Origin of the sequence: Mangrovitalea sediminis, assembly GCF_002514725.1 — a bacterium.
In the GTDB taxonomy this organism is placed as follows: Bacteria; Pseudomonadota; Gammaproteobacteria; order Pseudomonadales; family Oleiphilaceae; genus Mangrovitalea; species Mangrovitalea sediminis.
The window spans coordinates 230,687-288,357 of the sequence record NZ_NTLB01000004.1; the positions used below are offsets into that span (position 1 = coordinate 230,687).

Annotated in this window: 51 protein-coding genes and 1 tRNA gene (2 of these 52 running past the window's edge); 24 read left to right on the forward strand and 28 right to left on the reverse strand. The window is 58.3% G+C overall.

Annotated elements, in window-relative coordinates; all coding sequences use genetic code 11:
* On the forward strand, nucleotides 1-837 hold the 3' portion of the coding sequence (locus CLR77_RS10965) for an AraC family transcriptional regulator (RefSeq protein ID WP_097460696.1). It extends 240 nt beyond the left edge of the window; 837 of the gene's 1,077 nt are visible here — the last part of the coding sequence; its start codon lies beyond the left edge, outside the window; its stop codon occupies nucleotides 835-837.
* Between the two features lie 350 nt (nucleotides 838-1,187).
* Here the strand turns inward: CLR77_RS10965 and CLR77_RS10970 are convergent.
* Nucleotides 1,188-1,264, reverse strand: a tRNA-Asp gene (locus CLR77_RS10970).
* 95 nt (nucleotides 1,265-1,359) lie between these two features.
* A complete protein-coding gene (locus tag CLR77_RS10975; RefSeq protein WP_097460697.1) occupies nucleotides 1,360-2,397 on the reverse strand; it encodes an AraC family transcriptional regulator in 1,038 nt (345 codons plus the stop codon).
* Nucleotides 2,398-2,701: 304 nt separating this feature from the next.
* Here CLR77_RS10975 and CLR77_RS10980 point away from each other — a divergent pair, with 304 nt between their 5' ends.
* Nucleotides 2,702-3,586, forward strand: a complete 885-nt coding sequence (locus CLR77_RS10980; protein ID WP_097460698.1) for a MaoC/PaaZ C-terminal domain-containing protein — start codon at nucleotides 2,702-2,704, stop codon at nucleotides 3,584-3,586.
* 268 nt (nucleotides 3,587-3,854) lie between these two features.
* Here CLR77_RS10980 and CLR77_RS10985 read toward each other — a convergent pair whose 3' ends face one another.
* Together CLR77_RS10985 and fixJ are read right to left on the reverse strand one after the other, a co-directional pair.
* On the reverse strand, nucleotides 3,855-5,408 hold the full coding sequence (locus CLR77_RS10985) for an ATP-binding response regulator (RefSeq protein ID WP_097460994.1): 1,554 nt from the start codon (nucleotides 5,406-5,408) through the stop codon (nucleotides 3,855-3,857).
* A 47-nt stretch (nucleotides 5,409-5,455) separates the two neighbouring features.
* Complete coding sequence (gene fixJ / locus CLR77_RS10990) at nucleotides 5,456-6,079, reverse strand: response regulator FixJ (RefSeq protein WP_097460699.1); 624 nt, start codon at nucleotides 6,077-6,079, stop codon at nucleotides 5,456-5,458.
* Between the two features lie 239 nt (nucleotides 6,080-6,318).
* Here fixJ and amrS point away from each other — a divergent pair, with 239 nt between their 5' ends.
* Both amrS and CLR77_RS11000 read left to right on the forward strand, forming a co-directional pair.
* The gene (amrS, locus tag CLR77_RS10995) at nucleotides 6,319-7,413 is read left to right on the forward strand and encodes an AmmeMemoRadiSam system radical SAM enzyme (RefSeq protein ID WP_097460700.1); all 1,095 of its coding nucleotides are present in this window, start codon (nucleotides 6,319-6,321) and stop codon (nucleotides 7,411-7,413) included.
* Nucleotides 7,413-8,018 carry an alpha-ketoglutarate-dependent dioxygenase AlkB family protein gene (locus CLR77_RS11000; protein WP_198962740.1) on the forward strand — a complete coding sequence of 202 codons (606 nt, stop codon included), beginning with the start codon at nucleotides 7,413-7,415 and terminating at the stop codon, nucleotides 8,016-8,018. Before amrS ends, CLR77_RS11000 begins: the two co-directional genes overlap by 1 nt.
* Before the next feature lie 12 nt (nucleotides 8,019-8,030).
* Here the strand turns inward: CLR77_RS11000 and CLR77_RS11005 are convergent, their stop codons facing one another.
* A complete protein-coding gene (locus tag CLR77_RS11005; RefSeq protein ID WP_097460701.1) occupies nucleotides 8,031-10,433 on the reverse strand; it encodes a Lon protease family protein in 2,403 nt (800 codons plus the stop codon).
* A 251-nt stretch (nucleotides 10,434-10,684) separates the two neighbouring features.
* On the opposite strand from CLR77_RS11005, the gene CLR77_RS20015 reads away from it, so the two are divergent.
* On the forward strand, nucleotides 10,685-10,966 hold the full coding sequence (locus tag CLR77_RS20015) for a hypothetical protein (RefSeq protein WP_143269405.1): 282 nt from the start codon (nucleotides 10,685-10,687) through the stop codon (nucleotides 10,964-10,966).
* Between the two features lie 304 nt (nucleotides 10,967-11,270).
* Nucleotides 11,271-11,672, forward strand: a complete 402-nt coding sequence (locus tag CLR77_RS11010; RefSeq protein ID WP_097460702.1) for a PilZ domain-containing protein — start codon at nucleotides 11,271-11,273, stop codon at nucleotides 11,670-11,672.
* 73 nt (nucleotides 11,673-11,745) lie between these two features.
* Here the strand turns inward: CLR77_RS11010 and CLR77_RS11015 are convergent, their stop codons facing one another.
* From CLR77_RS11015 to CLR77_RS11030, 4 genes are all read right to left on the reverse strand, one after another.
* Nucleotides 11,746-11,925 carry a hypothetical protein gene (locus CLR77_RS11015; protein ID WP_097460703.1) on the reverse strand — a complete coding sequence of 60 codons (180 nt, stop codon included), beginning with the start codon at nucleotides 11,923-11,925 and terminating at the stop codon, nucleotides 11,746-11,748.
* A 136-nt stretch (nucleotides 11,926-12,061) separates the two neighbouring features.
* Nucleotides 12,062-13,297: a GGDEF domain-containing protein gene (locus tag CLR77_RS11020; protein ID WP_097460704.1), complete on the reverse strand. Its 1,236-nt coding sequence runs from the start codon at nucleotides 13,295-13,297 to the stop codon at nucleotides 12,062-12,064.
* Between the two features lie 182 nt (nucleotides 13,298-13,479).
* Nucleotides 13,480-14,523, reverse strand: a complete 1,044-nt coding sequence (gene recA / locus CLR77_RS11025) for a recombinase RecA (RefSeq protein WP_097460705.1) — start codon at nucleotides 14,521-14,523, stop codon at nucleotides 13,480-13,482.
* Nucleotides 14,524-14,713: 190 nt separating this feature from the next.
* Nucleotides 14,714-15,214, reverse strand: a complete 501-nt coding sequence (locus CLR77_RS11030) for a CinA family protein (protein ID WP_097460706.1) — start codon at nucleotides 15,212-15,214, stop codon at nucleotides 14,714-14,716.
* Between the two features lie 259 nt (nucleotides 15,215-15,473).
* Here CLR77_RS11030 and mutS point away from each other — a divergent pair, with 259 nt between their 5' ends.
* A complete protein-coding gene (gene mutS / locus CLR77_RS11035; protein ID WP_198962741.1) occupies nucleotides 15,474-18,065 on the forward strand; it encodes a DNA mismatch repair protein MutS in 2,592 nt (863 codons plus the stop codon).
* A gap of 145 nt (nucleotides 18,066-18,210) precedes the next feature.
* Nucleotides 18,211-18,534, forward strand: a complete 324-nt coding sequence (fdxA, locus tag CLR77_RS11040; protein WP_097460708.1) for a ferredoxin FdxA — start codon at nucleotides 18,211-18,213, stop codon at nucleotides 18,532-18,534.
* A 36-nt stretch (nucleotides 18,535-18,570) separates the two neighbouring features.
* On the opposite strand, the gene CLR77_RS11045 is transcribed toward fdxA, so the two are convergent.
* A complete protein-coding gene (locus CLR77_RS11045; protein WP_097460709.1) occupies nucleotides 18,571-19,986 on the reverse strand; it encodes an aminotransferase-like domain-containing protein in 1,416 nt (471 codons plus the stop codon).
* 181 nt (nucleotides 19,987-20,167) lie between these two features.
* On the opposite strand from CLR77_RS11045, the gene CLR77_RS11050 reads away from it, so the two are divergent.
* The 4 genes from CLR77_RS11050 to CLR77_RS11065 all read left to right on the forward strand — a co-directional run bounded on the left by CLR77_RS11050 (nucleotide 20,168) and on the right by CLR77_RS11065 (nucleotide 22,987).
* Entirely contained in the window at nucleotides 20,168-20,488 is a 321-nt protein-coding gene (locus CLR77_RS11050) for a class III extradiol ring-cleavage dioxygenase family protein (protein ID WP_097460710.1), read from the forward strand.
* The gene (locus tag CLR77_RS11055; RefSeq protein WP_097460711.1) at nucleotides 20,485-21,363 is read left to right on the forward strand and encodes an aminotransferase class IV; all 879 of its coding nucleotides are present in this window, start codon (nucleotides 20,485-20,487) and stop codon (nucleotides 21,361-21,363) included. The genes CLR77_RS11050 and CLR77_RS11055 overlap by 4 nt, the downstream gene beginning before the upstream one ends.
* Before the next feature lie 9 nt (nucleotides 21,364-21,372).
* Entirely contained in the window at nucleotides 21,373-22,182 is an 810-nt protein-coding gene (locus CLR77_RS11060; RefSeq protein ID WP_097460712.1) for a PhzF family phenazine biosynthesis protein, read from the forward strand.
* A 316-nt stretch (nucleotides 22,183-22,498) separates the two neighbouring features.
* Nucleotides 22,499-22,987 carry a TIGR00645 family protein gene (locus CLR77_RS11065; protein WP_097460996.1) on the forward strand — a complete coding sequence of 163 codons (489 nt, stop codon included), beginning with the start codon at nucleotides 22,499-22,501 and terminating at the stop codon, nucleotides 22,985-22,987.
* A 6-nt stretch (nucleotides 22,988-22,993) separates the two neighbouring features.
* On the opposite strand, the gene CLR77_RS11070 is transcribed toward CLR77_RS11065, so the two are convergent.
* Nucleotides 22,994-23,644: a class I SAM-dependent methyltransferase gene (locus CLR77_RS11070; RefSeq protein ID WP_097460713.1), complete on the reverse strand. Its 651-nt coding sequence runs from the start codon at nucleotides 23,642-23,644 to the stop codon at nucleotides 22,994-22,996.
* A gap of 123 nt (nucleotides 23,645-23,767) precedes the next feature.
* Between CLR77_RS11070 and CLR77_RS11075 the strand changes: the two genes are divergently transcribed.
* Complete coding sequence (locus CLR77_RS11075) at nucleotides 23,768-24,622, forward strand: DHHA1 domain-containing protein (protein WP_097460714.1); 855 nt, start codon at nucleotides 23,768-23,770, stop codon at nucleotides 24,620-24,622.
* Nucleotides 24,623-24,629: 7 nt separating this feature from the next.
* Here the strand turns inward: CLR77_RS11075 and CLR77_RS11080 are convergent, their stop codons facing one another.
* The gene (locus CLR77_RS11080) at nucleotides 24,630-26,834 is read right to left on the reverse strand and encodes a YgiQ family radical SAM protein (protein WP_097460715.1); all 2,205 of its coding nucleotides are present in this window, start codon (nucleotides 26,832-26,834) and stop codon (nucleotides 24,630-24,632) included.
* 352 nt (nucleotides 26,835-27,186) lie between these two features.
* Here CLR77_RS11080 and CLR77_RS20130 point away from each other — a divergent pair, with 352 nt between their 5' ends.
* Entirely contained in the window at nucleotides 27,187-27,678 is a 492-nt protein-coding gene (locus CLR77_RS20130; protein WP_097460716.1) for a hypothetical protein, read from the forward strand.
* A 450-nt stretch (nucleotides 27,679-28,128) separates the two neighbouring features.
* Nucleotides 28,129-28,797 carry a PAQR family membrane homeostasis protein TrhA gene (gene trhA / locus CLR77_RS11090; RefSeq protein WP_097460717.1) on the forward strand — a complete coding sequence of 223 codons (669 nt, stop codon included), beginning with the start codon at nucleotides 28,129-28,131 and terminating at the stop codon, nucleotides 28,795-28,797.
* Nucleotide 28,798: 1 nt separating this feature from the next.
* On the opposite strand, the gene CLR77_RS11095 is transcribed toward trhA, so the two are convergent.
* The 9 genes from CLR77_RS11095 to CLR77_RS11135 all read right to left on the reverse strand — a co-directional run bounded on the left by CLR77_RS11095 (nucleotide 28,799) and on the right by CLR77_RS11135 (nucleotide 37,832).
* Nucleotides 28,799-29,251 carry an acyl-CoA thioesterase gene (locus tag CLR77_RS11095; RefSeq protein WP_097460718.1) on the reverse strand — a complete coding sequence of 151 codons (453 nt, stop codon included), beginning with the start codon at nucleotides 29,249-29,251 and terminating at the stop codon, nucleotides 28,799-28,801.
* Nucleotides 29,252-29,316: 65 nt separating this feature from the next.
* Nucleotides 29,317-30,480, reverse strand: coding sequence for an iron-containing alcohol dehydrogenase (locus tag CLR77_RS11100; RefSeq protein WP_097460719.1), 1,164 nt, complete (start codon nucleotides 30,478-30,480; stop codon nucleotides 29,317-29,319).
* Between the two features lie 99 nt (nucleotides 30,481-30,579).
* A complete protein-coding gene (locus CLR77_RS11105; protein WP_097460720.1) occupies nucleotides 30,580-31,026 on the reverse strand; it encodes a YaiI/YqxD family protein in 447 nt (148 codons plus the stop codon).
* A 66-nt stretch (nucleotides 31,027-31,092) separates the two neighbouring features.
* Nucleotides 31,093-32,748, reverse strand: a complete 1,656-nt coding sequence (locus CLR77_RS11110) for a methyl-accepting chemotaxis protein (protein WP_143269406.1) — start codon at nucleotides 32,746-32,748, stop codon at nucleotides 31,093-31,095.
* Nucleotides 32,749-33,079: 331 nt separating this feature from the next.
* Nucleotides 33,080-33,850 carry an SDR family oxidoreductase gene (locus tag CLR77_RS11115; RefSeq protein WP_227519906.1) on the reverse strand — a complete coding sequence of 257 codons (771 nt, stop codon included), beginning with the start codon at nucleotides 33,848-33,850 and terminating at the stop codon, nucleotides 33,080-33,082.
* A gap of 30 nt (nucleotides 33,851-33,880) precedes the next feature.
* On the reverse strand, nucleotides 33,881-34,573 hold the full coding sequence (locus CLR77_RS11120; protein ID WP_097460723.1) for a histidine phosphatase family protein: 693 nt from the start codon (nucleotides 34,571-34,573) through the stop codon (nucleotides 33,881-33,883).
* Between the two features lie 21 nt (nucleotides 34,574-34,594).
* Nucleotides 34,595-35,659 (reverse strand): phosphotransferase family protein, encoded by a 1,065-nt coding sequence (locus CLR77_RS11125; RefSeq protein ID WP_097460724.1) that lies wholly within the window; start codon nucleotides 35,657-35,659, stop codon nucleotides 34,595-34,597.
* Between the two features lie 43 nt (nucleotides 35,660-35,702).
* Entirely contained in the window at nucleotides 35,703-36,524 is an 822-nt protein-coding gene (locus tag CLR77_RS11130; protein WP_097460725.1) for an SDR family oxidoreductase, read from the reverse strand.
* 99 nt (nucleotides 36,525-36,623) lie between these two features.
* Nucleotides 36,624-37,832: an acyl-CoA dehydrogenase family protein gene (locus CLR77_RS11135; RefSeq protein WP_097460726.1), complete on the reverse strand. Its 1,209-nt coding sequence runs from the start codon at nucleotides 37,830-37,832 to the stop codon at nucleotides 36,624-36,626.
* Nucleotides 37,833-37,989: 157 nt separating this feature from the next.
* On the opposite strand from CLR77_RS11135, the gene CLR77_RS11140 reads away from it, so the two are divergent.
* The 3 genes from CLR77_RS11140 (at nucleotide 37,990) to CLR77_RS11150 (ending at nucleotide 41,221) form a co-directional block, all read left to right on the forward strand.
* A complete protein-coding gene (locus tag CLR77_RS11140) occupies nucleotides 37,990-38,916 on the forward strand; it encodes a LysR family transcriptional regulator (RefSeq protein WP_097460727.1) in 927 nt (308 codons plus the stop codon).
* A gap of 118 nt (nucleotides 38,917-39,034) precedes the next feature.
* Complete coding sequence (locus CLR77_RS11145) at nucleotides 39,035-40,195, forward strand: isocitrate/isopropylmalate dehydrogenase family protein (protein WP_097460728.1); 1,161 nt, start codon at nucleotides 39,035-39,037, stop codon at nucleotides 40,193-40,195.
* Between the two features lie 264 nt (nucleotides 40,196-40,459).
* Entirely contained in the window at nucleotides 40,460-41,221 is a 762-nt protein-coding gene (locus CLR77_RS11150) for an SDR family oxidoreductase (protein WP_097460997.1), read from the forward strand.
* Nucleotides 41,222-41,250: 29 nt separating this feature from the next.
* Here CLR77_RS11150 and CLR77_RS11155 read toward each other — a convergent pair whose 3' ends face one another.
* Nucleotides 41,251-42,090 (reverse strand): metal-dependent hydrolase, encoded by an 840-nt coding sequence (locus tag CLR77_RS11155; protein WP_097460729.1) that lies wholly within the window; start codon nucleotides 42,088-42,090, stop codon nucleotides 41,251-41,253.
* Between the two features lie 120 nt (nucleotides 42,091-42,210).
* Between CLR77_RS11155 and CLR77_RS11160 the strand changes: the two genes are divergently transcribed.
* The 5 genes from CLR77_RS11160 to CLR77_RS11180 all read left to right on the forward strand — a co-directional run bounded on the left by CLR77_RS11160 (nucleotide 42,211) and on the right by CLR77_RS11180 (nucleotide 47,604).
* Nucleotides 42,211-43,218, forward strand: a complete 1,008-nt coding sequence (locus tag CLR77_RS11160) for an AraC family transcriptional regulator (protein ID WP_097460730.1) — start codon at nucleotides 42,211-42,213, stop codon at nucleotides 43,216-43,218.
* A 110-nt stretch (nucleotides 43,219-43,328) separates the two neighbouring features.
* Complete coding sequence (locus CLR77_RS11165) at nucleotides 43,329-44,186, forward strand: class I SAM-dependent methyltransferase (protein WP_097460731.1); 858 nt, start codon at nucleotides 43,329-43,331, stop codon at nucleotides 44,184-44,186.
* 121 nt (nucleotides 44,187-44,307) lie between these two features.
* A complete protein-coding gene (locus CLR77_RS11170) occupies nucleotides 44,308-45,579 on the forward strand; it encodes an aspartate aminotransferase family protein (protein ID WP_097460732.1) in 1,272 nt (423 codons plus the stop codon).
* Between the two features lie 90 nt (nucleotides 45,580-45,669).
* On the forward strand, nucleotides 45,670-46,923 hold the full coding sequence (locus CLR77_RS11175; RefSeq protein WP_097460733.1) for a pyridoxal phosphate-dependent aminotransferase: 1,254 nt from the start codon (nucleotides 45,670-45,672) through the stop codon (nucleotides 46,921-46,923).
* 120 nt (nucleotides 46,924-47,043) lie between these two features.
* Nucleotides 47,044-47,604, forward strand: coding sequence for a DUF1439 domain-containing protein (locus CLR77_RS11180; protein ID WP_227519881.1), 561 nt, complete (start codon nucleotides 47,044-47,046; stop codon nucleotides 47,602-47,604).
* An 86-nt stretch (nucleotides 47,605-47,690) separates the two neighbouring features.
* On the opposite strand, the gene CLR77_RS11185 is transcribed toward CLR77_RS11180, so the two are convergent.
* The 6 genes from CLR77_RS11185 to CLR77_RS11210 all read right to left on the reverse strand — a co-directional run bounded on the left by CLR77_RS11185 (nucleotide 47,691) and on the right by CLR77_RS11210 (nucleotide 56,577).
* Nucleotides 47,691-48,764, reverse strand: a complete 1,074-nt coding sequence (locus CLR77_RS11185; protein ID WP_097460734.1) for a fatty acid desaturase family protein — start codon at nucleotides 48,762-48,764, stop codon at nucleotides 47,691-47,693.
* A 333-nt stretch (nucleotides 48,765-49,097) separates the two neighbouring features.
* Nucleotides 49,098-49,763, reverse strand: a complete 666-nt coding sequence (locus tag CLR77_RS11190; RefSeq protein ID WP_097460735.1) for a response regulator — start codon at nucleotides 49,761-49,763, stop codon at nucleotides 49,098-49,100.
* A gap of 57 nt (nucleotides 49,764-49,820) precedes the next feature.
* Nucleotides 49,821-51,767 carry an acetate--CoA ligase gene (acs, locus tag CLR77_RS11195; protein WP_097460736.1) on the reverse strand — a complete coding sequence of 649 codons (1,947 nt, stop codon included), beginning with the start codon at nucleotides 51,765-51,767 and terminating at the stop codon, nucleotides 49,821-49,823.
* 291 nt (nucleotides 51,768-52,058) lie between these two features.
* Nucleotides 52,059-53,600: a fatty acyl-CoA reductase gene (locus CLR77_RS11200; protein ID WP_227519882.1), complete on the reverse strand. Its 1,542-nt coding sequence runs from the start codon at nucleotides 53,598-53,600 to the stop codon at nucleotides 52,059-52,061.
* 521 nt (nucleotides 53,601-54,121) lie between these two features.
* On the reverse strand, nucleotides 54,122-55,027 hold the full coding sequence (locus tag CLR77_RS11205) for an alpha/beta hydrolase (RefSeq protein WP_097460737.1): 906 nt from the start codon (nucleotides 55,025-55,027) through the stop codon (nucleotides 54,122-54,124).
* Nucleotides 55,027-56,577: a MinD/ParA family ATP-binding protein gene (locus CLR77_RS11210; protein ID WP_227519883.1), complete on the reverse strand. Its 1,551-nt coding sequence runs from the start codon at nucleotides 56,575-56,577 to the stop codon at nucleotides 55,027-55,029. Before CLR77_RS11210 ends, CLR77_RS11205 begins: the two co-directional genes overlap by 1 nt.
* Nucleotides 56,578-56,814: 237 nt before the next feature.
* On the opposite strand from CLR77_RS11210, the gene CLR77_RS11215 reads away from it, so the two are divergent.
* Nucleotides 56,815-57,671, forward strand: partial view of an HDOD domain-containing protein gene (locus CLR77_RS11215; RefSeq protein WP_158227182.1) — the beginning only. 1,141 nt of this gene lie beyond the right edge of the window; 857 of the gene's 1,998 nt are visible here — the first part of the coding sequence; the start codon lies at nucleotides 56,815-56,817; its stop codon lies off the right edge, out of view.

Consider the following 57,671-nt stretch of genomic DNA (forward strand, 5'->3'; position numbering starts at 1 on the left):
CCCACCCTGGGGTTGGATATGGGCGCAGAGACACGCATCAGCGACCTCGGTTTGGCCGGATTGGCCGCCATGAGCGCGCCGACCCTGGGTGATGCGCTCTCGACGCTAATCCGCTACACCACGCTCACCAGCCGCAACAGCCGGGGCCATCCATCCTATGTGGCGGGGAACCAGGCGGTACGGGCCGAGTTCTACTCCATCCGTCCCTACAATGATTTCAATTATTTTGTCGTGGATTCCATACTCGCCGGCTGGACCCAGTTCCTGCGCGAGCTGGGAGGCTCCTCGGACCTGCTACGGGAAGTACTGATCGAATATCCAGAGCGCGGACAACAGGAACCCTTCGAGACCTATTTCGGGTGTCCCGTTCATTTTGGGGCCAGTGCCAATGCCCTGATCCTGTCCTCCCGCAAGCTACAGGCACCCACAACCACGGCGCAGCCTGCATTGCACCGAAAACTACTCGACCTCTGCGATGCCCAGCGACAGCGCCTGGAAAGCGGTTGGACTCTCGCCGATCACGTCAAGGAACAATTGGCCCCCAGGCTGCGGGGTGAGCCACCAAGCCTGCAGCAGGTGGCCGAGGCAATGGGCATGGCATCCTGGACACTGCGACGCCGGCTGGCTGAGCAGTCCGTGACCTTTCGGGAGCTGCTGGATCAAACTCGCAGCGAACTCGCACTCGATTACGTGCGCGATACGGACCTTAGCTTTGCGGAAATAGCCTGGCTATTGGGATTTTCCGGGCCGGCCGCTTTTCACCGTGCCTTCAGACGTTGGCGTGCCGTGAATCCTGGAGATTTCAGGCGAGGCTCACGCAGCAATATGCCGCATTAATTCGTTACAGGGAAAATCAAAGGGGGAGGGAGCAACATCCGGTCTAGGTCATTCGTCACCGAGGACGAAGCCAGACCGTCAGTAGAGAGGACTAAAAGCAGCTCTTACATTTCCATCGCGTCGTCAACGCTATCATCATCGTCGAAATCGTCGCAGCAGTATTCCAGGATTTCTTCTTCGTAGTCAGTCATGTTTTCTTCCTTTGGCTTGTCATCCTATTTGGACTTCAGGATAGAACAATACCCAGGAATTTTGTCAATAAAAAGACAAACTCATGACACTTTCATGACCGAAATCAGATAAAAGGACGCTAAGACTTTCAAGATAATAAAAATAAAGGGGGGGGGAGATGGCGGAGCGGACGGGACTCGAACCCGCGACCCCCGGCGTGACAGGCCGGTATTCTAACCAGCTGAACTACCGCTCCGCATCTTGTCGAACACAACTCTCGATCGACGGGGCGCATTATATAGGGGCCCCCGCTGAAGTCAACGCTTTTTCCAACAAAGTCGAAAGAATGCCTTAACCACCTTCGGCCGCTGTCGCTTTCGAAGACAATTGTGCGGTACGACGGTACTCAATCGGTGTCATGCCGGACCAACGCTTGAAAGCCCGATAGAAGGTGCTGGGCTCCGAAAATCCCGTGAGGTAAACGATCTCATCGATGGACTCACCCGTCGTCGCCAACAGCTTTCGCGCCAGCCGATATCGGAAGTCCGCCAGCACCTGATTGAAGCTGGTATCGGCTTCCGACAGCCGGGTCCGCAAAGTCCTCGCCTTGATATCCAGCCGCTCCGCCACGCTGTCGAGCGTCACCTCTCCCGAATCCAGCAACTCTGCGATAACCTTTTCGACCTTGCCGACGACATCCTGCTTCTCAAGACGCGCCACCTGCTCCAGGGCAAACTGCTCGTGCAAAGCCAGCAGTTCCGGCTCGAAGTGCGGCGACGGATAGGACAGGACCTCCGCTGAGAAATAGAGACGACTTTCATCGTGCCCAAAGGTCACCGGACACCCCATGACCCGCTCTACCTCCCGTTGCCCGCGGTCGCGTTCATGCTCGAATTCGATACGCGAACAGAGAAAACGCTCATCTGTCACTGAACGAAAAAATGCAACCAGCCCTTGCACCAGGCACTCATTAAAGTGACGTAAGCGTCGGGTTTCGTCCGTGGCCGAATCGATGATCAGGTAACAAGTGTCACCTTCCTGGACGAAATCAGAGTTGGAGGCATCGCTCAGCAGACGCTGATAGTTGAGAGCCCGGCGCAGCCCCTCACCGAAAGTGGGGCTACTGAGGAACAGGTATTCCAGAACCTGCCCTTTATAGGTGGGCAGGTGCTCGCCAAGATGAAGCCCGATGTCCGGATCGCCGCTCATGTCCTCGACGACCTGCCAGAAGAATATCTGGGCGCTATGCGGCGTTCTCAAATGCGTCGTATTGAGATAGCTCTCATCCACACCCAACCGCCGAAATACCTCATCGGTGTTGATACCCACCGATTTCATCGCCTGGTAAATCAGGCGGATCATGACACCCGCGTCGCGTAGTTCCTGCATAGTTCTCTTCTTATTAGGGTCTATTGATACTCGCCGAGCACGCCGAGCCGACGCCATTGACCGTACCGCCCGATGACCCGGAAGCACAAGTCAATGTGGGTCCGCAACCGTTTTGCAACACTGAATGCGCTGGCAAATCCTGCGACATCCCGCCATAGTAAATGGACGGAAACATCGCTCCGGATGCGGTCATAATGCCTTTCGAAGCCTGTAAATCTACGCGTAGAACAGCTATGGCCCTTTACCGTTGCCACACCCAAAAGATAGTCCAAATCCGTGCAACGAATAGATCGGAATCATCGCGATGACAGCCACCGCCCGCTACATTCACCATCCGCCCGCACTCTGGTCCTTGTACGGACGTGCCATTATTCCAAAAGGAACCACGTCCGGCAAAGCCCCCGAGGCGATCCCCGCGTTGACGGCAGAACTGCTCGGCGTTCGCACCAATGGAGAACGGCTTCATCGTTACCGCAAATTATGCGGATTCGCCAATCACAGCTGGGTACCGGTGACCTGGCCACATCTATTGGCCTTCCCTCTGCACATGCGCCTGCTGACCGACGAAGGCTTTCCGTTGCCATTACTCGGGTTGGTGCATCTTCGCAACCGGATTGTGCAACAGCGACCGATCAAGGAGGGAGAGTGCCTGGATATCCTTTGTCGCCTGGCTAATAGCAACAAGACCGACAAGGGGCTGGAATTCGATATCGTCACAGAGGCACTCAGTGCCGGACAGGTTGTCTGGACTGAACATAGCACGACCCTTTTCCGACAGCCATCGAACAGTGCCGCTTCAGCAAAATCGGCCGACAGGAAACCGGAACTGGCCCGCTATTCGCACAAACTGCACCTGGAAGCGCCATCCGATACCGGCCGGCGCTACGGCAAGCTTTCCGGAGATCTCAATCCGATTCACCTGTATGCGCTTACCGCCAGGGCTTTCGGCTTTCGAAGGGCTATCGCCCACGGTATGTGGAGCAAGGCCTCCTGCATCGCTTTGCTGGAACGGCAGACGCAATGGCCCGGCGGCGCTATCGATGTGCAGACGGCCTTCAAGAAGCCATTATTCCTGCCCGGCAACGCCTTGCTTAACTGGCGGGAAGATAAACATGCCTGGCCGTTCCAATTGCTGAACGCAAAAGGCGATACACCGCACCTGACCGGCCATGTCGAGTTTCTGGACTAAAATTCTGGCGATACCGGTAGCTGGAGTGCCGCACCGACGCAGCCTCGCAACGGCGGCGGTGCTGCTCCTGCTCACAGGGTGTAGCTGTGCCCCGTTTCAGGCACAGCAAAACCAGCGACTGCAACAGGAAGTGCAGGCGCTGAAAACAGAAAACCAGAGTTTACGGCAGGCGTTGCTGCGGGAACGCCGGGAATCATTGAGAAGGCAGTTGGACGAACGACGCAGCACACCCACACCTCCCCTCCAGCCGTAAATACGGCGTGAAGTCTCAGGTCTCAGCGGGTGCAACGGGCAAGGTAAAGAAGAATTCCGTACCGCCACTCTCCTGGCGTACGAATCCGATTTCTCCGCCCTGTGACTGTACCAGACTGCGGCACAACGCCAATCCGATCCCCATACCGTCCTGCTTGGTCGAGAAGAACGGCAGAAACAGTTTCTCCTCGGCATCCGGCGGCAACCCGCAACCGTGATCCCGGACGGCGATGCGAACCATCCCCTTTTCGTCCAGGCGGGCCCGGACATCGACCGCGTCGGTGGAACCGCAGGACCGGGTGGCTTCAAGAGCATTACGTATCAGGTTCAAGGTAACCTGTTGAATCTGTATGGGATCGGCATAGACATCGGGAACGTGTTCATCCACGGCGACGTCGATCGCAATGTCGTTGTTACGGGCGTCGACTTCCGCAAACTCCCGAGTCTCCTCCAGCAGGTGGCGTACGCCGACAAACTCCTTTCCGGAAGCCGGCTTGCGCACAAAGCCCCGAATACGACGGATAACCTCGCTGGCGCGATGGCTTTGGGCTTCGATCTTGCAGAGGGTTTCTTCCAGCAACGCGTGATCGACAGGATCCGCCGCCGCCAGGCGCAGGGCGACGCGAACATAGTTGGTAATTGCGGTGAGCGGCTGATTGACCTCATGGGCAAAGCCCGCCGCCATCTCGCCCATGGTCGACAGACGCGATGCGTGTGCCATCTGCTCCCGCTGTTCCTGAACCAGGCGCCGGGCAGCCTCCAGCTCCGACTCCCTGGCCAGTTCAGCGGTGATATCCCGGAACACCACGACGGCGCCAAGGATTTCATGTCCGTCACGTTTTGGGGTCGCCCGGTATTCTGCCGGAAACAGAGAACCGTCAGGGCGACGCATCATGACATTACGCTGATGCTCCGCAACCCCCTGCTCGCAGGTCGCCAGTACAGGCAGGCTGCTAACGTCTGACCAATCACACGGAGAGCTGAAATGCAGCTTGCAGAAATTCTGCCCGATCAGTTCCTCTACCGTACTGTGGTTCATTGCCGCGGCAGAAGGGTTGGCAAAAATGATGACGCCAGTGGAGTCCAGGCCGTAGATGCCTTCGCTGATGGCATTGAGAATGCGGGACTGATCATTCTCCAACTGACGGTTGCGGGCCTGTAGCTGTCGCTCGAGCTGAATCACCTTAACGTGGGTTTCGACCCGGGCAATGACTTCCTGGGCCTGGAAGGGTTTGGCCACATAGTCCACGCCACCGAGTGCGAAACCCTTGACCTTGGCGTCGACATCATCGAGCGCCGAAAGGAACACTACGGCAGCGTCCGCCGTTTCCGGGTTGGCCTTAAGCTGACGACACACCATAAAACCGTCCATGCCGGGCATCATGATATCCAGCAGAATCAGTTCCGGGCGATTGCGCTGCGCCAACGCCAGTGCCTTCTCACCGTCATTGGCAATCAACAGCCTGTAGCCGCGATCCTTGAGGGTTTCATACAACACCTTCAGGTTTTGGGCGTTGTCGTCCACAAGGAGAACTGTCGGTTCTGTGTGAATACTGGCGTCTGCAGTCATGAGGTACATCTGGTGTGGGTCACCTCAACAGTGTGCGACTTGCGACGTCATGCGTCGATAAGGTCCTTTACGGACAGGACCATGCGCACCAGATGTGCCAGCGAGTGGGTGCCCATCTTGTGCATAACCCGGGAACGGTGAATCTCCACCGTACGCTGACTGATATCCAGCTCGATGGCGATAACCTTATTGGCCTGGCCAGCGATCATGCGATCCATGATTTCGCGCTCGCGGGGGGTCAGGCTTTGCACCCGCCGAACGATGTCCTGCTTTTGCTGCAGGGAATGGCGTTGCTCGGCATCCTGCTTCAAGGCCGACTGGATCTTATCCAGCAACTCTTCCTCCCTGTAGGGCTTCTGGATGAAGTCCACGGCGCCATGCTTCATCGCTTCGACCGCCATCGGGACATCGCCATGGCCGGTGACAAAGATGATCGGCAACAGGGAGTGCTGTTCATTGAGCGCCTTTTGAAGCTCCATGCCATCCATGCCCGGCATCCGGATATCCAGCACCAGACAGCCCGACATATCCTCGTTCCAGGCGGAAAGGAAAGCATTGGCATTGCTGTAGGTCGCCACGTTGAGGCCGGCGGACCGCAACATCAATGCCAGAGAATCCCTGACCGCTTCGTCATCCTCTACCACGTATACCGTCTGATTCGTATCGCTCATGACGCTCCCATTGCCTGTTGGAGTTCGAAAATGCCAGTTGGGATCCGAAAAATCACACCGGAAAGCGCTGAGAGAGAAGCGCGCCCTCCCGGACTTTGCAACCCTGGCGCAGATTGTTGTATCCCTGTTTCCCTGAGATAATAGCGGTTGAGTCGGGGGGGAGAAAGTCAATCCGCACGCTGCCCTCTGACAGAAGTCAGTTTCACGGCGGCAAAACCCCGCCAAGGCAGGTCGCAACCATGGCAAAGGACCAGCCTCCCGAACAGGTCCCAACCCGTTACTGGCACAGGCTCGATGACGGCCGAATTCAATGTGACCTTTGCCCTCGTTACTGTCGCTTGCACGAGGGACAACGGGGATTGTGCTTTGTGCGCGCCCGGGCTGACGATGCTATCGTGCTGACCACTTGGGGCCGTTCGTCGGGCTTTTGCATCGACCCTATCGAAAAGAAACCCCTCAATCACTTCCTGCCGGGCACAGCCGTGCTGTCCTTCGGAACCGCTGGCTGCAATCTCGCCTGCAAGTTCTGCCAGAATTGGGACATGAGTAAATCACGGGAGTTCGATACGCTGGCCGACACTGCCTGGCCAGAAGATATTGCCCGGACTGCCGAGCGACTCGGCTGCCGCAGCGTCGCCTTTACCTATAACGACCCGGCCATTTTTATGGAGTATGCCATCGACGTCGCAGACGCCTGTCGCGACACAGGCGTGAAAGCCGTCGCTGTCACGGCGGGTTACCTCTGCGATGCGCCCCGCCAGGAATTTTTCAGCCACATCGACGCCGCCAATGTCGACTTGAAAGCCTTTAACGAAGACTTCTACAGGAAAATCTGCGGGGCCCAGCTTGATGCCGTGCTGGAGACACTCCTCTACCTGAAACATGAAACCCAGGTCTGGCTCGAGATCACGACGTTACTGATTCCTGGCGAAAATGACAGCGACAGGGAATTGCATGAACTCACCGGCTGGATTCGGGAAAATCTGGGGCCGGAGATCCCGCTTCACTTCACCGCATTTCATCCGGACTGGAAGATGCGCAATCACCCCCATACACCGGTCGCGACATTGCACCGGGCGCGACAGATCGCCTTGAGCCAGGGTCTGCACTTTGTCTACACCGGCAACGTCCACGACCGGGTAGGCAACAGCACCTGGTGCCATCATTGCGGCGAACTGCTGATCGAACGCGACTGGTATCAACTGGGAACCTGGAATCTCGACGAGAGGGGATGCTGCAGCCATTGCGGAACCCGTCTGCCGGGGGTCATCGAGACGGCACCCGGCAGATGGGGAAGTCGCCGCGTACCGGTACGCATCGGACGGAGCCTGTAGTGAGTTTTGAGATGATCCCTGTGGGCCGGTATCAAACCCGCCTTTACCTGAACGTTCTCAGCGATGAGAGCGTCAGCGCACTCTGGCAGGAACTTATCGACACCCTGCCCTGGCGCCAGGAGCACATTCGCCTTTTCGGCCGCGAGCGAGCCATCCCTCGATTACAGTGCTGGATCGGAGATGTCCAAGCCGTTTACCGCTATTCAGGCCTGACCCTTCAGCCGGAGCCCTGGCCTCCTCACCTCGCCACACTGAAACAGCGTCTCGAGCAGAAAACACGACAGAGCTTCAACAGCGTCCTATGCAACCTTTACCGCGACGGCCAGGACAGCATGGGATGGCATAGCGATGACGAAGCAGAACTGGGGCCGGCCCCCGTAGTCGCATCCTTTACCCTGGGCGCAACCCGCCGTTTCCAGTTTCGCGACCGTCACAATCGCCATGACCGCATCAGCCTTGACCTCCCCCACAACAGCTTGCTGCTCATGCCGGCAGGTCTCCAGTCCGAATGGCAGCATCAGGTTCCGAAAACCCGCAGGCCGACCGGGGAGCGTATAAACCTTACCTTCCGTTACGTCTACCCCCTGGCCGCCGCAAACGAATGACCCGCCGAGATCCTAGGCACCTTCGCTCTTTCGCTCCAACTGGGCTTCATGCCGCTCGTGCTCTCGAAGGCCCTCAAGCCGCTTCTGAATAATGCCAAAGAGGGTTCCCCGCGGATAACGCCCCTGTCGATTCGGTTGACCCGCAGGCTTACCGGTCAGCAACTCCACGGCTTCCTGTACGGTGCGGACGGAATAGACCGAGAACTGCCCCGACTTGACCGCGTCGAGCACATCCTTGTCCAGCATCAGATTCTGCACGTTGGTCGCCGGGATTACGGCACCCTGCGTACCGGTTAACCCCTGAATGCTACAGGTCTCGAAAAAACCTTCGATTTTTTCGTTGACGCCACCCACCGGCTGAACCTGACCAAACTGATTGATAGAACCGGTAACCGCCAGATCCTGACGAATCGGAACCTTGGCCAGGGACGACAGCAGGACACAAAGTTCAGCAAGAGACGCACTATCGCCGTCCACCTCTCCGTAGGATTGCTCGAACGTAAGACTGGCCGACAAGTGCATCGGATCGGTATGGCCGAAATGTGAAGCCAGGAAGGACGACAGAATCATCACGCCTTTGGAATGAATGGTGCCACCGAGCTTAACGTCCCGCTCGATGTCGATGACATCACCATCGCCATAGTGGCAAGTCGCTGTGACCCGCGCCGGCATGCCGAACTCGAATCCGCCGGTCGACAAAACCGACAATGCATTGATCTGTCCGACAACCGCCCCGTGGGTCGAGAGCATGGTGCTGCCGTCCCGGATACTGGCGTAATACTGGTCCCGAATGCGACTGCTACGGTAACGTGCGCTCGACAACGCCTGCTCGACGTGGGGTCTATGGATCATGTTGGCACCACTCTGCCGCGCCCAGTAATCCGACTCCCGCAGCAAGTTCGCCACGTCAGCGGCATGCAGTGAAAGACGGTCCTGATGTTCCGCCATGCGAGAACTGTATTCGATCGTGCGCGCCACGGCCTGACGATCCAGGTGCAGCAACTCCTTTTCGACCACCAGACTGGCCAGGAACTTGGCATACATGTGCTGGCTTTCAGGGGTCCGGTACATTTCATTTTCGAAATCGGCCGTCACCCGGAACAGTTCACTGAATTCCGGGTCGTAATTCTGCAGCAACAGCCAGGTTTCCCGGTCCCCAAACAGGATCAACTTGACCTGCAACGGAATCGCCTCAGGTTCCAGGGAAATGGTCCCTGACAATGTCAGCTCCCGCTCCAGTGAGTTGATCTGCATGGTCCGGGAACGCAGGGCCCGTTTCAGCCCATCCCAGACAAACGGCTGCTCCAGCACCTTGATGGCGTCCATCAACAGGTAGCCGCCGTTGGCCTTGTGCAGGCTACCGGGACGGATCAGCGAGAAGTCGGTAAACACCGTGCCCTTATAGGTAACGTTTTCAACGTAACCGAACAGGTTGTGATAGGTGGGGTTATCTTCCACCACCACAGGGACTTCCTCTTCTTTCTTGCGGTGCACCAATAGGTTTACCTGGTAGCGACGCGGCATCTTGCGGTCCAGCGCCGCGTAGGCGAAGGCCGCTTGCTCATCGCTATCTTCCAGAAAGATATCCAGGTTTTCGGTAATATCGGCACGAACGCCTTTGAGATAATCGACCACCGGCGTATGCGCACGGTACTTCTTTTGTAACGCATCGATCAGGTTGCCTGATACGCTCTCGACCGTTTCCTGATTCAGTAATTGGAACTTGTCTGTATATTCCTGTTCCCAATCACCCACTTTGCGCAACACGCGACGCAACTTCTTCTCAAGCCTATTGATCACGTCCTCGAACTGTTTGCGCTCTTCTTCGGTCAACTCGGCAAATGTTTCTGCGGTATGGGGCTGATCGCCATGCATCGCCACGAGGCGATAGCCTCCCGGCGTCGACATGGTCAGGCTGACATTTTTCCGCTTGGCCTGCTTTGCAACACGTTCCAGCTCGTCTTCCTGCAGCTTGCTGTATTCGTTTTTCAGGCTTTCCGCCCGCTCAAGGAAAGTGTCGCTATCGAACGCCTGGGGAATCGCTTTCACCAAACGGGACATCAGCTTTTCCATGTCCTGCTTGAGCGTATAGCCAAGACCCGGCGGTAATTGCAGCACACGGGGCGAACGCGGCTCATCGAAATTGGCAACATAACACCAGTCAGCGGGAGGCTGCCGGTCTTCCGCATGCCGATTGAGATAGCGCAACATCATGGTTCGCTTGCCGAGACCGTTGCGGCCGACAGCGTAGATGTTGTACCCGCCGTGCGGCATGGCCATGGCAAAACGCACGGCCTCCTGGGCCCGGTTCTGGCCCACGATTTCTTCCAGCGGTTCCAGGTTCCGCGTACTTGTGAATTCGAACTCTTTGAGTTTGCAGGCTTTATACAGCTTCGAGATGGCAAGGGGCTTCAATGTTGCGTCCTGTTCGACCGCGATGGGCTATGAATAAGGCCTGACCCCGCACTTACCAGCGGCGCCCGACGTCTTCCAAGAAAGGTATCGCGACATTGTAATCACTTGGGGTGCATCTGTCGCCCGCCGCAACTGTTCAAGTTTTAACCAAACATGCCGATAATGATATGTAGAGAAGAGGGCCTAAGGGCGACAAGACCCTGGCAACCAGGCGAGCAGAACTATCGAACCTTTTGAGGCGATATACATCCATGGAAATTACGCGCAACACCCCTAATCCACCAGCACCACCCGTTGCGGAGAGTCAACGTGGAAAACGCATCGGCAACGCGAGCGAAGCGCCTGCCACAGATAACACTACTGTCCGAGAGCGGCGCCGACGACCCGACCGCCGGGAGAAGCAGGCTTCCCTGACGCAGCAGGACCGGAGGAAACGCCGTGATCGCCGTAAGCCGGATATCCTGGACCCCGCCACCGGACAGCCAGAAAGTCTGGCAGAACGCCGCGGCATTAATTTCGACGTCAGCGTCTGAGGACAAGGCGTTCAGTCAAAAAGGTCGACGGATAGCGGTCAGCGTGACCCCAGGCGGTTCCGGTCTGTGGCCTACGTCACATTCGGGAATGTGTTCATTTTTCAAGCATTCCGCAGAGAGATACACTGCGAGACCGGATGTCCGTCTGTACGGGCAACCGACTCACATCGTCTCTGTCCACCAGGAAGACCGGACAGACAGCGGGACGATACAGTGAAGGGGCGCGATTAGACGTACCGGTGCACCGGTGCCGTGTGTCCGCGGGCTTTGCCGGAAACTGGAACAGGATGAGAAGCACACCGCTATGAGTGAGGAGTTGGCAATTCAGGAAAGCGACCGCCGCATAAAGACCCGTTTCTCAGCGCCTTGTCTCGATATCAAAGTGCGACGCAGGGGTTGGTTGGGCGTAAATGGGCAGGCCCTCAACGTTTCCTGCCTCGACATCAATCGTTATGGCGTAGCGGTACTTTCGCCGGTTCCCCTCGGTAGCGGAACGCGCCTGTCACTCGACTTCAACGGGCAATATATCACTCAGTCTTCGGTGGGGGGCCGCGTGATGAGCGAGTATCCTTACCGCACCGGCTACCGCATCGGCATCCAGTTCGCCTATTGCATGGACAGGCGTGTTTATTCCCGTGCTATCGACAACGCGCTGTCCCGCATTGAAGCGCTGTACCGCAACCGACAGAAAAAAACCTCGCTGTAATCCGTCACATTCCTCACCACAAATCGAGGAATGCCTCCAGCGGGCCCTTTCCTATGGACCCGCTTCATACTTCCTACAAGCTATCACCTCGGTGATCTTCCGAAGGCGGATCGTTTTTATCCGGCGGTGCCACGTAAAAACGCTTCTGATCCACTTCCTTGACCTCGGGATCACTGATCGCGCCCCGGCGACGCCCACGCGCCAACCAAATTGCTACGACAATGACAACGAGGGCAACAATTACCCATTTCATCCAGCTTCTCCTCTTAAGCGCTATAAGGACTTATAACTCGGAGTTCCGGGAGGGACAAGCATCCAGATCAATTATCGGCAGGGTAGTGAAAAGTGGATGTTGGTGCTTATTACGGCAACGGCCCCGAATTCCTCGATCAGGCCGATTCCACTCGATTACGTCCTTTACGTTTGGCCTTATACAGCGCCTTATCCGCGGCCTTGATGACAGCCGCCAGATCACGAAAGCGATCATTCCGGGCCGCCAGCCCCATACTCAGGGTTACCTTCAACTCCTTTCCCTTCACTGGGCGGCCACGTTGCTTACGACCGGATTTCGCAGCTGGCCGGTCGCCGCCGCGAAGAGTAAATCGGGCATCTTCAATAACCTGACGCAGACGTTCCAGCTCATCGGCAACCCTGCCGACATCATTCGCCGCAAAGACCAACGTGAACTCCTCTCCCCCGTAGCGAAAGGCTCGACCGCCAGCTCGCACGCCTTTCAACTTGCCTGCAACCATACGCAACACCTGGTCGCCGACATCGTGACCATAGGTATCGTTAAACTGCTTGAAGTGATCGATATCCGCCATCGCCAACATATAGTTGCGACCCAGAGAACCGCCATACTCTTCCAGTGCACGACGACCAGGCAGCCCGGTCAAGGCATCCAGGTAGGCCAGTCTATAGGCCTCCTGCACAACAGTCAGGCACGCCAACAATGCAGCAACCGACCAATAGGGTGCCAAATAAGGCCCCTCACCCCGATGTAGAGCGATAAAGCCCAGCGTCAGTACCAGAGGCACCCAGCCGTCACTGAGATGCGCGCGCAACCAGCCGGTCATGACGACACCCAGGGCCAACGCCAGGTAAATCAGTTCTGGGACGGAAAGGGATGCGGCTCCCGGCAGTCTGAATACCTGACGCTCCAGCCCGTACAGAGCATGCCGAACCTGCGGCAACATCCCTTGCGCCAGAGCGCCCCAAAGCGCTGCGGTAACGCCAAGCAATAGCCAGAACCCCGTTGCCCGCACCGTAAAGACACCCCGCCCGCCCAGTGAGGAGATGACGAGCAAAAGCAAAGGAAAAACCAGCAATAACGCCTGATTAGCAGTTTCTCGCAGCAGATGCCCTCCAGTGGGGCCGCCACCGACAGAGATCAACCAGATCATCACTGTGAGCAGAAGGAAAAAGGAAAAGCGACTCTGATGAAAACGTAACGAGAGAAGCCAGGAAAGCGGCCAGAGCACCAGAGGGCTCCAACGAAGCGACGTCGTCAAAGCGGGAATGCCCAGATCCAACAACCGGTCAGCCAACCAACCGAGCGACAGCCCTATAGGAAGAGCCCAAAAGGCCAGCAGAAAACGGGATGGGATGGGAAGCCTGCCGACCATCGCTAAACAGAATTTTCCGGGTCAACAGGGATTGGTAACGACATCATCGGGACGGTCAGAGCCGTCCCTGAACACTCGTCACACAACAAATGGTGATGCCTGGAAGACATAAACCCCAGAATAGGGACACGATTAGATGCGGCAAGCCGAGCCAAACGAAACGTCTCGTGCCGCATCCAGCTTCACTCTGTGTCCGCTGCTTCCAGCGCAGCTGCTTGTGCATCCTTCTTGGACACCACCTTAGGCATCAACTTGTCGCGTACGGCCAACTCAATTTCCTGCGCCAATTCCATATTGTCTTCGAGGAACTTACAGGCATTGGCCTTACCCTGACCGATCTTGTCACCCTTATAGCTGTACCAGGCACCCGACTTCTCGACAAATCCATTCCCGACGCCCAGATCCAGCACTTCCGCCATCCGGTAGATACCCTTACCGTACATGATCTGGAATTCGGCCTGCCTGAAGGGAGGGGCCACTTTGTTCTTGACGACTTTCACACGGGTTTCGTTACCGACAACTTCGTCACCTTCCTTGACGGCACCGGTGCGACGAATGTCGAGACGGACCGAAGCATAGAACTTAAGCGCATTACCGCCGGTCGTGGTTTCCGGGTTGCCGAACATCACGCCGATCTTCATCCGGATCTGGTTGATAAAGACCATCAGGCAGTTGGCCTGCTTGACGCTGGCCGTCAGCTTACGCAGCGCCTGGGACATCAGGCGTGCCTGTAACCCGACATGGGAATCCCCCATTTCACCTTCAATTTCCGCTTTCGGCGTCAAGGCAGCCACCGAGTCAACGACGATGACATCGACGGCGCCGGACCGGACCAGCATATCGGCGATTTCCAACGCCTGTTCACCGGTATCCGGCTGGGACACGAGCAGTTCATCAACATTTACGCCCAGTTTTTCCGCGTAGATAGGGTCAAGCGCGTGCTCCGCATCGACGAAGGCACAGGTCTTTCCCTGCTTCTGGGCTTCGGCAATCACCTGCAGGGTCAGCGTCGTCTTACCGGAGCTTTCAGGACCATAGATTTCGACAATCCGGCCATACGGCAAACCACCAATCCCCAGAGCAATATCCAGTCCCAAAGAGCCCGTGGATACGGCCGGAATCGCCTCGCGGGGCTGATCCCCCATTTTCATTACCGCACCTTTGCCGAACTGCCGCTCGATCTGCGAAAGCGCTGCGCCCAAAGCCTTCTTTCTATTATCGTCCATCGGTACCTGACCTCATCATGCTATCGGTTCGTCCACCATTTCAAAGCGACTGGATACAAAAGACTGCGGCACAGTCGCCTGAACTGGCGAATCAGATAAACTGTATATTTGAACAGTATTATTTCACAAGAAATGTCTGCTGGCAAAAACTCACGGAAAAGATTTTCCGAGAGTGTCGACGCCGCAGAACCTAAGGCTCGAGATAACCCCGCACGCCCTGCAACGCATACAGCACGGCCTGGCGGCGAACCTGATCCCGGTCGCCCCTGAATTGCTCGCAAACAGCTTCGGTCTCGCGCCCCAGGCGCCCCCAGGAAAACCAGACGGTACCCACGGGCTTGTCTGGCGTGCCGCCGCCAGGTCCGGCGATACCGCTTATGGCGAGCGCGACCTGCGCGCCCGTAGACGCCAGGGCGCCGGCGACCATCTCCCGCACGACCGGCTCACTCACCGCACCATGCCGCTCGAGGGAAACTTCGGTCACCCCCAGCAGGTGGATCTTGGCCGAATTGGAATACGTCACCAATCCGCACTCCACCCATTCCGAACTCCCGGCAACATCCGTCAACGCCTTGGCAACCCAGCCGCCGGTACAGGATTCAGCCGTGGCAATATGCAATGACTGAGACAGTAACGTCACACCCAGTGCCGCTGCAGCATCACGTAATACAGTATCCGTAATCGAAGCCATGAATTTCCTTTACACCGTTGAAAGCACATCACTGCACAGCCTCGCCTGAGAATAATGAAAAGTAAAGGGACTGTCTGCGTCATCGGTGGCGACACCTGCGATCCCCATATGATGACAGGCTCTGTGCCGATGAGATTGGATATCAGGGGTCACTTCGACATTGGCGATTGCCTCACTAGCCCGTACAATCGTGTCCTCTCAAACCCGCGAGTCACATCATCCCCACGCTGGGGGCTCACTTCACAACCAGTTGATGTTGATGGAAAAAAAAGACCTTTCCGCACACACCCCGATGATGCAGCAATACCTGCGTCTGAAGAGCCAGCATCCGGATCAGTTGCTGTTCTACCGTATGGGCGACTTTTATGAGCTGTTTTACGACGATGCCCGTAAGGCCGCACAGGTTCTGGATATCACGCTGACCGCACGCGGCCAGTCGGCCGGCGAACCCATTCCGATGGCCGGTGTGCCCTATCATGCAGCGGAAAACTATGTCGGGCGCCTGGTAAGAGCAGGCCATTCCATCGCCATCTGTGAACAGATCGGAGACCCCGCCACCAGCAAAGGCCCCGTCGAACGCCAGGTGGTGAGAGTCGTTACCCCCGGAACCCTCAGCGACGAGGCTTTCCTGGATGATCGTCAGGACAACCTGTTAATGGCGATTTTCAGCCATCGTGAACAGTTTGGTCTGGCGACGCTGGATATCTCATGTGCCCGTTTTGCCGTTCAGGAAATCGAGGGCGTCGAAGCACTACAAAGCGAGCTGCAGCGGTTACGGCCAGCCGAAATCCTGATCAGTGAAGACTTCCCTTACGAAGAGCTGCTTACGGGATTCACCGGTGTTCGGCGTCAGGGTCCCTGGCTGTTCGAAGCAGAAACCGCACAACGACTGCTTACTCAGCAACTACAAACCCGCGACCTGACTGGTTTCGGCTGCGACGACCTGACGCTGGCGATCCAGGCAGCCGGATGCCTGCTGCAGTATGCCCGCGATACACAACGCAATACGCTCCCGCACATCCGCAAGCTGACGCGGGAGCGGCGCGAAGAGGGTGTCATCCTCGATGCCACCAGCCGCCGCAACCTGGAAATCGATACCAACCTGACTGGCGGCCAGCAATATACACTTGCCTGGGTCATGGACAAGACCGCCACCGCCATGGGCGGTCGCTTGCTACGACGCTGGCTCAATCGCCCCCTGCGCGACCGTGTCCAACTTGCGGCCCGCCAGCAATCGGTCAGTGCCCTGCTCGACCAGTATCACTATGAACCGATACACGACCTGCTGCGCAAGGTCGGCGACATCGAACGCATTTTGTCCCGCGTAGCCCTGCGCTCGGCGCGGCCGCGGGATCTGGCGCGCCTGCGCGACGCATTCCACACCCTGCCGGCATTGCAGGACGCGCTGACACCGGTCGGCGCGGAGCACGTCAAGAAGCTGGCATTGCTGATCAGCCAGTATCCCGAACTCGCCGATCTGCTTCAACGCGCCATCGAGGATAATCCGCCCGTGGTGATTCGGGACGGCGGCGTGCTGCGCGAAGGTTTCAATGCCGAACTGGACGATCTGCGCAACATCAGTGAAAACGCGGGTCAGTACCTGGTCGACGTGGAAACCCGAGAGCGGGAAAGAACCGGCATCAGTACGCTCAAAGTCGGTTACAACCGTGTTCACGGTTACTACATCGAAATCAGTCGGGCGCAATCCGACCAGGCGCCGGCAGACTATATCCGCCGCCAGACCCTGAAGAACGCCGAACGCTTCATTACACCGGAATTGAAAACCTTCGAGGACAAGGCGCTCAGCGCCAAGAGCCGCGCGCTCAGTCTGGAAAAGCGTCTTTATGACGAAATCATCGACGCTCTGGCCGAAAGCCTGGCCCCCTTACAGGACAGCGCCCAGGCGCTGGCGGAACTGGATGTACTGAGCAACTTCGCCGAGCGCGCCCAGGCGCTTCGCTTCAACCTGCCTGTACTGGACGATAAGCCCGGCCTGGAAATCGAGGAGGGCCGCCACCCGGTCATCGAGCAACTACTCGATGCGCCCTTCGTCCCCAACGACCTGCTGCTCGATGACCGGCGCCGCATGCTGATCATCACCGGTCCCAACATGGGCGGTAAATCCACCTATATGCGCCAGGTTGCGCTGATTACGCTGCTCGCTCATACCGGCAGCTTCGTCCCCGCCAGCCGCGCCCGTATCGGACCAGTGGATCGAATCTTCACCCGCATGGGCTCATCTGACGATATTGCCGGCGGCCGTTCGACCTTTATGGTGGAGATGACCGAAACCGCCAACATCCTGCACAATGCCAGCGATCAGAGCCTGGTGCTGATGGACGAAGTCGGGCGCGGCACCAGCACCTTCGACGGCCTGTCATTGGCCTGGGCAACTGCGGAGCATCTGGCGCGAGAGGTCGGTTGTTACACCTTGTTCGCCACCCACTATTTCGAACTGACACAGCTGCCCGACCGTCTGGACAACGCCGTCAACGTGCACCTGACCGCCACGGAACACGAAGACAGCATCGTCTTCCTTCATAACGTCCATGAAGGACCCGCCAGCCAAAGTTACGGCCTTCAGGTGGCACGACTGGCCGGCGTTCCGCCCGGCGTCATACGCAATGCACATCAGCAGCTGCAACATCTCGAAGGGGGCGATCTCAAGCCCGTGGCGAATATGCCGAAAGCAACGACGACACATCAGGGTGACATGTTCGCGGCCCTCGAACCCTCGACGGTGGAAAGCGAACTGCTGAAACTGGACGTTGATGGCATAACGCCTCGCGATGCGCTGAGTCTTCTCTATGCGCTGAAGGGGCGACTGCAAAATGAGTTTGGCCCCGGCTGACAGATGCATAAAGCTATAACCATTGCGTCTAGATACCCGTCAGGGCGGCGCTTGCCGGGGCCTGAGAGGGCCCCTAAAATAGGCTATCCGACACTTTATAACATCCAGTCATATTGCGGCTGGCCGAGCGAGCAGGAAATCGATCATGGCATTTGTCGTTACAGAGAACTGCATCAAGTGTAAATACACCGACTGCGTGGAAGTCTGTCCGGTGGATTGCTTTTACGAAGGCCCGAATTTCCTGGTCATCGATCCCGACGAGTGCATCGATTGCGCCCTGTGCGAACCGGAGTGTCCCGCAGAAGCCATCTTCTCCGAAGACGAATTGCCGCCCCAGCACGTCAAGTTCATTGAGCTCAATGCCGAACTGAGCCGTGAATGGCCGAATATCACCGAGAAGAAGGAATCCCCTTCCGATGCGGAAGAGTGGGACGGAGTCAAAGACAAGTTCAAGTACCTGGAACGCTAAGCCCACGAAGCCAGGCCCTGCTTCCACAGGGTCTGGCTAGCGTTTTGAGGCCTGGAGTAACGCCATCTCCCCCAGCCGCTTCAGGGCCTTTTCGATCTTTTCATCCCAGGGGTTGGCACCGTTCAGGCGCAAACAATTCTGGAACTTGTCGCTCAGCGAAAACAGCCGGCCATGCGCGACGCTGATCCCTTCGCCGAGCGCCTGCCTGAAGATCTCGGTGCCATCACACCCGTCGGGCATCTGGACCCACAGCACGAAACCGCCCACCGGCCGACTCACCGCCGTCCCTTCCGGGAAATAATGTCCCACCGCCGTCCGCATCCGTTCCAGTGCTTCCGCATAACGTTGCCGAACCGTCCTCAGGAAACGCTCATAGCCGTTTTGCTCGAGGAAGTGCGCCACTGCCAGTTGGGGAATCGTCGAAGTCGCAATGTTCATGAAGTACTTTTGCTGCAAGGCTTCTTCCAGATAGCGCCCAGGCTGGAGCCAGCCAATGCGCATGCCGGGTGACAAGGTCTTCGAGAAAGAACCGCAATACAGTACGTTCCCCTCCCTGTCGAAAGCCTTGGCCGGCCGTGGGCGCTCGCCTTCGAGCGGCAAGTCGCCGTAGATGTCATCCTCAATCAACGGTACTTTCGCCGTCGAAAGCATGCGTACCAGACGCTGCTTTCGAGCATCAGACAAACGGCACCCCAGGGGATTGCTATGATTGACCACCACGATACAGGCGGCAACCGGCCACTGTTCCAGGGCCAGTTGCAACCCTTCAAGACTGATGCCCTGAGAGGGATCGCTGGGGATTTCGATAACGCGCAGCCCCAATAACTCCAGCGAATGCAGGATACCCGGGAAAAACGGCGACTCCAGGGCAACGATGTCACCCGGTTTCGTCACAGAGCGCAAGGCAATGGTGATAGCTTCCTGGGCGCCGGTGGTGATGACCAGTTGGTCCGGTACGGTCGGCGCCCCAAGAGCGGTCATTCGCTGGGCTATCTGGCGTCGCAGGACAAGCTTGCCGGGAAAGGCATAGTCCTGCGCGTCTCGTCCCAGCCGGGCCGCCCAGGATGCGGCCTGCTGCATCTGCCGCATCGGCATGAAATCGCTATGGGGAACGGCGGCCCCCAGCGGTACCAGGGTCCGGTCCTGTGCCGCCCGCACCATCTCCACCGCCAACTCCCTGGCGCTGACCGGCGTCGGCCGCGACTGTACCTGATCCACGGTGGGGACTGGCGTCTGGCTGGGCGGCAAGCGAACGTAGTAGCCACTGCGCTCACGCGCATCGACAAACCCACGCCCCTCCAGTACCTGATGGGATTGGAGGATGGTCGCGATACTGACCCCAAACTGGCGACTCAGCACCCTTACGCCGGGCAAACGATCACCCGTACGGTAAGCGCCCTGCTGGATCAGTTCCTGGATCTGATCGGCGATTCGGTTATAGAGCACAGTCATGGAAACAGTCTACTCCCTGTCGCAGAAGGGATACCGATACAGTTCACACTCAACGAAACCAGCACAGATGCCCTTATCTCCAATCTGTAACGGTCCATTCATTTTTATCCTGAATCTGTTACGGTTTTCAGAGAGGGCATAGAGTATTCGTACGCATCCCCATTCGGCAAGGAATACCCCGATGACGCCCAAAGGACAGCTTACCGAACCGTTATCCCCGGAACGGACCGCTCCCATGCCCCGCCGCACGCTCTTCGGACATGACGGCACGGCCGACGCGATACCCTTTCGCGAATTGAAATCGGCCTTGGACGGGCTACGGCAAACCGGCTATCAGATCGACCGGCTGGCCGTGGATCACTGGCGCCTGACCCTGCCGGGACGCGTTATCCAGATCCATCTGCATTCTCCGGCCCAGCTCTGTCATTTCGCCCGTTTCAGGGCACGCGACTATGCCGGAGATCCCTCTTTAGCTGATTTAGACAGGACATCCACAGCATGACACCTCAATTCTGGATAGATGGCCGCCTCTGCAGCCGGGATCAGGCGAAGATTTCAGTGCTCGACCACGGCCTCTTATACGGTGACGGCATTTTCGAAGGGCTGCGCTTCTACCACGGTCAACCCTTTCGATGGGAAAGACACATTCGCCGCCTGCGCCAATCGGCACAAGCCATCGCACTCGACGGTTACTGGCAGGACGAGCAACTGTTGGAGGGCGTGCGCGCCGTTATCGCCGCCAGCGGCCTCGAGACCGGTTACTTGCGGGTCATTCTGACCCGGGGCGAGGGCTCACTGGGAATCGATCCCAGCAGCTGCACCCAACCGTCTGCAATTATCATCTGCGACGAGCTGCGCATGATCTCCGGGGAACAACGGGACACTGGCCTGCGCCTGATCACCAGCAGTTTGCGCCGTGCGCCGGCAACGGGACTGGACAGCCGCGTGAAGAGCCTCAACTACCTGCTCTCGGTCATGGGCCGCATCGAGGCACGGCAGGCCGGTGCCGACGACGCCATCCTGCTCAATACCGATGGCGGTATCGCTGAGGCAACAGCAGCCAACCTGTTTTGCGTACGTGAAGGCACCTTGTTGACGCCGCCCACCCATTGTGGCGCACTCGGAGGTATTACCCGGGCAACCGTTCTGGAACTGGCCGACGCCTTGAAGCTTCCCTGGCGGGAAGAACCGATAACTGCACACGACGTCTACTGCGCGGAAGAAGCCTTTCTGACCGGCAGCGGTGCCAGGCTGGCACCGGTAAGGAGCCTGGACGACCGCCCCGTCAAGCAATGCCCCGGCCCGATGTACCGGCGCCTGAGCGAAGCCTTCGAGACACTGATCGAAACCGAATGCGGCGACAGGCCGCGAACCTGAGGAGTCACCATGACAACGCTAACGATGTACCAGGTCGATGCCTTCACCCACCGTCTGTTCGGCGGCAACCCGGCGGCCGTAGTACCGCTTGAGCGCTGGATCAACGATTCTCTACTCCAGGCGATCGCAAAGGAAAACAACTTGTCGGAGACCGCCTTCTTCGTCGAAACCGGAGCACACTATCAGCTCCGCTGGTTTACCCCGGCAACCGAGGTCCCCCTGTGCGGTCACGCCACACTGGCCAGTGCCTGGGTCATCTTCAACGAACTCGATCCCGAGCTGAACGAGATCCAATTCAGCTCTCTGAGCGGTCCACTGTCGGTCAGGCGCCTGGATCGAGGCTGGATGGAATTGGATTTTCCGGCTTTCGCGACCGAAGCCCTGGAGGCCCAGGACGCGGCCGCATTGAGCGAGGCAATGGGAGCCCGGCCAGGCGAGTCGCTACGAGTGCTGGACAAGGAAAACGCGATGCTGGTGTTCGAGAGGGCCGAACAGGTCCGGGGACTGGCTCCGGATTTGCGGTCACTGCGATCGCTCCCCTACGCCGGCGTAATTGCCACGGCGCCCGGCGATGACTGCGACTTCGTCTCACGCTACTTCGCGCCCGCTGTCGGTATCGACGAAGACCCGGTCACCGGCTCCATACACTGCGGACTCACACCCTACTGGGCTGACCGCCTTGGCAAGACAACGCTGGAGGCACGCCAGATATCGAGCCGCGGCGGCGTGTTACGCTGCTCGCTTCGAGGAGACCGGGTCGGCATCGCCGGCCAGGCCGTTCCGTACCTGACCGGTGAGTTGACTCTGGGCGAGGACTAAAAGCCGACTACTTCGTCGCCGATGCATTCCGGCTCCGCGACGGCGGACGCCTGCCACGCACGCACGTCCTCATCCGCGAGGACGTGCGCCATTTAACCTTGCCCGGCGCCCGGCACCACCCGATGTCCCGTTGCCCAAGTCAAACTTATCAATGCGTGTTTTTACGGAATAACACAACATGCAGAAACGGGCATTATCCACCCGACTTGTGTATAAAGAATACGCGTGCCTGTATTGAATGCGCCAGGCCGCATGACAGAGATCGACGCCAAGACAAACCGACTTTTCGAGCAGACCGGAGCGCCCGAAAACCATGATCGAACGTACCCTCGAACGCCTGATTTACGGTTCACGCTGGCTAATGGCCCCCATCTACCTGGGAATGAGCCTGGTGCTGATCGCCCTGGCCGTGAAATTCTTCCAGGAGATCTATCACTTCGTGCCATTGATTATCCATGGGGCCGAATCGGATATGGTGCTAAAGATCCTGTCGCTGGTCGACATGGTGCTGGTGGGCGGCCTGATCGTGATGGTGATGCTGTCCAGCTATGAAAACTTCGTCTCGCGACTCGACCTGGAGGAAAGCGACGAGAAACTGGACTGGCTTGGCAAGATGGACTCAACCAGCCTCAAAAACAAGCTGGCAGTGTCCATCGTCGCGATATCCTCGATCCATCTGCTCAAACTGTTCATGAATGCGGAAAACATTCCGAACGACAAGCTGCTCTGGTACGTGGTCATCCACCTGACCTTTGTCATATCGGCCTTCGCGATGGGCCTTCTGGACAAACTGACCCGGCACTAACGCACCTTATTTCGACCCTGGCTTATGAAACAGGGCAATGTCCTTGCGCGGAAATTCCACCTGCCAGCCGTACCGCTCGGCGATGCGGCGCAGGGTTTCTTCCCGGTAGAACACCACATGGGTCGGGTCCCGCCGATAGTGCCAACGGGCGAAGCGACTGTCTTCGGTCTGGAACTCGGTCATCACCCCGAGCCAGCCACCTGGCCGGAGCAACTGATCGAGCTTCTCGAACTCGCTGGCCGGATCGTGAAAATGCTCGGCGACTTCGGTACAGGTAATGAAATCGTACTGATGGGTCAGTGCCGCCGCATTAGGCGCGTAATAGGGATCGTACAATGCCACTTCGAACCCCTGCTCGACCGCCATCGTCGCCAGCGCGGGTCCAGGACCGCAGCCATAATCCAGGCCGCTGGCCCGGTCCGGCAGGCGCGGCTTGAGCAACTCCCAAAGGCGCGACAGAAACCCGCGATAGCCGGGATCGTATGGGTCATTCTGGTGCTTGTCGTATTCCGCTCTTTCGCTGGCGAGATCGGGAAGCTGTTCGACTTCCAGAAAGACGGCGAGACAGTCGCGACAGCGCCAATAGCCGCGATCTTCGACCTGCTGGAAATGGTAGACTTGGCCCGAGCAACAGACCGGACATGTTCGCGCTGACACGACGCTGTGTTTTCCGCTAGCTGACTAGGCTTGTCAGCATAACATTTTTACCTGCACCCGTTTGCGGAATCCCGCTCATCGCGAGCGGTCTGCCTCAACGGAAACGTTCAAAAAGAGGTCTCCATGACGTCACCCCTGGTTATCTATCACGGCGGCCAATGCCTCGATGGCTTTGGCAGCGCCTTCGCCGCCTACATGTACTTTGCGGTACGGCAGGAGGCCGAAGCGGATTACTTCGCCGCCAACCATGGTGAACCGATACCCGAACACGAAGGGCGTGACGTCTATCTGCTGGATTTCGCCTACAAGCGGGAACAGATGGAAACGCTGGCACGAAATGCCAACCGTGTCGTCGTACTCGATCATCACATCAGCGCACAAAGGGATCTCGAGGGCCTCGATGCACAGTACGACAACCTGGAACTGGTTTTCGACATGGAGCGCTCCGGCTGCGTCATCACCTGGGAATACTTTCACCAGGCACCGGTACCGCATCTGCTGGCCTACATCCAGGACCGGGACCTCTGGCAATTCCGCATTCCAGACAGCGAGCATGTCAATTCCGCCCTGCTCTCCCATCCGCTGGAATTCGACCTCTGGCGGCGCCTGATCGATTCCGACGAGCGCCTGCACCTTCTGATCGAAGAAGGTAAGGCCATCAACCGCTATCGGGACCAGATGATTGCCTTCCACCGCAAGCGCGCGATCATGGGCGAAATAGCCGGCTACAGCGTCCCCATCGTCAATTGTCCCCGCAACATCACCAGCGAACTGCTGAATGAGCTGGCTGACGGACATCCTTTCGCTGCAGGCTATGCCGACAAGGGTACCAAACGGGGCTGGTCGCTGCGCTCACGGGATGGCGGTGTGGATGTATCGGAGGTCGCCGCGCGCTTCGGCGGCGGCGGTCACGCCCGGGCAGCCGGCTTCGCTACCCAGCTACCCGAAACGCTACTGAGACTGGCACCCGAGGACTGAGCGCCACTCAGGAGCGTCGCTGACGTTTCCCGGCAGACCCGCGGTTCTTCGCCGGCTTCGACGACGATTCGCTGCGAGGCGGCAGCCCCGTGTGCTGCGTCAGAACCTGCCCCTTGCGCGGAGAGCCCGAACGGCTCCGGTGGCGCTCCTTCTGGGCGCTCGGATGGTTGGCCGGCTGAGTCGGTGGAATCAAGTGCTTCTTGCCAAAGCCAATCAGGTGCGCCTTGCCCATGTTCATCAGGGCTTCCCGCAGCAGGGGCCAGTTGTCCGGGTCGTGATAGCGCAGAAATGCCTTGTGCAGGCGCCGTTGACGGGCGCCCTTGGGAATGGGCACATCGTCAGTCTTGTAATTGACCCGGTGCAGCGGATCCTTCTTCGTGTGGTACATGGTGGTCGCACTGGCCATCGGCGACGGATAGAAATTCTGCACCTGATCGGCCCGGAAACCGTTGGCTTTCAGCCATAGCGCCAGGTTCAGCATATCCTCGTCGGCGGTTCCCGGATGCGCGGCAATGAAATAGGGAATCAGGAACTGTTCCTTACCCGCCTCTTTCGAGAACTTGTCGAACATCTCCTTGAAGGCATAGTAAGTGCCCATCCCAGGCTTCATCATTTTCGACAGAGGGCCTTCCTCGGTATGCTCCGGCGCAATTTTCAGATAGCCGCCGACATGGTGCATCACCAGTTCACGGACATACTCCGGATCCCTGACCGCCAGGTCATAGCGCAACCCCGAGGCGACCATCACCCGTTTGATTCCCGGCAGGGCCCGGGCACGGCGATAGAGATTGGTGGTCGGAGAATGATCGGTAACCAGGTTCTTGCAGATCGTCGGATAGACACAGGACAGGCGCTTGCAACTGGCGTGGATTTCCTCGCTACGGCAGTTGAGCTGATACATATTGGCCGTGGGACCGCCCAGATCGGAAATGGTGCCTGTGAACCCCGGCGTCATGTCACGAATCTTCTCGATCTCGCGCACGATGGAGTCTTCCGAACGGCTCTGAATGACCCGCCCCTCATGCTCGGTGATCGAACAGAAAGAACAGCCGCCAAAACAGCCGCGCATGATGTTCACTGAGAAGCGGATCATCTCGTAGGCCGGAATGCGCGCCTTGCCATAGGCCGGGTGCGGCACGCGCTTGAACGGCAATTCGAAAACGTCGTCCAGTTCCTGCGTCGTCAGGGGAATGGGTGGCGGATTGACCCAAAGGAAACGGTCGCCATGCTTCTGCACCAGGGTCCGGGCGTTGGCAGGGTTGGTTTCCAGGTGCAGTACCCGCGATGTGTGGGCATAGAGCACCGGGTCGTTACGCACCTTTTCGTAGGACGGTAACAGGATCAGTTCGCGTCGATTGCCACTGACCGGCAGTATGCGTACCACCTGAACATCGCTCTCGGCTTTGGCCTCCGGCGATTTCGCCGACGCACAACGGCTGCCGGCATCGGTCAGGCTGTCGTCTTCCATATAGGGATTGCGATGCGACTCGACCGGCCCAGGACGATCAATCCGGGTAGAGTCCTCGATGTGCCAGTCATCCGGTAACGAGGACAGCATGACCGCGGTGCCGCGGATATCCATCATATCCTTGAGCGCCTCACCGGCCGCCGCCCGGTGGGCAATCTCGACAACCGCACGTTCGGCGTTGCCGTAAACCAGCAGGTCCGCCTTGGAATCGACCAGCGACGAACGGCGCACTTTATCGGACCAGTAATCATAATGCGCAATACGTCGCAGGCTCGCCTCGATCCCACCGATCAGCACGGGGACGTCATAGGCCTCCTTGCAACGCTGTGTATAGACAAGCACCGCCCGGTCCGGGCGCTTACCACCCTCATTGTCCGGCGTGTAGGCGTCATCGTGGCGTAGCTTGAGATCCGAGGTGTAGCGGTTGATCATCGAATCCATATTGCCGGCCGAGACGGCAAAAAACAGGTTCGGCTTACCCAGACGCATGAAGTCGTCTTTGCTCGACCAGTCCGGCTGGGCAATGATCCCAACCCGATATCCCTGGGCTTCCCATAGGCGACCGATGACGGCCATGCCGAAGCTGGGATGATCCACATAGGCGTCGCCGCTGATGATAATGATGTCGCAACTGTCCCATCCCAATGCATCCATCTCGTCCCGCGACATCGGCAGGAACTCGGAAGGACCGAAACATTCGGCCCAATAGCGGGGATAGGTGAAGATATCGCGTGCGGCGTGCATAAAGGCCCTGGGCTACTCTCAGAAGACACTGGCGGAATCGAAGGCGAAAAGGATGCCCCCCAGTGCAAAAATTGGCCAAACATTGTACCGGAAGCACGGCCTTCAAGCCACGGCGTCGGGGGAATTACGGATGGATCACCACCGATGGCAGCACCATTTCTGCCGAAAAGGCGAATAGAAAGTCAATTAGCGGAAGCGCCAAACAGCCCCCGAATCACCTTTGACATTGTTTAACTATTTTGCAGAACGTGAAGAAAGGTAAGGGTGTGCGCAAGCACACAGGTTCCCGGTGGATGAGATGAGTGGGGGCGGTTAATCTAGGGGAACCTGATGTAATTGGTGAGATATAACAATGTCTTCAGCGCTGCCTCTTCGTTTGATCAAAGTCCGTCCCGTAGCAGAAGTGCCCCTGTCGGTCTACAACGAGCGGGCGCAGCAGCAAAAAGCCGCACCAGACCACAAACGCGCAGGATTACTCGGTCGCCTGCTGAGACAAAACGAAACGGCGCAGGCACAACGCAACCAGTCGCGCCAGAACACCGAACATCATTTCAACGCCGCCGCCTGGCTGCACTTTCGCGAGCCACCACTGCAACCGGTCTCGCTGGTACTGACCTACCGGGATCAACGCGGCGAGTTCGCGGTCATCGTCGACGAATCGGTTGTCGGCCAGGAGGGTTCCGTCATGCTCTCCGGCAGCGTATCGATCAGCGCGCGCGGCGACATTGAGGACCTGAAGGTGGGCTGTCTTGGCGTTGAGAACAGTCAGCATTTCCGGGTCGACGAACTCCACGTGCAGCGTATAGAGTCGTTACAGTCCCAGCCGCAGCAACGTCAGGCCTGAAGGGCCCAGCATCGCCCAACTCATCCGTACCCTCGCCACAAAGCGCTTCGTTCACCCAGGGAAGCAGCGACTCAGGTAGCGATTCCCAAGTCAGACCCGTCACCCGGTTAAGCGCCTCCAGCGCGCTTTCCGGGCGGTACTGACTGATAGTCAGGACCGGTTTGCGAGACATCTTCTCATCGCTCATGGTTATGGCACCCCTACCTCGGGCAGGTCAACTCGTCATCAGGTATGTGTCGCTGCTGACAGGTCTTTGCGAGATACGTGCCAGAATTAAAAATAATTACAGAACAACAAGTTGAACAACGCGAAAAAGATAACGCCAAGCTTCAGGTGACATTCTGCGGCAGTTCCGGAGCAGGCTGGTCACCCTCCCCTGTCATCTAACGGTTATACGGAGCCGGTAGGCTGGAAGCTGAATATCTCATCGACCAGCGTCCAAGGATTCCGATGACCTTAGCCCTCTCCCACGATGATTCAGCCTCCGAGCGCGCACAAACCCTTGCCGAGGAAGTCGTCAATGCGCTGACCCACGGTCTCGGCGCCATTCTCGCCATAGCAGCGGCCACCGTCCTGATCACGCTGGCCAGTCTGCAGGACAATACCTGGAAGATCGTTGGCGTATCCATCTACGGCGCCAGTCTGATTGTGCTCTATCTGGCATCGACGCTGTATCACGGCATTCAGCACGACCGCACAAAGGGCGCCCTGAACATTGCCGACAACTGCGCCATCTATCTGCTGATTGCGGGAACCTACACGCCCTTCCTGCTCATCAACCTGCGCGGCGTCATTGGCTGGACGTTATTCGGCCTGGTCTGGGGGCTGGCGCTGGCGGGCATCGCCGTACGCCTGATCTGGCGCGACCGCTTTCGTCTGTTGCACCTGGCCAACTACCTCCTGATGGGGTGGCTGATGCTGGCGGCCGCGCCAGCCATCGACCGCGTACCAGACACCGTGGTCACACTATTGGCCGCCGGGGGCATCGCCTATACCGTCGGTGTTGTGTTCTATATCCTCAACCGCATTCCTTATGCCCACGCGATCTGGCACCTGTTCGTGCTGGCTGGCAGCACCTGCCACTGCATCGCGGTCTTCAGTGACGTTCTGAACACCTGATTCAGCAAGCGTCCGGCGCTCTGGCGATGCGTTCCAGCGCCGCCCGGATCGGTGTCGGAATGGCCACCGGTTTCTGTGTCTGGCGATCGACAAAGACATGGACGAACTCACCGAAGGCGCTGGCTTCGGACGCACCCGCCTTGAAGATCCCCACCCCATAGGTGACAGAGCTGTTGCCCAGCTTCTCGACGCGGATGCCCGCCTCGATGGCATCAGGAAATGCAAGCGCCTGACGATACTGACAAGTCGAATTCACCACATAGGCGATCACATTGCCATTCTGGATATCGAGACCGCCCTGCTCTATCAGAAACCGGTTCACCGCCGTATCGAAAAAGGCGTAATAGGTGACATTATTGATATGCCCATAGAGGTCGTTATCCGCCCAACGGGTAGTGATGGGCTGGAAAACGGCATAGTCGTCGCGCAGGGCGAGCGGTCGGCTACCGGCCATGCATACTCCTTATTCGGGAACGGATCAGGGAACAGAGCGGAAAAAGGCGCCCAATGGGCGCCGACTCAGAATGCCGCGCGGTAGATGGCGAGAGCATCCTCTTCGCTCACTTCCCGGGGATTATTGACCAACAACCGCTGCTGGAGCATCGCGTCCTGGGCCAGCATCGGCAGCGCATCTTCGGGCACGGACAGGTCGCGCAGGCGATTGGGCAGGCCGCTTTCTGCGATCAGCGACTCCAATCCGTCAATCAGTGCCGCGGCGCCAGCTTCAGCAGACATATCGCCGAGATCCTCGCCCAGCACCAGCGGCGCCAGCTGGGCATAGAGCGGCGCGGCCGACTCCAGATTGAAACGCAACACATGGGGCAGGACAAGCGCGTTACTCAGCCCATGGGGAATGTGGTAGTGGCCACCCAGCGGGTATGCCAGCGCATGCACTGCCGCAACGGGAGCATTGGCAAAAGCCTGACCCGCCAGGTTGGCGCCCAACAGCATGGCAGACCGGGCCTCCAGGTTATGTCCGCTCTTTACCGACGTCACAAGGTTGCTCGCCAACAGGTCCAGAGCTTGTCGCGCCAGCACATCCGACAGCGGATTCTTGCGGATGCGGCTGGTGTAAGCCTCAATCGCGTGGACCATGGCATCGATCCCGGTTGCCGCCGTGACACCCGCCGGCAAGCCCAACGTCAACTCGGCATCCAGCACGGCCATATCCGGCATCAACAGCGGAGAAACCACGCCACTCTTGGTGGTCTTGCCGGTGGTCACGATGGCTATGGGAGTCACTTCAGAGCCGGTACCCGCCGTGGTCGGCACCTGAATCAGCGGAAGGCGCGTACCTTTGGCCTGGCCAACGCCATAGATATCAGCCAGTGTCTGCTGGCAGGACGGATGCGCCAGCAAGGCAACCAACTTGGCCACATCCATGGAGCTACCGCCACCAAACCCGATCACCAGATCGACCTTGTGTGTGCGAGCCCGATCCAATGCCTTGAGCACAACCGTATCGGTCGGATCGGCTTCAACCTCGTCGAACACTGCCGCCTGAACACCCGCCGCAGACATGCCACCGACGACATTATCGAGCAGTCCCAGCGCCCGGATACCAGCGTCGGTGACGATCAGCACCGACGTTGCATGTCGCTCGGCGCAGAGTTCACCCAGGCGGCGTGCAGCGCCCACCTCGCTTATCAATTGCTGGACTCCCAAAAACGTAAAGTCACTCATGGCGGTCTCCCCAAACAGGACATTAGCGGCGCAGCCTTGGCACGGCGGCCGTCCTCAATAATGACAACATGCACCGCCAAAGACCAGTCGACAAGCGCCTCAGGTCGAAAGCTGTAACCAACGGTCCAACGCATCGGCAAATGCCTTGCGGTCCCCCTGGCTCATGGGTGCGGCACCACCGGTCGCCACACCAGCGCTGCGCATCTGGTCCATGAAATTCCGCATGGCAAGGCGTTGACGGATATTTTCCGGCGAATATAGCTCACCCCGGGGATTCAGGGCGGTACCGCCCTTTTCAATGACCTGCGCCGCCAGAGGAATATCCGCCGTAATGACCAGGTCACCAGCGGCCATGCGCTCGACAATGGTGTCGTCGGCAACATCGAAGCCACCCGTGACATTCAGGAAACGGATAAAAGGTGACGGCGGCACCGGCACCGTCTGATTGGCCACCAGCGTCACCTGCACCTGACGGCGATTGGCAGCACGGAAAAGGATTTCCCGGATAACCACGGGACAGGCGTCGGCATCGACCCAGATCGGCATGACGTTCTACTCTCTCCTGCAAGATAACCGGCACGGGAGAGCCTTGCGTCGCCGCCGCGCCGTTTTTCAGTGTTCGCTGGTTACCCCGCGCCGATCGAAAAAGCGCAGGCAGTGGGCAATGCGTCGTTTCTGGACGGGGCTGACATCGTCGAAACGTAACCCATAAAGGAAACGTTCGCCTTGTTCCCGACGCCACATCACTTCCCCGGCCAGGGTTGCCGACTCACTGTGATCGAAATCCGTCATCGACTCCGTCGGTAACCGAACCGACAGTGACACCTTCGCCCCTTTCTCCAGGCGGCCCTTCATCAGCATCCGCATCCCCGAATGGCTGATATCCTGACTCAAGCCTTCGAACTGCTGGCCACCCGATTGCAAGGATACCAGCAGATGCCCGGATATCCGATTGTCCTGGCGCCGCTCGGCACCCGCCGGCACCGTTGCGTCTTCCTGCGCCGCTATCTGGCGATACTGCATGCCGGTCAACTGCCCTTGCAGTGTATTCGTCAGCGAGAACATGGCATCCCCGATATTCGCGGTATTGGCGATTTTAAGGGCATTATCCTTGAGCGTTTCGAACAGGCCTTCCAGGGTGTGCTGCAGACTGTTCAAACCTTGAATCTGTGCCTCGCTGGCCGATCGGATCTGGCCGTTGAGATCTGCAGTGGCACTGATATCCTCGCCCATGGCCTCGATGATATGCAGGGTATTGGCTGTGGTTCCCCGGTTGTCTTCAACCAACCCGACCACCTGGTTCATCACCGTGGCAACCGCAGAAACCCGCCCGGTCAACTCCGTGACGATTTGCGACACCTCCTCGGCCGAACGCCCCGTGCGCGACGCCAGCGCCCTGACCTCATCCGCGACCACCGCAAACCCCCTGCCGGACTCGCCGGCCCTGGCAGCCTCGATAGCCGCGTTGAGCGCCAGCAGGTTGGTTTGCTCCGAAATATTATGGATGGTGCCGACGATGGTCTGTATCGTCTCGCCGGTTTCCTGCAGTATGCCAACTTCCCTCGCTGCCTGACTGACACCATCGCCGATACCCCGCATCTGGTCGATGGTGGACTGGACCGAGGCAACCCCTTCGCGCCCCCGTGTTTCAGTCTCCAAGGCCTTTTCCAATGTCTTGTTGCTGATCTCTCCCACTGACTCCAACATCCGGTGCAACTCATCCGTCGCGGACGCCACATCCCGCGCCCGCTGCTCCTCGGCAAGACTGATCTGCTCGATTTCCCGGGCCACGGCGGCGATCTGGTAAGCCGACTGCCCCATATGCACCGACGAATCGTGCACACTACCGAACAGCCGATTGAGTCGCTCCAGCATATTGTTGAACTGTCGCTGTAACTGCCCGAACTCGTCTTCATGGGTCACCGTCACAGCATGGGTGAAATCCCCTTTTTCCACGGACTTGAGAGAGGCGATCAGGCCAAAGATCGGACGCACCATGACCGTCGCCAACAATGCGATCAGCAAAAACTGCACGACGAATTCGATGGAGGACTCCCAGATCGCGCTGGTCATCACCGAGTGATAGTGCTGTTGCAGAATCACCAGGGTATCCGGTGCCACACCATGCTGTCGGGCCAGAGAGACCAGATCGTGAAGATCCTGACTCTCCAGAAACCGGTTGTAGAGGGTAGTCGCCATGGTGACGGCGAAAAAGGCGAACTGGAGTTTCCAGCGGATACTGAGGCGAGCGAAAAACCGGGATTTCATGAAAAGCCCCTTAGGGATCACGTCGGCGAAGGGTATGTCGGCGTTATTCAGGGTCACATCAAACAGGACCGGGCTTCCCGATAGGTACAGGCGATGTGATACTCAGCCTGTCGTCTGGCCCAATGCCTCAGGCCGGCAAAAACTGCAATAACGGGACGTCCTCGCTCATAACACCTATGAACTCAATTTGTTATAGCACGTCCGCAGATTTCTGCAGACCGAACAGCCAAACCTGCCACTCAAACCGGAATATCGCAGTATCGGGAAGACCCGACAAAAAAATGCCCGCACGAGGCGGGCCGAAGGGATGGAAAGTCGCTTGGAAGCCGGGTCAGACGGTCAGGTAGCCGCCATCGACATTCAGGCAGGTTCCCGTGGTGTAACTGGATGCACCGGAGACCAGATAGAGTACGGCGCCAGCCATCTCGCTGGGATCGGCAACCCGATTCATCGGGATATGCATCAGCGCCTGCTTCTTAATGGAATCATTGGTAGTGATGGCGCCAGCAAACTTGGTGTCGGTCAATCCCGGCAGCAAGGCGTTGACCCTGACATTCTGTGCACCCAACTCCTTGGCGAACGCCTTGGTCATGGAGATGACCGCCGCCTTGGTGATCGAGTAGATCCCCTGGAAGTGCCCTGGAATCACCCCGTTGACGGAAGCCACGTTAACGATGGCGCCACCACCCTGCTTCTTCATCAACGTCGCGCCCCGAGCGGACATGAAGAAGTAGCCCCGGATGTTGACGTCCACGGTCTTCTGGAAGGCGCTGACATCCGTCGATTCTATCGGCCCGAAATGGGGGTTGGTGGCGGCATTGTTGACCAGGATGTCGAGCCGGCCATGCTTTTCCTCGATCGCCTTGAAGATAGCGTCGATCTGATCCATCTCCCCAATGTGGCAGGCAATGGCCTCGGCACTGCCGCCGTTGTCCCGAATACGTTGGGCCACAGCCTCGCAGCCTTCGATCTTGCGGCTGGAGACAATAACGTGGGCGCCATTGTCCGCCAGGGTACGGGCAATGTTTTCACCGATCCCGCGACTGGCACCGGTCACCAGCGCCACTTTGCCGGACAGGTCGAATAAGTTCGTACTCATGATGTCTCCTTCATTCGTGATGGGGCGCCTGCGTCAGCGATAGGTCACCAACGACGCCGATTCCGCTTCCAGATGGGAAAAGCTGTTGAATACCGCAAGACTGCGCCGCTCCCCCGAAAACAACACCCGGGAGACACTGGCATTGGCCACAACCTCGTTCAAACCCAACGCCGTGCGGTTGTCCAGACCGAGTAGGGCCTGGACAATCACAGTGATCGGTCCTCCCGATGTCGCCACCAGGATATCGCCTGCACCCTCGGTGTCGGCGATGGCTTTCTCCAGCGCCTGCGTGACCCGAGCCTGAAACGCCGGCCAGGTTTCGGGGTACTCCGCCGCCCGGTCACCCTCAAGCCAACGCTGCATGGCTTCTGCAAAGGTCTTTTGGAACGCTTTCGCCGGTTCCCGGTGTCGGGCCAGTTCCTGAGCCAATACCTGGCGATCGGCCCATTCCGGCCGGTGGGCGTGAATGACGGCCTCGTGGTCGAACTCATTGAATCCCGGATCTATAACCGTGGCCGGCAACGGATTCCCCAGGCCCTCCTCGATCGCGCTCAGGGTTTCGCGATGCCGGCGCAGGTCGCCGCTGAACACCGTCGCCGGCGCCGTCTGCGAGCGCAGCCAGCGCCCCAGGACCCGGCCCTGTTCCCAGCCCCTGGACGACAGCTTGTCGTAATCGCTCTGCCCAAAACTGGCCTGCCCGTGGCGTACCAGGTAAATCGTTGCCATGTCGGGATTCCCGGTCTGCTGTTACAGGTCGCTCTGGCCGATCAGGCGCTGACAACGCATTTCCAGGTACTTGGAGGCATGTCCAAAACCGGCGAAACGCTTGTCCTTCGTCTGACCGTGATAGTAGCGGTAATAGATCTGCTGAATGATGACCGCCAGCCGGAACAGGCCGTAAATTTCGTAGAAATCGAAGTTGTCGACCTTAAAACCGGACAGCTCCGCGTAATAATCGACCACCTCGCGCCGTTTCAGCATACCCGGCCGATGGGTCGGCTGCCGGCGCATCATCTGGAAGGGCCCTTCGTCATCGGCCTCGATCCAGTAAGCCAGACTGTTACCGAGATCCATCAGCGGGTCACCCAGGGTCGCCATTTCCCAATCCAGCACGCCGATCACCTCGAAGGGGTTGTCCGGATTGAGGACCACGTTATCGAAACGGAAGTCGTTGTGGATGACGCAGATGGCACGGTCTTCAGGCATCTTATCGTGCAGCCACTGCATGACCGCCTCGAAGTCGCCGACATCGTCGGTGCGGGACTTGCGGAAGCGGTCACTCCAGCCCTCGATCTGGCGCTTTACGTAACCGGCACCCTTGCCGATATCCTGCAGGCCGGCCGACGGGTAATCGACCTTGTGCAGATCGACCAGCTTATCGATGACGTTCAGGCAAAGCCTGCGGGTCTCTTCCGGTGACAGGTGCAATTCCCTGGGAAAGTCCTGACGCAGGATGATGCCCTTGAAACGCTCCATGACATAGAAATCGCAGCCCAATACCTCCTGATCGTCGCAAATCGCAACGATATTTGGCACATAGGGGTATACCGGCCGCAGCGCCTTCATCACCCGCGCCTCGCGCAGCATGTCATGGGCGGACTTGGCGATATGACCAAAGGGCGGACGACGCAGCACATAGGACTGCTCCCCGTAATCCACCTGATAGGTCAGGTTGGATGCACCGCCCGGGTATTGATGAATAGCCGGTTTACCTTCAAGGCCTGGCACCGCCGCCTTCATGAAGCGGTCAATGGCCGCCACATCGAGTTCTTCACCCTCACGGATCGCGGTGGCCTGGTCGATCAAACTCATGCGTTTCTCCCACTCAGCAATGCGCCGGTCCAACAGCCGCCAGTCAGGCTTGTGCGGCCTTACCGTACTTGCGCATCCAACGTTTACTTTCCTGGTGCATCAACCAGTCGAATACTTTGGGGGTATAGCGTTTGACATACCAGAGGCGCCGTTCGTTCACGTGCGGCAGCACCCAGAAATCCCCTTTCACAACGGCACTATGAATCGCCTCGGCGACATCGTCCGCGGTAATGGAGGAACGCTTCATCAGTTTGTTGACGTTCTGCTGGATACCGGGAACCGCCGATCGCATGCTGTCGGTCAGATTGGTCTGAAAGAAAGCCGGGCAGACGCAGGAAATACCGATACCGTCATCATCGAGTTCCTGACGCAACGTCTCGGACAGCGCGATTACCCCCGCCTTGGAGACGTTGTAGCTGCTCATCAGCGGCGCCAGCATCAGGCCCGCCATCGACGCAACGTTGACGAAATGTCCATGCCCCTGCATTTTGAAGAATGGGGTAAACACCTTACAACCGCGCACCACGCCCAGCACATTGATGTCCAGGATCCACTCCCAGTCGGCAATGCTGGTTTCCTCGATACGACCGGCGGCGGCAACACCGGCGTTGTTGACGACGATATCCACGCCGCCCCAGCGCTGCTCCAACAGATCCCGCGCCTTTTCCAGATCGCCGATACGGCGGACGTCGCAGGGGGTAAAGCAGCCTTCGCCACCCAACTGTTCGATTTCAAACGCGACCGATTCACCCGCTTCGGCGTTGAGGTCGCCGATGCAGACGCGGGCCCCGTCACGGGCATAGCGAAGCGCCAGCGCCTTGCCCAGACCACTGGCACCGCCGGTGATAAAAACACGTTGTCTCATGACTGATCAGTCCCATACAGCCGCCTGGCCAGACGGCGAGCCTTGCCGATTGAACCGTCCGGCCCCGCCCTGCAGGAGATCGGGCGCCGGACCGTCAGCTTATTTCACGTACTTTTTCAGTTCCAGCTTGGCGACCATGGCACGGTGCACCTCATCCGGCCCATCCGCCAGACGCAGGCATCGGGCGTAGGCATACAACTCCGTCAGCGGGAAGTCGCCACTCACGCCGGCACCACCATGGATCTGGATCGCCTGATCGGCGATATTCGCCAACATGGACGGGATCACGGCCTTGATCATGGAAACCTCGCTCAAGGCACCCAGAATACCTTTGGTATCGAGCAGCCAGGCGCACTTCAACGTGAGCAGCCGAGCCTGATCTATGGCCATTCGGGCATTGGCAATGATGTCGCGATTGCCGCCCAGGTTGGCCAGCGGCTTGCCAAAGGCTTCCCGGGAAACCGCACGCTGGATGAGGATTTCCAGCGTCCGTTCAGCCGCACCGATCGCCCGCATGCAATGATGGACCCGGCCCGGCCCCAAACGCCCCTGGGCGATTTCAAAGCCTCGTCCCGGCCCCTTGATGATGGCGCTCTTGGGCAGTCGAACATTGGTGAAACTGACCTCACCATGACCATAGGGTTCATCGTACTCGCCAAACACCGGCAACATGCGCTCGATCTTCACGCCGGGCGCATCCCGGGGCACCAGCACCATGGAATGTTGCTGGTGCTTGTGCGCCGTGGGATCGGTCAGGCCCATGAAGATCAATACCTGGCAGTCGGGATGACCGATGCCGGTACTCCACCATTTGCGCCCGTTCAACACCACCTCGTCACCTTCGACGATGGCGGTGGCCGCCATATTGGTGGCATCAGAAGACGCGACGTCCGGCTCTGTCATACAGAATGCCGAGCGGACTTCGCCATCCAGCAACGGTTTGAGCCAGCGTTCCTTCTGCTCGTCCGAGCCGTATTTCACCAGGACTTCCATGTTGCCGGTATCCGGTGCGTTGCAATTGAAGATTTCCGGGGCAATGAAACTCCGCCCGGTTTCCTCGGCGATCATCGCATAGTCGGCATTGCTGAGACCGGCACCATACTCCTCTTCCGGCAGGAACAGGTTCCATAGACCCTGCGCACGCGCCTTGGCCTTGAGTTCGCGAATGATCGGCAGCACGACCCAGCGATTGTCGAGGCTACGCAACTCGCGGTAGTAATCTTCTTCGATAGGCAGGATTTCATCGCGCATGAACGCCTTGACGCGATTCAGATAATCCTGGCCTTTGGCGGACGGATTGAAGTCCATAGTTAACCCCACACTCGGACGATTTAATCGGGTTTTATTGAGTGACAGGTCGAGTCTAGGGAGCCCCCCTTAATAAAACGACTGAATTTTTTTAATCCTTCGCTATAAGCTATGCTAATACACCATTTCGCCCACGACCCGGCAGAGGAAACGCCACATGTCCCTGGCACGACTGGATCTCAACCTGCTGCACGTGTTCGACACCATCTACCGTGAAGGCAGTCTGACGCGCGCCGCGCGGGCCCTGCACCTGACCCAGCCTGCCGTGAGTCACGCCCTGGCCCGGCTGCGCGAACATTTTGGCGACGCCCTGTTCGTGCGCCAGGGCAACCAGATGGTACCAACGCCGCTTGCGCGCCGTTTTGCCGACACCATGCGGCCGGGACTGAACCAGATCCAGAGTGCGCTCAACCAGTTTCATGCCTTCGATCCACTCAGCCAGCGCAAGGTGTTCAACCTGGCCCTGCGAGACGTTCTGGAATCCACGTTCCTGCCCCCGCTGATGCACTACCTCGAGGACTATCCCGGTATCGAGATCGCCAGCCAGCGTATCGCACGTCGAGAGATGGAGGCACTGCTGGCATCCGGCAAACTGGATTTCGCGGTGGATGTACTGTTGCCGGTGAGCGATCAGACCAGCCACGAGCGGCTGCGGGAAGACCAGTTGGTCGTGGTCTCCCGAGACGACCACCCATTGTTGAAAGGCAGCCTCACGCTTGAGCGCTACCTCTCCCAGCGCCACATCCTGGTGTCATCCCGCAGCGAAGGCCCGGGTATCGAGGATTTCGAGCTCAGCCGACTCGGCGCACAACGCAGGATCGCCCTTCGCTGCCAGCACTATTTTGCCGCCTGCCGCGTCGCCGCCCAGTCGGATCTGCTGGTCACCATGCCCGCCACCTATGCCCTCATCATCGAGCAATACCTGCCCATCGCACTGCGTCCGGCGCCGGCGCCGATGCCGCCGATCGATGTCCACCTGTACTGGCATAAACCCTATGAGCAGGAACCCGCCCTTTCCTGGCTGCGCCAGCAACTGCACCGCGTATCCGAAGAAGCTGACCGGCAACAACTGGAGATGACCTGATCCGTCTCATTCGAGCTCGAGACGAGCCTTTCTATAACCACTACACTGGGGACTCGCCCTTCATTCCGAGCGACCGTTCACGGACGGCGACGCTTTCTACAAAGCCACGGAGGTCCGCATGAATACGGCTAACCCATTCCGGATCGCAGTCATTCCCGGAGACGGGATCGGTCCCGAAGTCATGGAGCAGACGCTGCGCTGCCTGACGCAACTCCGCGACGACATGGAACTCCCCCTCCAGTGGGAACAACTGGATTGGCCGTCGACGGCCTATCATCAGCAGCATGGCCGAATGATGCCGGATGACGCCATGGAACGTTTCAGCGCATATGACGCCATTCTTCTTGGCGCCCTGGGTGACCCCGGTCCCCTCTCCAATCCAGACCGCTATGTGCTCTCCGACAGTGAATCCCTGTCGCCACTACTCAAGATTCGCAAGGGGTTCGACCAATGGGTCTGTGAGCGCCCGGCGCGGCTGCTGCCCGGCGCCACTCAGTACCTGGCGGACGAGCGGGCGCAGAAAGTCGACATGCTGGTCATCCGCGAAAACAGCGAGGGTGAATATGTGGCTCAAGGGGGCCGCCTGCGGGCGGGCACTGCCCACGAAATCGCCACCCAGGTCGAGGTGTTCAGTCGTCACGCCACGGAGAGGGTCATTCGCTACGCGTTCGACCAGGCCCGCCAGCGCGCCCGGCAGCGCGAGGAGGACAAGCGGACACGGCGCTTCGAAAACGCGGACGGTACCACGCAGGTCAGCCAGGTTTGCCTCATCACCAAGCGCAACGCCTTACGCTACTGGGGGGATATGTACACGGAGGTCTTCGCCCAGGTCGCCGGGGACTACCCTGACGTCGCTACTCACCATGAGCTGATAGACGCGGCCTGCATGAAGTTCGTCCAATGCCCCTGGCGTTTCGATGTGGTCGTCGCCAGCAACCTTCAGGGCGATATCCTCACCGATCTGGCAGCCGTGCTATCCGGTGGCATGGGTGTGGCGCCGTCCTGCAACCTCAACCCCGACGACGACAGCGTCCCCTCCATGTTCGAACCGACACATGGCAGCGCGCCCGACATTGCCGGCCAGGGATTGGCCGATCCTACGGCCATGCTGTTCACCGCCGCCCGCATGCTCAGTTGGCTGGGCCAGCGTCGGCCGGGGTTGGCAACAGCGGGCCAGCGACTATTCGATGCCACGGCCGGTGATTTGGCGGAATACGGAGCACAACGGCGCAAGACCACCGAAGTCGGCAACAGCGTTCTCCGTCGATTGCGCAGCTGAGCGCAGATAGGCCGACCCGACTCACCAGTAACGCACCGGGTGTATCGGTCAGCAGGGCGGGGCTCAGCCCTCGTCCCTGCCAAGATCAGCCGATACCGGTTGCTCCATCCGTAACCAGACGCCAGAAAAACCCGGAATATCCACATATTGCCTCTGGTGCTGAGATCGTCCACGAAGTTGAGTTGCATCAAGATATGCAGCCTTCACCTGCCCTTAGAGTAAAGAGAGGCGCTCTCGCTCGTCATTTCCAGGGAGGTGATGTATATGACACAGACGGATGCCCCCCCGGTAGCACTAGTTACCGGAGGCAGTACAGGTATCGGCAAGGCCACCGCACTCGCCTTCGTTGCTCGCGGGGATCGATTGATCGTCGCAGATCAGGATCAGGTACGTGGTAAAGCGCTGGTCAGCGAGATTTGCAGGCATGGAGGAGAGGCCGTATTCATCGCCGCAGACGTTTCGCGGACCAGCGAAGTTCGCAGGATGATCGACACCACGCTGCAACGCTATGGTCGTCTGGATTACGCCTTCAACAACGCCGGGATCGAAGGCGAACAGGGTGATACCGCAGATTGCAGCGAAGCCAATTTCGACCAGGTGATCGCCATCAATCTCCGGGGCGCGTTCCTTTGCACCAAATATGCACTAGCCCCCATGCTGAGACAGGGCAAGGGCGTTATCGTCAATATGGCATCCGTCGCCGGTCTGGTGGGTTTTGAAGGTTTCCCTGCCTATTGCGCGGCCAAAGGGGGCATCGTGCAATTGACCAAAGCGGCTGCACTGGAATATGCCAAGAGAGGAATCCGCATCAACGCCATCTGCCCCAGCATGATCCAGACAGAGATGGTCGACAGGCTCACCCATAAAGACCCGGTGGTCATGGAGAATTATGCACAGATGCAACCCATGGGGCGCACCGGGACGCCGGAGGAAGTAGCGGCACTGGTGCTTTGGCTATGCTCCGAGGCCTCCTCCTTTGTCACTGGGCAGGCACTGGCCGTCGACGGCGGCTTCACGGCGCATTAATGTTAATGAGCCGGAAGCTGCCCTATTACTTATACCGTAGCGCTACGGTATTCGTCGTCGAAGTGGGATTTCCATTCGTCGATAAGTACGCGGTTATCGTGTTGCCAGGGGTGAAAATCCTTCCTCAGATATGTCAGGAACTCCGGCAGACACTTACGCAAAACACCAGGTTTACCCCACAGATAATTGAGCCCGCCGAGCCAGGTCCGCACACTCCACAGCTTGCCTTCCGTTTTCAACATGGAACAGGTATTGAGGAAGGTATATTTGAAGAAGTTGTAGGTGACAAAGAAGAAGATGATCACCCGCATACGATTGTTGCGCACGGTATTCTGGTAAACATCGAACGCAACAGCCTTGTGCTCGGTCTCCTCGATTGCATGCCAGCGCCAGAGGGCTTTCATTTTCGGGCTGGCGCCTTCCAATGCGTCCGGGTTGCTTAGCAGAGAGTGCGCCAGGACCGCCGTGTAATGCTCTGCAGCACAGGTCCCGCCCAGTTGGCGACTGGCCGGCAGGCTGTGTACGAATTTCATATGCTTCTCGAAACGCCGGTCCATGCCGTCAATATCATAGCCGCGCGCCCTCAGGGCTTCGTTGTATCGCTTGTGTTCGCGACTGTGAATCCCCTCCTGACCGATAAAACCGCGAATCTGCTGCTGCAGTTTCGGATCCTCAATACGGTCCCGGTACTTGCGCACGGCCTCGATAAACTGATGTTCTCCCAAGGGAAATTGCATGGACAACGCGTTGAAAAACGCGGTTTTGAAAACATCACCGCCATGCCACAGGGTTTTCAGTTCCTCTTCGACATCGAATTTGAGGTGCCGGGGGGCAATCTCCAGATTGTCCGGCGTGTGATTCTCAACCATAGGGCAGCATCTCCTCATCAGAATTATTCTTATAGCGTCTAATCTAGAACTACCGCTCAGTCTTCAAAAGGTTTTAAGCTATCGACCAACAGGTCATTTTTTGTCACGGTAACAGTCCTTATGCGCGGACACTATGTAGGCACCCTGATCGACTTGCTGACGGAGATGGGCGTGGATCGCAACGCCTTCCTGGCAGAATGCGGTCTCGTGGAGGATGACCTGCGTAGCGATAACCTGATCGACCAGCATCAGTTACTGCAGGCAACACAGCTGGCGGCGGACTATACCCGGGACAGCGCCATTGGCCTGCAAACCGGTCTTCGCCTCAATATCAACACGCACGGCCCGCTGGGTTATGCTGCGATGGCCAGCGAAAACTTCGAGCAGGCCCTGCACCTGCTGATGCGCTACTACAAGGTGCAGGCGCCCCACGCCCACTTCGCCCTCGAACGCCATGGCCGAAACTATCACCTGATCTGCCAGCCGCGCGTCGTTCTGCCGGAAATGCCCTGGCTGACGGCAGAGTTCCTGGTCACCAGCATCTACACCTCCAGCGAGTTCCTACTCAACAGTCGCCTCGCCGGCGTCGAAGTCAGCTTTCGTCATGCCACACCACCTCACGTCGCGCTCTATGACGAGGCCTTTGCCGTACCCTATCGCCTGGAGCAACCCTTTGACGGGCTCGTCATCCCGGTGAGCCTGACGCGGCTGCCGCTGCCCTCAGCCGATGCCGTTGCCGCCAGCCTGTTCGAAAAGCGCTGCGAAGCCATCCGTCGGGAATTCGACCGGATCAGCCTCGCCGAGCGCATTCGAGAAATGCAGTCGGCCCATGTCGGCGCGTTTCTGTCGCAGGCTGACGTTGCCGAGCGCTTACATGTCAGCGTCAGTACGCTGCACCGGAAGCTGGCCGACGAGGGCGTCGCCTACAAGGATCTTCTCGCCGCCATCAAGCGTGATTTGGCGCTCCAGCAATTACGCGAGAGCGAGTTGACCGTCGATCAGATAGCCCAGCTCCTCGGCTTCAGCGACGCCTCAAATTTCCGTCGGGCCTTTGTCAGTTGGACCGGACAAACACCCAGCGAGGTACGTCAGCGCAATCGCCTGACCAATGACGATTATCCTCGCTGACAGGAGAAAGACGTCCGGCAGGTCATGGCAAGATCCCGGAATCTGACGCAAAGTGCCAGCAACAGTGGCGGCCCCATGGGTGGCAGAGGCAGAACCGAGGAACAACAGACATGCTACGTGACAGGTTTGCCGGCAGCGCCCGTATCAGTTTTACGGCCCATTACACCGGCTATGTCTGGCATCGGCACCACTGGTCGCCAAAGGGCTTCGATACCGGCCTCGGCCACCTGGCCTATCTCGGCCTCGCCCCGATCAACCGCATGACCCGGCAACTTTACGGCTTCGACCTGGAAACCTTGCTGCTGCAACGCCATGCTCTGATAGACCATCTCCTGACGGGTATTGCCGGAGAGGTCGGCCCAATCCAGGTACTGGAGCTGGCCGCCGGTCTATCCCCTCGCGGTTACCGCCTCCTGCAATCGCCCCAACTGGACATCCGGCAATACGTGGAGGTGGACCTGCCGGAGATGGCCGCCCGGAAACGCCGGCTGATCGACAGACTCCCCGGGCGTCATCCCAGGATTCTGACGGCAGACCTGTTTCCCCAAGGCGGCGGCAATCCCCTTGAGCAATTGAGCCTCGGGCAATTCGACAGCAACCTGCCACTGGTCTGTATCAGCGAAGGGCTGATCAATTACTTCGACCTGGACGCCGTCCAGCGACTCTGGCGCCAGATCGCTGCGCTGACCTTGTCCTTTCCCCGCGTCGATTACCTCTCCGATCTCTTCGAACAACCGCCCAACCGACCTGGGCACCGCCTTATGACGCTGGGGCGCAGCCTGTTAAGCCTGGCGGTTCGCGGCCGGGTGCACCTGCATTTCGAAAACGATGAGCAGGCCCAATCGGCTTTGCTGGCAAACGGCTTCGGACGGGCGGCACTGCTCGACCCGGCAACCGCAGGCCCCATCGAGCAGATGCCGGCCTCGGACGCACCTTCTCTGGTCAGGGTGATTCACGCTCAGGCCTAAGCACCCCGCCGGCACATCACATCGATCAAAACTCCACCGAAAAAACCGTTGCCAAGGGTTTTAATCGCCTGCCAGACCTTCTACCCTGAAATAGCCATTCATGCACCTCGGGAGGTTCATCATGACCGACCAGACCCATCGGGGAAAACTGTCTCCGATCCTCAAACAGGCTACCGGCATCACAGCCTGCAAAGGCGAAGGCATTTTCATCTACGACAGCGACAACCGCGCCTATATGGACTTCACCTCAGGCATCGGTGTCACCAGTACCGGGCATTGCCACCCCAAGGTTGTGGCCGCGGCGCAAAAACAGGTCGCGACCATGATTCATGCCCAATACACGACCGTCCTCAACCCTCGCCTGGTAGAGCTGAGCGAAAAACTGGGCGAGCTGATGCCTCGCGGCCTGGACGCGTTCTTCTATGCCAACGCAGGGACAGAGGTGGCAGAGTCCAGCCTGAGACTGGCCCGGCAGGCCACCGGCCGCCCCAATATCATCGTCTTTCACGGCGGCTTTCACGGACGCACCATGGGCTCGCTGTCGATGACAACATCCAGTGTCGGCCTGAGAGCCGGCTTGCAACCGATGATGGGTGGCGTGGTCGTTTCGCCTTTTCCTCACGCCCATCACTACGGTTGGGATGAAAAGACGGCTGTCGACTTTTGCCTCAAGGAGCTCGACCGCCTCTTCGTCACTTATTCGGCTCCGCAGGAAACCGCCGCGATGCTGATCGAACCGGTGCTGGGCGAAGGCGGTTATGTGCCGACACCCAAGGCCTTCCTTCAGGGACTGCGTGAACGCTGCGACCGCCACGGCATGCTGCTGATCGTCGACGAAGTCCAGGCTGGTTTCGGCCGGACCGGCAAGTTCTGGGGACACGAGCATTGCGATGTGCAACCGGACATCGTCATGAGCGCTAAAGGGCTGGCCAGCGGCTTTCCCATATCGGCCATGGCCGCCTCCCGGGACCTGATGGCCAAGGGCTGGCCAGGCTCCCAAGGGGGAACCTATGGCGGCAATGCCGTAGCGGCCGCGGCGGCAATGGCGACCATCGATGTCATCCGCGAGGAAGGTCTGGTCGAGAACGCCCGCCAGAAGGGCGAGCGACTGATCAATGGGCTAACGGCGCTGCAGAAGGACTATCCGGAGATGGACGATGTCCGGGGACGCGGCCTGATGCTCGGGGTGGAGATCCGCGACGAACAGGGTCGGCCCGACGGCGAAAGAACCGGCCGCATCCTCAAGGAATGCGAACAACGCGGTTTGTTGATGCTGAGATGCGGCCCCCATCACGAGGTCGTGCGATGGCTGCCGCCGCTGATCGTCAACAGCGCGCAGATCGATCAGGCTCTGTCGATCTTCGAGGAGGCGCTCAAGGCATCCCGGGTCTAGCCGGGATTTGCCCCCGGCCGACAGGAGATCCGTTTGGCCGGGTCGGCGGACAGTCGCTTCAATCATTCGCTTTGCTTGAGAGGACGCCCCATGGATTCCGCAGACAAGCAGTTTCAGCGTGAAGCCTTTGGCTCGAACGAAGGGTTTATCACATCTCCGCGCAAGATCAAATACCGCAAATCGAAAATCCGCTGGCCTCCCGCCATGCAGGCCATCCCCGTCCCGGGCATAAGGCGCATGGTCAATCTGGCATCGACCATGAAGGATGTGATCCATCTTTCCATCGGCCAGCCGGACCTGCCAACGCCCAAACATATCATCGACGCCTACATCGACGCCCTGCAGGCCGGCCAGACGGGCTACACGATGGATGCCGGTCTGCCCGAGCTGCTCACCGCTCTGCGTAATTACTACGGCAAGCGCTACGCCCGCAAGCTGACCCGCGAAAACATCCTGATCACCAGCGGTGCGACCGAGGCCATGTACCTGGCGTTGTCGGCAACCGCGGCGCCGGGCCGGCAATTCCTGGTGGTAGACCCATCGTTCCTGCTCTATGCCCCCTTGATCCGCATGAACGGCGGCGAAGTCAAATACCTACCGACCCGTGCAGAGAACGAACACCAGCTGGATCCGCAGGAGGTCATTGACGCCATGGGCTCACGTACCTTCGCCGTGGTGCTCAACTCACCCAACAATCCAACAGGGGCGGTCTATCCCCGCAAAACGATCGAAACCATCGTCGAAGAATGTGCCTACCGGGACATACAGGTGTTCAGCGACGAGGTTTACGACCATCTGGTGCTCGACGATATGGACTACCCCAGTGTGCTCAACTGCGGGGTCGATCTCGACCACATCATGTGCATCAGCAGCTTCTCCAAGACCTACAGCATGGCAGGCCTGCGCGTAGGCTGGATCATATCCAGCCAGGCAACAATCAAGAAACTGCGGCGCTACCACATGTTTACCACTTCCGTCGCCAACACCCCGGCCCAATTCGCCGGTGTGGCCGCCCTTCAGGGCGATCAGCAATGTGTGACGGACATGGTGAACATCTATCGTGAGCGCCGTGACCGGATTGTTGATTTGGTTCACGAAACCCCCCACCTGACCGGTTATCACCCGGGCGGCGCCTTCTATATCTTTCCGTCATTACCCAAAGGGGTCGACGGTTCGGACCTTGCACTGCGGATGTTGAAGGAGACCGGCGTCTGCGTGGTTCCCGGTGACGCCTTTGGGGAGAGCTGCGTGAATGCCTTGCGCTTCAGCTTTTCCAATTCCACGGAACAGATCGAGGAAGCCTTCGATCGCATCATCCCCTGGATGAAAAAGCAGCGGTTCTGATACCGACCGAAGTGGGCGGGCAAACCGCATGATACGGGCATGGTATCTCCGTGGAATGCCCGCTTGTCACGCATCGCCACATTCGGGCACCATGTCAGTCTCATCTCTATGGACGGCGACATGAAACCAAACCGGTATGTTCTGGTAGCACTAATGCTGCTGTTGGGTGGTTGCGCGACGCTCTATAACGCCTACAGTGTCGACGAAAGCACGCTTGAGACCTATCTCCGGCAACAGGTTACGGACTTCAACAACCAGCAGCAGAAATCTGGCATCCCGGTCAGCGTGTCACTTCAGGACGTCAACATCATTCTCGGTCCGGGTGGACGCAACGTCGCCATTCTCAACATCGAAGGCGACGTGGCCATGCATGCCTTCCTGGCTCGCCTGCCCGTCAACGTTTCACTGTCGGTTCAGGGCACCCCGATTTATGACGCTCAGACCAAGGCCGTCTACATCCGCAATCTGAAGATGCTGAGTAGTCATGTCGACTCACCTTTTTTCAGCGGTGAACTCCAGCCGCTGGCCGACGGTATGATGCAGACGGTATCCAAGATGCTCGCAACGCTTCCGGTCTACCGGCTCGACCAAAGCAACCTGTTGATGCGCCTGAGCGGCGGCGCAGGTCCGGCCGAAATGACCGTCAAGCCCGGGCGACTGGTATTTACGCCAGCCCCCTAAGGCCCGACAGCCGGCACACCACGAAAGCGCTCCCCTAACAAAAACGACGCCCATAGCCGGCGTCGTTTTTTGTTTCCCTGGGCGGATCAGCCGCGAAGTTCAGGCTGCAGGGGGATCAGGTCGAAGGTCCGCTCGGGACGCATCGGATCAACCAGCATCGTCGGTGTCAGATAGATGCGCGGCGTCGAGTACAGCAACTTGATCGCCTTCCAGTGAGAGGGACAGGCGTAGCGGTCAGGATAATTTTCCTTGAGCCAGCGACGAACGCGGGGCGCCTTGTTCGAACCCATCTTCGGGAAGAAGTGATGCTCGATATGATGACTGAACCGAAAGTGCAACGGATCCAGCCAGCGCCAGGTTTTCACGCTCATGGAGTTGTCCAGCGGGTTGTTGGTACCCGTTTGAGGACGCAGGAAGTGATTGGTCAGGATATAACCCTGCCCCACCACGTTGGCCATCATGAATGGAACCAGGACAGTGAACAAGGCCAGGGGGCCGGAGATCACGGCCAGAGCGACCCACGCCAGTGCAGCGAGGCTGGTTTGGAACAAGGCCTTGCGACGATTGAAGCCGCGAAAATGCTTACGCCTGCGCGCCTGGAACCAAAGCACCAGCTGACCGTGAAAGACGAAGGAATACGTGAGGAAGAGGTAGCTATACCAAGTACCTGAACCGGGCGCCAGCAGCGTAAAACGCTTCAGCTTGGGATTGACCTTGTAACGACGCATTGTACCGAAACTGTCTGGATCCTCGTCGCCTTGGTTCGTGTGCGCATGGTGAACCACATTGTGCCACCGACGCCAGAACTCAGGGGCAACCAACAGCGGGCCAAACCCCAGCCAGCCGAAGAAATTCTGCCAACGGCGTGACATTCCCAATGCGCCGTGCAAGACCTCATGCGCCAGCAACGCTTGGGAGCCGATGCTATGCCCCACCAGCAGACCAATAGCCAGGTTGGCGTACCAGGGCAAGCCCAGTGTCAGGATGGCAACGATGCCGCCCACAATAATCGCCGTCAGCGGCAGAAACCAGATAACGCGCCAGGATTGTGTGCGAAACGTATCGGGGGGCAGCTCGGCGCGGATCCGATCACGAATCTCTCGCTCGTCGCTTTCCCCAAAGACGTCACTGGACACCGGCGGCTTCACAATGGCGTTCATATACAACTCCATTTCAGCGTACATTTGTAAGCTGAAATCTACTCCCTGAAAAACAAAGACACAAGCAAAAAACGTTTATTTTTCATGATGATTTTGTGAAAACTGATAAGTGTCATAAAAATCAAAAATTAAAAATATCAAAAAAAAGTACACGTGTTTCGATATCCGAATAATGCGCAGCAAAAACCGGACAAGATGTCAAAAAGCGGGAATCATCGGGCAGACACAGGCATTCAGGACAGGGTGCGCGCGGAACGGTAGTACAGCCCAACGCGGAAAATGATCACAAAAAAAGGGTGCCTTGCGGCACCCTTTAGAAAAAGCTCCTGATGGTTAGGCTCCGGAAAGCGAGGTTTCCGCAGGATCGATTTCCATCTGTTGAATGGCAATTACAGCCTGCGTCCGGTTTCGGACGCCCAGCTTGCGGAAAACCGCCGTGATATGGGCCTTGACCGTGGCCTCCGATACATCGAGTTCATAGGCGATCTGTTTGTTCAACAAGCCTTCCGCCAACATCCCAAGGACACGGAATTGCTGTGGTGTCAGGGCAGCCAGGCGCTCAGAGAAATCACTGGACTCGCCTTGCAGACGCTCCAGCTTCTCACCAACCCCCGGCGGGAGCCAGACGTCACCATCCAACACCGCTCTCACGGCATTGATAATCTCCGGCAACGGCGCTGATTTCGGGATAAAGCCCGACGCCCCGTAGTCGATGGCCCGACGCATGACCTGCAGGTCCTCCGACCCGGACACCACCACTACCGGCAACCCCGGATACTGTCCCCGCATGAACGCGAGGCCAGAGAAGCCGTGGGCACCCGGCATGTTCAGGTCAAGAAGGATCAGGTCGGCATCAGGGTGATCATCCACCGCCTGTTGTAACCCCGCAATCGTATCGACTTCCACCGCTACCACACCCTTGACGGCCTGGGTAACGGCTTGTTTCAGCGCGGCTCGAAACAGCGGATGATCGTCCGCAATAATAATCTGCTGGGGCATAACGGCTCTCCTCAGGCAGTGAAAGGGCGGCGACACTCCAGTGTCGCCGCCTGGCGATCACTTGAAGGCGCGGTTTTCAATCAGTTCATCGACCACACCCGGATCCGCCAGTGTCGACGTATCCCCGAGGCTGTCATACTCATTCGCGGCAATCTTACGCAGAATCCTGCGCATAATCTTGCCCGAACGCGTCTTCGGCAGACCGGGAGCCCACTGGATAATATCCGGCGAGGCAATTGGGCCGATTTCCTTGCGTACCCACTGCACCAGTTCCTGCTTCAATTCGTCCGATGGTGCTTCGCCGTGCATCAGGGTGACATAGACGTAAATGCCCTGCCCCTTGATCTGATGCGGGTATCCTACCACAGCGGCCTCAGCAACCTTCGGATGGGAAACCAGGGCACTTTCGACTTCAGCCGTACCCAGTCGGTGCCCGGAGACGTTCAACACATCGTCCACCCGGCCGGTGATCCAGTAATAGCCGTCGGCATCGCGGCGAGCACCATCTCCCGTAAAATAGGTGCCTTTATACGTGGAGAAATAAGTCTGGATAAAGCGCTCATGGTCACCATAGACCGTGCGCATCTGCCCAGGCCAACTGTCCATAATCACCAGGTTGCCTTCGGTTTCGCCTTCCAGCACGTTACCCAAGGCATCCACCAGAGCCGGCTGAATGCCAAAGAACGGCAACGTGGCGGAGCCCGGCTTCAGATCGGTGACACCCGGCAGGGGCGTAATCATAATGCCCCCGGTCTCAGTCTGCCACCAAGTATCGACCACAGGACAACGTTCGTCGCCCACTACACGGTAATACCACTCCCAGGCTTCAGGGTTGATCGGCTCGCCGACCGTGCCAAGCAGATGCAGGCTCTTACGCGAGGATTTCTTCATCCACTCGTCCCCTTCAGCCATCAGGGCGCGAATCGCGGTGGGAGCGGTGTAGCAGATGTTGATGTTGTGCTTATCGATGATGTGACCGAGACGCCCCGCATCGGGATAGCTGGGCACACCTTCGAACAATACCGAAATGGCACCGTTAGCCAGCGGTCCGTAGAGGATGTAGCTGTGACCGGTAATCCATCCGAAGTCAGCCGTACACCAATAGACGTCCCCATCCTGATAATCGAAGACATACTGATGCGTCAGCGACGCATAAACCATGTAACCGCCGGTTGTGTGCAGCACCCCTTTTGGCGCCCCGGTGGAACCGGAGGTGTACAGCATGAACAGCGGATCTTCGGCGCTCATGACTTCCGGCGGGCAGTCCGTGGAAGCCTTAGCCATCATCTCTTCATAGCTAACATCGCGCTGGTCGTCCCAGGGTACGTCGTTACCGGTGCGCTTGACGACCACCACCTTGTCGACATTGGGAACTTTCGGATTCTTGAGCGCTGTATCCACGTTTTTCTTCAGCGGAATGTTGCGCCCACCACGAACCCCCTCGTCCGCCGTGATCACGAAGCGCGAATTACCGTTTTCAATACGCGCACCCAGCGCTTCCGGCGAGAAGCCACCGAACACGACGGAATGGATAGCGCCGATGCGGGCACAAGCCAACATCGCCACGGCCGTTTCAGGAATCATCGGCATATAGATAGTGACGACATCCCCTTTACGAACACCGAGATCCTTCAGGACGTTAGCGAACTTACAGGTCTCTTCGTAAAGCTCGCGATAGGTAATATTGCGAGAAACACTGGGATCGTCACCTTCAAACAACAGCGCAGTCTGGTCTCCACGCTTTTCAAGGTGACGGTCGAGGCAGTTGGCCGAAGCATTCAGTTGACCGTCTTCATACCACTTAATGGAAACGTTGTTGTAGTCGTACGAGGTATTCTTGACCCGGGTATAAGGCGTGATCCAGTCGATCCGCTTACCGTGCTCCCCCCAGAATCCTTCGGGATCGTCTACGGAGCGACGATACATCTCCTGATACTGTTCCTTATTAACCAGGGCTCTCTTGCGAAAAAAATCATTCACCGGGTGAACGTTGACTGTCGACATGTGCATCCCCTTTTTCAGTTTAATGAAGGCGCTATTTTGTTATTGGGTAGAGGGCAAAAGATTGTTATTCCTTACCTTCTACACTTCGACCTCCACATGGTGAATTAGACAATCGTATAGACCACACCGCAACGCAGTAGGATCAGGATAGCGCTTTCGGGAACCGATACCCAAGGAATGAAAAGCCCCACCGACAGCACGCGTAACGCCGAGAAGAGCCTCCCTCAACGAAAACGGGCCAGCACCCGTGAGGATGCTGGCCCGTTAACGATATGTCGCTGATGAGGAGCGTCAGGCGACCTTCTGGCCTTTCGATGACGCCGGCTTAAGGCGATACAGCTTACGTTCCTTCAACGCAAAGCGGTTCAACCCGCTCAGGTGGATTTTCCGCAGATAGGTTTCCCAATGAATCAGCGTCGGGTCGACCGGGAACAAGGCCTGATCGGCTTCACTCATGGTCTTCGACAGCTTGAGCAGGCTATCGTTGTGAAAAATGTAGTTTGGTGCTGTATAGAACGAGAAGATCGTCGACAGCTTAATGGCCGTATCGATATTGGCCAACGCACTGACCTGCCCTTCCTGCCCCAGCATTTTCAAGAATCGACCCGCCATCCGCAGCGGCGTTCTGATGCCCCCCATCATGGCTTCGAACAGGCGCTTGTCGACGGCAATGAAGGGACGGCGCGGACGACGATAGAACAGACGGTCGTAGGCCGCGTGGTTTTCCTGAGCTTCTGCCACGACATGGTCGATGAACTCTCCCATACGCAGCGGATTCGCAGAACCGCTACAACACTGGTAGATGCGCTGCTTATGGGGATCGGCCAATGCCTCGGTCAACGAGAGAATGATTCCGTTGGCAACCAGATCCGCCGGGATCACATCGATGACGCCGGTACGCTTGCCGGGAAAGACAAACACTTTCTCACGGGCGTAGGCCAGAATGATAGCGTCCGCGACCTTGACGCCCTCGATCCAGCCCGGCATAGGCCCCTGCAATGTGCTTTCAATAATGGAGGGGCGCAAAATGGTCAGCGTGGAGCCGCGCAGACGACGCAGCAACATCTGCTCACCGATCCACTTGGTGAAGGTGTAGGTATCGTTCCAGCCATAACGATTGGATTCACGAATACCCAGTTCGACCAGCTTCTCCTTCAACTTTTCGCCGAAGTACCGGGACTTCACATCGGCGATCTTATCGCGCAGCACGTTAACCAGTTCGTCCACTTCATAGTAGCCGTCCTGGTGGCGCGTCATTCCGCTGCGGGCCGGACGCACGACATCCTCATGCATATGCCCGCGATTGAATCCGTTGACGTAGCAGGTCGACACCTGAACAAACGGGATATCGCCCGCCGCCTCCGCCAGATCCATCAGGTTCTGCAGGCAGAGGGCATTGATGGTCAGCGCCTTATCCAATTCCTCGCGGAAATTGACGCTGGCAGCCGAGTGCACGACCGCGTCGATCCTCTCCGCAAGCTGTTCGAACTGTGCACGGGACAGCCCCAACGAAGGCTCGGTCACTTCGCCGGTAACGCAGTGAATCTTGTGTTCGCAAAAATCCTCGAACACTTCGGGAGACTCGATCTTGAGGTGTTCGAATACCGACGAACAGGCAATTTCATTGGCGAAACGGTCACGAGCGGTCGGATAGCGCTTGTTACCGCGAATCAGCAGATACACACCACCGATATCCGGAACCGTCCGCATCAGCTTTTCCAGCAGCACCTTGCCGACAAAACCGGACGTGCCGGTAATCAGAACATGCTTACCGCTGAGCTGCTCAATAACCTGGGAGTCGCCTAGATCCACTGTTTCCATCGCTTGATTCATTGCCTCACCCATCCTGACTGCAAAAACATCCATGTTGAGCTGCCGAACCGGTCAGTGCTGCACCGGGTCATTCGACAGCCACCGCGGGTGGACCGGAATCCCTGAAACCCGGTCCACAACCGAACAAGCAAAGACGTCCAACATACTTCGATGTCAAAGACACTTTCGCTTGCATGATCTGGAGATCGGTCCGTTACCGGACATTCTCGAACGTAACGTAGTGTAACTCGACCACCATGAACATTTTGTTGATGAATGCAATATTTCGCGTTAAACCTCGGTAACTGTGACGCGGTCGTAATATTGCTTTCGTCTCCAGCGTCAACGCAAAACGCATACCAGAAATCAGGGAAGCGCTATCGGGCAGCGTCGGCAGAAAGCCATTCGCCCCTCAAGCAAACAGGTTAAGAACGACCGAGTCCGTGAGACTAGCCGTACAGCATGACGGTTTTGTGTCCGATATCCCTTTGAACGCCAACACTTTATTCGGCGACCGCAACGCGCACGTTTCGGTCCGGCGATCAGGCGGGCAAACGGGCTACAAACCAGTCACGCACCAGGCGGCTGATCAGTTCCCGCTGAGGATCCAGGTGACCCATATGACCGGATTCGGGGATCAAATGAAGGGCTTTTTCCGAGCGTAGGCACTGAAAAAGTGCATGTGCAGAGGCCGGCGGATCGATTTTGTCATCTGCACCATGGATAACGCAGACAGGTGCCGTAATACGATCCACGCGGGACAGTGTGTCCACAATCAAGCTGTCCAATGCACCCGGCAATGGATAGCGCCAATAGGCTTCGCGCATTTCAGGGTCATCAAAAACGGCAGCGTGGACACTGGGGTCCACGGCCGTTTGCGCACGGCGCGCTAACGGATACAAGGGAAGGTGCAGATTACTGCCGAACCAACGTTGCTTCAGCGACCCCAGCCAACTGCAAAAAAGCAGGAAGTACCGCTCGGCGGGACTGACCACCGAACGCACGGTTGCATCCAGGGTCACCAATGCCTTTAGGCGGTGATCAACGGCGGCAGCTTCCAGGACGGCAGTCCCCCCAGAGGAAAAACCAAAAGCCCCCAGTCGATCCGGATCGACAAATGCCTGCGCCGACAACCAGTCCAGGCTGGCGCGAACATCCGGAACCCATTCTTTCATGCAGACATGATAACGCGCGCCGCCACTCTCGCCGTGTCCATGCATATCCGGCAGCAAGACCACCATGCCGGACTCCGCCAGCATCCGGGCAAACGCGAGAAATTGTTCCCGACGGCCATGGGCGCCATGGCACATGACAATCGCCGCACAGGGTTCCTCTCCCGCCGGACGCAACAAACTGCACACCAACCGGTCCCCGGACGAGACCAGCTGTACAACAGATTCCGCCAGGCCTGAGGACTCGGCGAAGCCGGGCGACCCGGCAGACGTCATCAACGGTCTCCGGCCGGAGGTTCCCGGCGAAGGATCATCGCCGGCGAGCGGAAAACCCGCTCCAGAGATTCGTCATGCGGCCGGCCCAATGCCTCCAGCAGGCTGCTGATCGAGGTTCCGGCCGGTTGCTGACGGAGCTGCGAAAGCAGCGCCTCCTGGGAACCAAAAGCCGACTCGTCATAGGACGGAGAGCGCTTGTCTTTTGTCATCGGGCGCGGGTTTATGTCGGGGGAACGACCGGCCGGCCGCTCAAAAAGAGGCGGCTCTACGCGATCGGCCAATTGACGCAGATGGGCTGAAAAATGCGCGCGCTGGGAAACCGAAAGGCTCTCCCAGTCCATGGAGGCCAGACCTGTCTGCAAAATTTCGATGGTATCTTCGTCCATATTTTCGCCCAGCAATTCCAGGCACAAGGTCAACCCCTGGTAGCGCTGTAAAGCCGTGCTTTCCGGATTGTTCATTAGGAACTGCAGCTGCTGTCCCCATTCCTGCCAAAGGCGCTCAGCTTGCTGCTGAGCGCTCTGAGACGACGCGGGCAAAGGGGCGGCGGCATGAGAGCGGGTATCGCCTGCCATCGCCTTTTCCTCGGGCTTGGGCGCCGGAGCCGGCGCCGATTTGTCCTGCATCCGTTTTGCAAGACGCTGCCAGTACGCCGCGAAACCACCTGCCTTCGCATCCAGCTGCGAGCATCGAACTTCGACCATATCCGCCAGCGTCCAGAACTGCCGGCACGACGGATCCGATTCATCCAGCAGCGCAACCGGGCGCTGCGTGGCAATGGACTGCGCGATCGTCTCGTCGCGCCAGATCGCCCCCAGATAATGGGGCTGAAAACCGATATAACGCTGCACGGCTGCCGAGAAGCGGCGAAAAACAGCCTGCGCCTGGGAGGAGCCCCGGGCCATATTGACCACAATCCCCGGATCGCGCCGATAGCCCCGGCGCCGCATCAACTTCAACAGGGAGAAGGCATCGGTCAGAGAGGTCGGGTCCGGTGTGACGACCACACAGGCCATCGCTGCCGCAGCGATCATGTGCAGGACCGGCGCCTGCAGACCAGCCGCCGTATCGATGATCACATAGTCGTACTGACGCTCCATCCGCGCCAGGGTTTCGAGCAACCGGTAACGGTCATGCCGGCTCATCCGAATACAACGCTGGACGCCGGAGGCGCCGGGAATAATATGCAGGCCGTGATTGACCGCCAGCACAACCTCTCGCAAGGAACGTTCACCGCTGACGACATGCTCGAGGGTATATTGCGGATAGCGGCCGAGCATGATGTTGACATTGGCCAGATCTGTATCGCCATCCAGCAGGAGCACTTTCTTTCCCTGCCGTGCAAGCACCAGACCCAGATTGAGAGCGATTGATGTCTTACCCACCCCACCTTTACCACCGGTCACGGCAAAAACGCGGGGGTGGGAGGCAGGTGCTGGCGACATCGACGATTCATCCGAAATACGTGGCTGGGGAGACTGCGCAGCAGGCTGTACTACTGCCTCATGCTCCTCCGACAACGCGCGGGGAGAGAATTCAGCCTTATACATTGAACGTCATCTACTCGTAGGGTTCCATGTATCATCATTCTACACGCTGAAGCCAAATACGACAGTTCGAAGAACTGAACACTTGATCACATTTTACAGTTCAACATTTGCATTTTTCATGAAAATGCTTAGAAAGCTTCATTAAATATTTAATTTGCGTCAGGTATTGTCTAAGCTTTGTACATTAAAATGAAAATAATCGACTAAAACGTCATACCTATGATCAGGGCTTATCTCATGTCGTCACCCGCCGACGGTGATCTGCCCAGCTTGCCCCAGATCGTTCTGCGCATGCTGCATGCGTGCCACAACGATGCTGACTACCGCGAGCTGGGGCAGTTGATTGCCAGCGACACAGCGCTATCGTCGCGAGTGATGGCTTTGGCCAATTCATCCTATTTCAATCGCGGCCAGCCTGTTAACTCGCTGGAGCGGGCCTTATTGCGTCTGGGAATCGAAAACCTGCGAACCCTGGTGATCACGGCCGCCCTGCGCCAATTCCTGCAGGACCTGGGGGCCGACCACTGGCAGCAGCTTCGCGACTTCTGGCGTCACTCCCTGGCAACGGCCCTTATGGCCCGGACCCTGGCAGTGCTCACCCGCTACCCGGCCCCGGACGAAGCCTATCTCGCCGGCATGCTGCACAATATCGGCGAGCTGATGGCGCTCAAAATGGCCGCTGCCGGTACTGAAAACGATGTTGAAATCTCGCCTCACGCAGAGGCCGGGGCAAAGCTGGCTGAGCGCTGGGAGCTGGGACCGCTCGTCGCTGATGCCATCCGCTATCAGCAGACGCCCCCGGAGGAGATCTGGGATACACCGCACCTGGTCAAGTTGATCAACCTGTCCACGCGCCTGGCCATGTCGGACAACCGCGGCATGGAGGCGGCAAGGACTCTGTTCGGCCTGACCGCCGCCCTGACCCGCGAGATCTGCTCGCGTATCGATCAGGAAGTTGCCTCGCTGGCCGAATCGCTTTCGATTCCCCTGGAGGGGGATAGCAACGCACTGGACGTCCGTCAGGCACTGCTGACAGAACTGCTCAATCACGGGCTCGTCAACGAGGCCACCACGGCGCTGAGGCGTTCCACTGA

Excerpts from the sequence above, each read along its gene's own strand:
- CLR77_RS10975 (WP_097460697.1), bottom strand. The coding sequence starts at position 2,397 with ATGCAGGAACTACGCGACGCGGGTGTCATGATCCGCCTGATTTACCAG.
- CLR77_RS10980 (WP_097460698.1), top strand. The coding sequence starts at position 2,702 with ATGACAGCCACCGCCCGCTACATTCACCATCCGCCCGCACTCTGGTCC.
- CLR77_RS10985 (WP_097460994.1), bottom strand. The coding sequence starts at position 5,408 with ATGACTGCAGACGCCAGTATTCACACAGAACCGACAGTTCTCCTTGTG.
- fixJ (WP_097460699.1), bottom strand. The coding sequence starts at position 6,079 with ATGAGCGATACGAATCAGACGGTATACGTGGTAGAGGATGACGAAGCG.
- amrS (WP_097460700.1), top strand. The coding sequence starts at position 6,319 with ATGGCAAAGGACCAGCCTCCCGAACAGGTCCCAACCCGTTACTGGCAC.
- CLR77_RS20015 (WP_143269405.1), top strand. The coding sequence starts at position 10,685 with ATGGAAATTACGCGCAACACCCCTAATCCACCAGCACCACCCGTTGCG.
- CLR77_RS11010 (WP_097460702.1), top strand. The coding sequence starts at position 11,271 with ATGAGTGAGGAGTTGGCAATTCAGGAAAGCGACCGCCGCATAAAGACC.
- CLR77_RS11015 (WP_097460703.1), bottom strand. The coding sequence starts at position 11,925 with ATGAAATGGGTAATTGTTGCCCTCGTTGTCATTGTCGTAGCAATTTGG.
- CLR77_RS11020 (WP_097460704.1), bottom strand. The coding sequence starts at position 13,297 with ATGGTCGGCAGGCTTCCCATCCCATCCCGTTTTCTGCTGGCCTTTTGG.
- recA (WP_097460705.1), bottom strand. The coding sequence starts at position 14,523 with ATGGACGATAATAGAAAGAAGGCTTTGGGCGCAGCGCTTTCGCAGATC.
- CLR77_RS11030 (WP_097460706.1), bottom strand. The coding sequence starts at position 15,214 with ATGGCTTCGATTACGGATACTGTATTACGTGATGCTGCAGCGGCACTG.
- mutS (WP_198962741.1), top strand. The coding sequence starts at position 15,474 with ATGGAAAAAAAAGACCTTTCCGCACACACCCCGATGATGCAGCAATAC.
- fdxA (WP_097460708.1), top strand. The coding sequence starts at position 18,211 with ATGGCATTTGTCGTTACAGAGAACTGCATCAAGTGTAAATACACCGAC.
- CLR77_RS11045 (WP_097460709.1), bottom strand. The coding sequence starts at position 19,986 with ATGACTGTGCTCTATAACCGAATCGCCGATCAGATCCAGGAACTGATC.
- CLR77_RS11050 (WP_097460710.1), top strand. The coding sequence starts at position 20,168 with ATGACGCCCAAAGGACAGCTTACCGAACCGTTATCCCCGGAACGGACC.
- CLR77_RS11055 (WP_097460711.1), top strand. The coding sequence starts at position 20,485 with ATGACACCTCAATTCTGGATAGATGGCCGCCTCTGCAGCCGGGATCAG.
- CLR77_RS11060 (WP_097460712.1), top strand. The coding sequence starts at position 21,373 with ATGACAACGCTAACGATGTACCAGGTCGATGCCTTCACCCACCGTCTG.
- CLR77_RS11075 (WP_097460714.1), top strand. The coding sequence starts at position 23,768 with ATGACGTCACCCCTGGTTATCTATCACGGCGGCCAATGCCTCGATGGC.
- CLR77_RS11080 (WP_097460715.1), bottom strand. The coding sequence starts at position 26,834 with ATGCACGCCGCACGCGATATCTTCACCTATCCCCGCTATTGGGCCGAA.
- CLR77_RS20130 (WP_097460716.1), top strand. The coding sequence starts at position 27,187 with ATGTCTTCAGCGCTGCCTCTTCGTTTGATCAAAGTCCGTCCCGTAGCA.
- trhA (WP_097460717.1), top strand. The coding sequence starts at position 28,129 with ATGACCTTAGCCCTCTCCCACGATGATTCAGCCTCCGAGCGCGCACAA.
- CLR77_RS11095 (WP_097460718.1), bottom strand. The coding sequence starts at position 29,251 with ATGGCCGGTAGCCGACCGCTCGCCCTGCGCGACGACTATGCCGTTTTC.
- CLR77_RS11100 (WP_097460719.1), bottom strand. The coding sequence starts at position 30,480 with ATGAGTGACTTTACGTTTTTGGGAGTCCAGCAATTGATAAGCGAGGTG.
- CLR77_RS11105 (WP_097460720.1), bottom strand. The coding sequence starts at position 31,026 with ATGCCGATCTGGGTCGATGCCGACGCCTGTCCCGTGGTTATCCGGGAA.
- CLR77_RS11110 (WP_143269406.1), bottom strand. The coding sequence starts at position 32,748 with ATGAAATCCCGGTTTTTCGCTCGCCTCAGTATCCGCTGGAAACTCCAG.
- CLR77_RS11120 (WP_097460723.1), bottom strand. The coding sequence starts at position 34,573 with ATGGCAACGATTTACCTGGTACGCCACGGGCAGGCCAGTTTTGGGCAG.
- CLR77_RS11125 (WP_097460724.1), bottom strand. The coding sequence starts at position 35,659 with ATGAGTTTGATCGACCAGGCCACCGCGATCCGTGAGGGTGAAGAACTC.
- CLR77_RS11130 (WP_097460725.1), bottom strand. The coding sequence starts at position 36,524 with ATGAGACAACGTGTTTTTATCACCGGCGGTGCCAGTGGTCTGGGCAAG.
- CLR77_RS11135 (WP_097460726.1), bottom strand. The coding sequence starts at position 37,832 with ATGGACTTCAATCCGTCCGCCAAAGGCCAGGATTATCTGAATCGCGTC.
- CLR77_RS11140 (WP_097460727.1), top strand. The coding sequence starts at position 37,990 with ATGTCCCTGGCACGACTGGATCTCAACCTGCTGCACGTGTTCGACACC.
- CLR77_RS11145 (WP_097460728.1), top strand. The coding sequence starts at position 39,035 with ATGAATACGGCTAACCCATTCCGGATCGCAGTCATTCCCGGAGACGGG.
- CLR77_RS11150 (WP_097460997.1), top strand. The coding sequence starts at position 40,460 with ATGACACAGACGGATGCCCCCCCGGTAGCACTAGTTACCGGAGGCAGT.
- CLR77_RS11155 (WP_097460729.1), bottom strand. The coding sequence starts at position 42,090 with ATGGTTGAGAATCACACGCCGGACAATCTGGAGATTGCCCCCCGGCAC.
- CLR77_RS11160 (WP_097460730.1), top strand. The coding sequence starts at position 42,211 with ATGCGCGGACACTATGTAGGCACCCTGATCGACTTGCTGACGGAGATG.
- CLR77_RS11165 (WP_097460731.1), top strand. The coding sequence starts at position 43,329 with ATGCTACGTGACAGGTTTGCCGGCAGCGCCCGTATCAGTTTTACGGCC.
- CLR77_RS11170 (WP_097460732.1), top strand. The coding sequence starts at position 44,308 with ATGACCGACCAGACCCATCGGGGAAAACTGTCTCCGATCCTCAAACAG.
- CLR77_RS11175 (WP_097460733.1), top strand. The coding sequence starts at position 45,670 with ATGGATTCCGCAGACAAGCAGTTTCAGCGTGAAGCCTTTGGCTCGAAC.
- CLR77_RS11180 (WP_227519881.1), top strand. The coding sequence starts at position 47,044 with ATGAAACCAAACCGGTATGTTCTGGTAGCACTAATGCTGCTGTTGGGT.
- CLR77_RS11185 (WP_097460734.1), bottom strand. The coding sequence starts at position 48,764 with ATGAACGCCATTGTGAAGCCGCCGGTGTCCAGTGACGTCTTTGGGGAA.
- CLR77_RS11190 (WP_097460735.1), bottom strand. The coding sequence starts at position 49,763 with ATGCCCCAGCAGATTATTATTGCGGACGATCATCCGCTGTTTCGAGCC.
- acs (WP_097460736.1), bottom strand. The coding sequence starts at position 51,767 with ATGTCGACAGTCAACGTTCACCCGGTGAATGATTTTTTTCGCAAGAGA.
- CLR77_RS11200 (WP_227519882.1), bottom strand. The coding sequence starts at position 53,600 with ATGAATCAAGCGATGGAAACAGTGGATCTAGGCGACTCCCAGGTTATT.
- CLR77_RS11205 (WP_097460737.1), bottom strand. The coding sequence starts at position 55,027 with ATGACGTCTGCCGGGTCGCCCGGCTTCGCCGAGTCCTCAGGCCTGGCG.
- CLR77_RS11210 (WP_227519883.1), bottom strand. The coding sequence starts at position 56,577 with ATGTATAAGGCTGAATTCTCTCCCCGCGCGTTGTCGGAGGAGCATGAG.